The following is a 54200-nucleotide window of genomic DNA, read 5'->3' as shown; positions in this document are numbered from 1 at the left end:
ATCCCCTACAAGGTGGCGATCAACGAGGCGGTCGAGCTGGCCAAGAGCTTCGGCGGCACCGACGGCCACAAGTATGTCAACGGCGTGCTGGACCGCGCGGCCGAGGACCTGCGTCCGACCGAGGTGAAGGCCCTACGCCGCTGAACATGAAGCTGGCCCAGCGGCTCGAGCAGATCGAGCCCTTCTATGTGATGGAATGCGCCAAGGCCGCGGCGGAGATCGCGCGCAGCCCGGCCTGCGATCCGGCCCAGGGCGGCCGGCGCATGATCTACCTGAACATCGGCGAGCCGGACTTCTCCGCCCCGCCGGCGGTGCAGGCCGCGGCCCGCGCCTGCATCGAGGCCGGCCGCACCCAGTACACGCCCGCCACCGGCCTGCCGGCGCTGCGCGAGGCGATTGCCCGCTGGTACGGCGCGCATTTCGGCCTGACCGACATCGCGCCGGAGCGCATCGTCATCACCGCCGGCGCCTCGGCCGCGCTGCAGCTGGCCTGCCTGGCCCTGTTCGAGCGCGGCGACCGGGTGCTGATGCCCGATCCCTGCTATCCCTGCAACCGCCATTTCGTCGCGGCCGCGGATGCCGAGGCCGTGCTGCTGCCGGCCGGGCCGGAGCAGCGCTTCCAGCCCTCGGCCGCGCAGATCGAGGCGGCCTGGGACGCCCGGACCCGCGGCGTGCTGCTGGCCTCGCCCAGCAACCCGACCGGCACCTCGATCGAGCCGGACGAGATGCGCGCGATCGTCGAGGCCGTGCGCGCCCGCGGCGGCGTCACGATCGTCGACGAGATCTACCTGGGCCTCAGCTACGAGGAGCATTTCGGCCACAGCGCCCTGGCGCTGGGTGAGGATGTGATCTCGGTCAACAGCTTCTCCAAGTATTTCGGCATGACCGGCTGGCGCCTGGGCTGGCTGGTGCTGCCGCCGGCCCTGGTGCAGCCGATCGAAAAGCTGGCGCAGAACCTCTTCATCTGCCCCTCCAGCGTGGCCCAGCATGCGGCGCTGGCCTGCTTCGCGCCGGAGCAGCTGGCCGAGTACGAGCGCCGCCGCGCCGAGTTCCGCGCGCGGCGCGACTTCATCGTGCCGGCGCTGCAGCAGCTGGGCTTCACCGTGCCGGTCGTGCCGGACGGCGCCTTCTATGTCTGGTTCGATGTCTCAGCCTTCTCGGACAGCAGCTGGGACTTCTGCTTCGAGATGATGGCCAAGGCCCATATCGCCCTGACCCCGGGCAAGGATTTCGGCAAGCTGGGCAGCGAGCGCTGGGTGCGCCTGTCCTTCGCCAGCAGCCTGGAAGACCTGCAGGAAGCGATGGCCCGGCTGGGCCAGGCCCTGCATACGACAAGAGCATGATTGATTTCGAGCATGGCCTGCGGGTCTATTGGGAAGACACCGATGCCGGCGGCGTCGTCTTCTATGCCAACTACCTGAAGTTCTTCGAGCGCGCCCGAACCGAGTGGCTGCGCGCCCTGGGCTTCGAGCAGGAGCGCCTGCGCGTCGAGGGCGGTGCGATGTTCATCGTCGGCGGCACCACGGTGCGCTACCTGAGCCCGGCCCGGCTTGACGATTTTTTACAGGTCTCGGTGCGCCTGACCGAGCGCGGCCGTGTCAGCATGACGCTGTTCCAGCAGGCGCGCCGCGCGAGCGACGGCGCGCTGCTGGCCGAGGGCGAGATCCGCATCGGCTGCGTCGACAGCCGCACCTTCAAACCCACCCGCATTCCCGTTTCGATCCTGCAGGCGCTGGACGCCGCCGCTTCCACCCTGCCCGCCCCCATCCCAGAATGAATCAAGACCTTTCCATCGTCAGCCTGATCATGCACGCCAGCCTGGCCGTGCAACTGGTGATCGCCGGCCTGCTCGCCATGTCGCTGGCCAGCTGGAGCGTGATCTTCGGCAAGTTCTTCGCACTCTCCAAGGTCAAGGCCAGCAACGAGTCCTTCGAGTCGGAGTTCTGGTCCGGCAAGAACCTCAACGAGCTCTACAACAGCGTCAACGGCAAGCAGGGCGGCGCCCCGCTGGAGCGCATCTTCGCGGCCGGCATGCGCGAGTTCCTGAAGCTGCGCGAGCGCCGCGTCACCGAGGCCAGCGCGCTGCTGGACGGCGCCCGCCGCGCGATGCGCGCCAGCTTCCAGCGCGAGCTGGACGCGATGGAGTCGCACCTCTCCTTCCTGGCCTCGGTCGGCTCGGTCTCGCCCTATGTGGGCCTGTTCGGCACCATCTGGGGCATCATGCACGCCTTCGTCGGCCTGTCGAACCTGCAGCAGGTGACCCTGGCCACCGTGGCTCCCGGCATCGCCGAGGCCCTGGTCGCCACCGCGATCGGCCTGTTCGCCGCGATCCCCGCGGTGCTGGCCTACAACCGCTTCGCCCGCCAGATCGACCGCAGCGCGATCACGATGGAGACCTTCATCGAGGAGTTCTCCAACATCCTGCAGCGCAATGCCGGTACACCCTCCGGCGCGCATCACGGGGCCGACTGACATGCCGGCGATGAGCTCCCGCAGCGGCAGCCGCCGCCGCACGATCAACGAGATCAATATGGTGCCCTTCATCGACGTGATGCTGGTGCTCCTGATCATCTTCATGGTCAGCGCGCCGCTGATCACGACCGGCCTGGTGGACCTGCCCAGCGTGGGCAAGAGCCGCCAGCAGCCCGACCAGGTGATCCATGTGATCGTCGGCAGCGACGAGAAGCTGAAGCTGAAGATCGACAAGGGCGAGCCCGAGGGCATCCAGCTCAACCGCCTGGCCGACCGCGTCAAGCAGGCGCAGTCGGGCAAGGAGAACTCGCCGGTCGTGATCTCCGCCGACAAGGCGGTCAAGTACGAGGCCGTGGTCAAGGTGATGGACATCCTGCAGAGCGCCGGCATCCAGAAGGTCGGACTGGCCGTCAAGAGCGGCGCCAGCAGCGGCAACTGAGGCGCCCGAGTCGATGAGCAGTACTGCTAGCGCCCTCGCCCTGCACCGCGACCCGCTGCGCCCGCCGCCGGCGCCGGGTCTGGGCCGCGGCATCCTGCTGGCCCTGGTCGCCCATGGCCTGCTGGTCCTGGGCCTGACCGCCGGCCTGAACTGGCGCAGCCAGACCGAGCCGGCCTTCGAGGCCGAGCTCTGGGCCGCCGTGCCGGTGGCCGCCGCGCCGCGCGAGGAAACCCCGCCGGAGCCCGAACCCGAGCCGGTCAAGCCGCAGCCGACGCCCGAGCCGCCGCGCCCCGATCCGCGCGTGCTGCAGGAGCAGCGCGACGCCGAGATCGCCGCCGAGCGCGAGAAGAAGAAAAAGAAGATCGAGGACGAAAAGAAAAAGCGCGAGGAGGAAGAGGCCGAGCGCAAGAAGCGTGAGCAGCTGGAACTCAAGGACAAGAAGGCCCGCGAGGAGCAGAAGGCGCGCGAGGACAAGCTCAAGGAAGACAAGGCCAAGCAGGAGAAGAGCAAGCAGGACGCCAAGAAGGCCGAGGCCGCGCTGGAGAAGCAGCGCCAGGAGAACCTGCGCCGCATCCAGGGCATGGCCGGCGCCACCGGCGCACCCAATGCCACGGGCACCGCGCTGCAGAGCGCCGGGCCCTCATCCAGCTACGCCGGCCGCATCAAGGCGCGCATCCGCCCGAACATCATCTACAGCGACTCCGGCATGGGCAACCCGGTCGCCGAGGCCGAGGTGCGCGCCGCACCGGACGGCACCATCCTGAGCAGCCGCCTGGTCAAGACCAGCGGCGACCCGGAATGGGACAAGGCCGTGCTGCGCGCGATCGAGAAGACCGAGGTGCTGCCGCGCGATGTCGACGGCCGGGTGCCCTCGCACCTGATCATCAAGTTCCAGCCGCGCGAGTGAGCGTCAGCGCTGGCGCCCCAGCCAGGCGTCCAGCGACCAGCGCCCCGCGCCGCACAGCAGCACCGCCAGCAGCAGCGCGCCCCAGAGCTGGTGGCCCAGCAGCGCGGCCGGCGCGATCTCGGCCAGGCTCAGCACCGCGACCAGGTTCAGCACCGACAGGCCGGCGGCCGCGAAGCGCCCGCCCAGGCCCAGCAGCAGCAGCGCCGGCAGCAGCAGCTCGCCGCCGGTGCCCAGCCAGGCCGCCAGCTGCGGCGACAGCAGCGGCACGCGGTACTCGTCCTCGAACAACGCCAGGGTCGTGCCCCAGTCGCGCAGCTTGGTCAGGCCCGAGAGGAAGAACACCTGGGCCACATAGAGCCGCGCACCCAGCAGCGCCAGCGAGCGCAGCTGCTCGGTCAGCGCGGCCAGCGCCGGCGCCATGCGCTGCGGGCGCTCCAGCCCGGGGTCGGTGCAGGCGCGCAGCAGCTCGCCGATCGGATGGGTGAGGTTCATCGCGGGTCCTCCGGGTCTTCGTCGATGCCCAGCAGCCAGCCCTCGCGCAGCGCGGCCTGCAGCCAGGCGGAGAAATCGAAATCGGGATGTGCGGCCAAGCTAGCCTCCAGCGCCGGCCCGAGGCGGGCGCCGGCCAGCAGCTGGGCAGAGAAGCCGGCCGTGCCGGCATCGACCGCGCAACTCTCGCCGAGCCAGCCGCGCCGCCAGACCAGGATCCCGTCCTCGCTCAGCAGCTGCAGGCCCGGCGCCAGCCGCGGTCGCAGCCGCTGCGGCGGGTGGCTCGCCAGCAGCGCCAGCGAGGCCGGGTCCGGCTCGATATCGGCCGCACGCTCGGCTTGGTGCAGGGCCCATTCCAGCCGCGCCAGCGCCGGCGGCTCGACCTCCATCTGCGTCTGCGCGGCCAGGAAGCCGGGCAAGTCCTGACCCCAGTCGCCCAGATCCCCGCCGCGCGGCGGATGGCGACGCCAGAAAGCCCAGGCCATCGCGGCGAACTGCGCCTCGCCCAACAGGGCCTGCAGGCGCGGGAACACCGCCGCCAGCGCACGCTCGGCCAGCCCCTGCGCATTGCGCCGGTAGGCCAGCAGGCCGGCCTCGGCACCGCCCGACAGGCCAAGCGCGCCCATCGGCGGCTGCCCCAGGTCCAGCGCCGCCAGCAAGGCTCGCTGGCGCCTGGCTTCGATCTCGTAGCCGCTCATCATGTTTCCAATTCCGGTGTCAGCGCGGCGATGACCACGGCATCCGCCCGCGCCGCCTCGTCCAGCAGCACCGGCAGCGGCGGGATGTCGGTATCCCATTCGACCAGGGCCGGCACCGGCCCCAGCCGGCGCAGGGCATGGGCGTAGACGGCCCAGGTCGTTGCGTCGACCCGGCTGCCATGGTCGTCGATCACCGGGCCCGAGGGCAGGCGCGCATGGCCGGCCAGATGGATCTCGCCGACGCTGCCGGGCCGGAGCAGGTCGATCCAGGCGCAGGCGGCGCGCTCGGCGCCGGCTGCATCGGCGCCGCGGTTCAGGGCGTTGACGACCAGGTTGTTGACGTCCAGCAGCAGGCCGCAGCCACTGGTCGCCGTCAGCGCGTTGAAGAACTCCGGCTCGGCCAGATGGTCGTCGTCCCAGGCCAGGTAGGCGCTGAGGTTCTCGACCAGCAGCGGCCGGCGCAGCCGCTCCTGCACCCGCTGCACATTGGCCACCAGGATGGCCAGGCTCGCGTCGGTGAAGGCGATCGGCAGCAGATCGTTGCCATGCCGGCCCGGCAGGCGGGCGAAGCTGGCATGGTCGGACACGCGCACCGGCTCGATGCGCTCGACCAGCCGCGCCAGGCTCGCCAGATGCGCCTCGTCCAGCCCGCAGGCCGAGCCCAGCGACAGGCCCACGCCATGCAGGCTGATCTCGTAATGGGCGCGCGCGCCGGCCAGCACCTGCGGCGCGGCGCCGCCCGCGGCAAAGAAATTCTCCGAATGCACCTGCAGGAAGCCGAGCGGCGGCCGCTCGTCCATCAGCACCTGGTAATGCGGCTGGCGCCAGCCGATGCCGGTCGGCGCCCGCAGGGCATCGCGCTTCATCGGCCGCTCACTTCTTGGCCAGCTTGGCCTTGGCCTCGTCGGCCGTCAGGCCCTTCATGTCCTTGCAGCCGCCCTTGGCCACGTACTTCCATTCCTCGGGCGCCATGTCGGTCTTGGCCTGGCCGGCGCAGGAATGGGTGCCGGAGAGGTTGGCGCAGTCGTTCTGGCCGGCCTTGGCGATGCCATAGCATTTTTCCTTCGCGCCCTTGTCCTGCGCCGCGGCCGGCGTGGCCAGGCCCAGGCTCAGTGCGGCGGCCAGCGCGGACGAGAGGATCTGCGCGGTGCTCAGGCTGGGGTTGCTCTTCTTCATCGGATGCTCCTTGTGGGGTTGAGAGAAAGGCCGGCGCATGATGCGCTGGACCCCCTTGTGTCGCAAGCGCAGCCAAAATCCTTACACTGCCCCGACCCCAACCCCGTCTTCGACGCCCGAATGACCGAGTTCGCCACCGCGCTGGAGACCCTGCGCCCGCAGCTGCTGAAGTACGCCCGCGCCCAGCTGCGCAACCCGGCCTGGGCCGAGGATGCGGTGTCCGAGACCCTGCTGGCGGCGCTGGAGAAGCCGCAGGCCTTCGCCGGCCAGTCGCAGCTGAAGACCTGGCTGGTCGGCATCCTCAAGCACAAGCTGATCGACCAGATCCGCCGCCATGGTCGCGAGCTGAGCGCGACGCCGGAGGACGGCATCGACCTCGACGAGGAGCTGTTTCGCCCCGACGGCCATTGGCGCCAGATGCCCGAGGACTGGGGCGACCCGGAGGCCGCGCTGCGCCAGCTGGAATTCATCCAGGTGCTGGAGGCCTGCGTCGAGCATCTGCCCGGCCAGCAGGGCCGCCTGTTCATGATGCGCGAATGGCTGGAGCTGGAGACCGAGGAGATCTGTAAGGTCCTGGCGATCAGCCCGACCAATCTCTGGGTCATGCTGCATCGCGCCCGGCTGCGCCTGCGCGAATGCCTGCAGCTGAACTGGTTTGCCAGCCCGCCCCAGACCGCCACCTGATGAACCTCGCCACGATCCATGCTGCTGCGCCGAACCTGCCGTGAAGTGACCGCCCTCGCGCTGCGCGCCGAGGACCAGGCCCTGCCCTGGCGGGAGCGCCTGGCGATGCGCCTGCACCTGATGGTCTGCAAGGCCTGCCCGCGCTTCGCCGCCCAGTTGGCCCTGATGCGCCGCGCCAGCGCGCGCTGGCGGCGCTACAGCGAGAGCGAATAGCCTACGAAATTGCCCCGCCCGGCTCGCGCAGGTCCTGCTCGGTGCGCAAGGCCAGCTCCAGCGCCAGCCGGGTACCGTCGATCAGGGTCGCCAGCGGCAGGCTGGGCTGGCCGGGATGGCGCGCCGCCTGCTCGGGCAGGTAGGGGATGTGCATGAAGCCGCTCCGCACGCCGCTGCCGGCCAGCGCATGCTGCAGGCCGTAGAAGACATGGTTGCAGACGAAGGTGCCGGCGCTCTGCGAGACCGAGGCCGGGTAGCCGGCGGCGCGCAGCCCGGCCACCATCGCCTTGATCGGCAGGGTCGTGAAATAGGCGGCCGGCCCGCCGACCAGCACCGGCGCATCGACCGGCTGCGCGCCGGCGTTGTCGGCGATGCGCGCATCGTCCACATTGATCGCGACCCGCTCGATCGACAGGTCGCAGCGCCCGCCGGCCTGGCCCAGGGCCAGCACCAGCCGCGGGCGGGTCTCGGCGATCGCGGCGGCCAGCGTGTCGAGCGCAGCGCCGAACACGCAGGGCAGCCGGCGCGCGACGATGCGCGCACCGTCCAGCGCCTCGCCGTCCAGCGCCCGGGCGATCTCCCAGGCCGGGTTGACCGGCTCGCCGCCAAAGGGCTCGAAACCGGTCAGGAGGATCTTCGGGTCATTGCTCATCTTGTGGTCCACGCGCGGCGCTGGCTGCTCCCGCCGGCGATGCTAACTCGGGGTCAACACCGATCGGCAAGCGCGGGGGCTGGCTCCATGCTTGCGGCACCCCCGACAACTCCGGAGCCCGCGCATGAGTCCCAGCCGTCGCCTCTGCCTGCTGACCGCCACCGCCCTGGCCGCCCTCCCGGCCGCGGCCCAGACCAAATGGGACCTGCCCTCGGCCTACCCGGCCAGCAACTTCCACACCGAGAACCTGCAGCAGTTCGCCAGCGAGGTCGACAAGGCCAGCGGCGGCAAGCTCAAGATCACCGTGCATGCCAATGCCTCGCTGTTCAAGGCCCAGGAGATCAAGCGCGCGGTGCAGGGCGGCCAGGCACAGCTGGGCGAGATCCTGCTGGTCAACTTCGAGAACGAGAACCCGCTGTTCGGCGCCGACGGCATCCCGCTCTTGGCCACCGGCTACCCGCAGGCGCGCAAGCTGGCCGAGGCGCAGAAGCCCTTCCTGAACAAGCTGCTGGCGGCGCAGGGCATGCAGCTGCTCTACACGGTGGCCTGGCCGCCGCAGGGCATCTTCGTCAAGAAGGAGATCGGCTCGGTGGCCGACATGCGCGGCATCAAGTGGCGCGCCTACAGCCCGGCCACCGCCAAGATCGCCGAGCTGATCGGCGCCCAGCCGGTGACGATCCAGGCCGCCGAGCTGAGCCAGGCCCTGGCCACCGGCGTGGTCGAGTCCTATATGTCCTCCGGCGCCACCGGCTACGACAGCAAGACCTACGAGAGCATCAAGTACTTCTACGACACCCAGGCCTGGCTGCCCAAGAACGCGCTGATCGTCAACAAGCGCGCCTTCGACGCGCTGGACAAGCCCACCCAGGAGGCGCTGCTGAAGGCCGCGGCCGAGGCCGAGGCGCGCGGCTGGAAGCTCAGCCAGGAGAAGAACGACTGGTACAAGAAGGCGCTGGCCGAGCGCGGCATGAAGATCCTGCCGCCCTCGGCCAAGCTGAGCGAGGACCTGCGCCAGGTCGGCGGCATCATGCAGGCCGACTGGGAGAAGAAGGCCGGCAGCGAGGGTCAGGCCTTGCTCGCCGCCTTCCGCCGCCCCTGAGGCGCCGCGGACAGAAGGACGAGGCGTGCCCGCGCGGGCCACGCTTCGTGACTTATTTGCCACGGGCCACGAGGCCCGTGGCGAACAGTCCCGACCCTGTTGACTTGATCCGGGGATCGAGCGGCCCACAATGGCGCTAAGCTCGGCGGTTGGCAACCGCAATGACTGCTGAACCGGAGACTTTGATGCACGACCCGTCCGCGCCCCTGCATTGGCCGCACGCCAAGGCCCAGGACGCCGGTACGCCGGAGAGCGAGCCGCATTTCCAATGGCCGACCCCGCCCTACGCGGCCTATCCCCAGCCGCAGGACCAGACCGGACCGGAGCCCTGCGAGATCCTCGGCCTGAACAGCAGCCGCACCACCGGCCATGTGATCCTGATGGTGCCCAGCGAACGCCTGGCCCAGGTCACCGTTCCGCCGGCACGCAATGCAATGCCGTTGAAGTTCAACCAGTTCCGCGCGCTGAAGCTGCTGCGCCCGGTCGCCGCGGCGCCGCGCGAATCGGTCGCGAGCGACGACGTGCTGTCGCTGGACCAGCGCCCGCGCAACGAGTTCCGCCTCAGCTACCACGGCGGCGGCGAGCTCAAGGGCATCACGATCGGCCATTACCAGGACGACAACGGCCTCTACCTGTTCCCACCGGTCTCGGACAGCGACGACTCGGTGCTGCGCGTGTTCGTGCCGCGCGAGGTGCTGGCCGGCTTCGAGCTGGGCGAGCGCATCGGCGAGCTGCTGCTGCGCGAGCAGGCGGTGACGCCGGAGCAGATCGAGGACGCGGCGCGCGAGCAGCTGGAGCTGCGCAGCCGCCGCGTCGGCGACATCCTGGTCGCCAAGCAGGTGCTCACGACCGAGCAGCTGCTGCATGCGATCGAGCAGCAGGCCAAGATGCCGATGGTGCGCATCGGCGAGGCGCTGCTGGCGCTGGAGCTGATCACCCAGCAGCAGCTCGACGAAGCCCTGGCGCAGCAGCGCGAGGACCGCTCGGTGCCGCTGGGCCAGTTGCTGGTGCGCCGCGGCGTGATCACGCGCCAGCAGCTGCAGTCGGCGCTGGCGCGCAAGATGGGCTATCCACTGGTCGACGTCGAGAGCTTCCCGGTCGAGCCCGACGCGGTGCGCAAGCTGCCGCATGCGGTGGCCAAGCGCCTGGAGGTGCTGCCCCTGGTGCTGCGCGACGGCAAGCTAATCGTCGCGATGGAGGACCCGACGCGACGCGACGCGATCGACGAGGTCGAGTTCATCTCCCAGCTCAAGGTCGTGCCGACCCTGACCAAGGTCGGCACCCTGCATTTCGCCCTGCCCCATGTCTACGAGCGCTTCGGCAGCGATGCCGTCTCCTCGCCGAGCGAGCTGCGCATCCCCTCGCTGACCCTGGATTTCCAGCTCGACAACGCCGACAAGCTGATCGAGAGCCTGGAGCGCGACAGCCAGGAAAAGGCGATCCGCGAGGACGACACGCCGATCGAGCAGTCGGACAACTCGCTGGTACGCCTGATCAACACGATGATCATCGAAGCCCATGGCCAGGGCGTGTCCGACATCCATATCGAGACCCACCCGGGGCGCGAGAAGGTCAAGATCCGCTTCCGCAAGGACGGCCATCTGCAGCCCTATCTGGAGCTGCCCTACACCTATCGCAACGCGATGATCGCGCGCATCAAGATCATGTGCGACCTGGACATCTCGGAGCGCCGCAAGCCGCAGGACGGCAAGATCAATTTCTCGCGCTTCTCCAGCCAGCACCGGCTGGAGCTGCGCGTCGCCACCATCCCGACCAACAACGGCCTGGAAGACGTGGTGATGCGCCTGCTGTCCTCGGCCAAGCCGATCTCGATCGACAAGCTGGGCCTGTCCGCCGCCAACCTGACGCAGCTGAAGGCCGCGATCACCCGCCCCTACGGCATGGTGCTGTGCGTCGGCCCCACCGGCTCCGGCAAGACCACCACCCTGCATTCGGCACTGGGCCATATCAACACCGCGGACCGCAAGATCTGGACCGCGGAGGACCCGATCGAAATCACCCAGGTCGGCCTGCGCCAGGTCCAGGTCAATCCGAAGATCGACTGGACCTTCGCCAAGGCGCTGCGCGCCTTCCTGCGCGCCGACCCGGATGTGATCATGGTCGGCGAGATCCGCGACGAGGAGACCGCGCAGATCGCGATCGAGGCCTCGCTGACCGGCCACCTGGTGCTCTCGACCCTGCACACCAACAGCGCGCCCGAGACCGTCACCCGGCTGCTGGACATGGGCATGGACCCGTTCAACTTCGCCGACTCGCTGCTGGCCGTGCTGGCCCAGCGCCTGGTCAAGCGCCTGTGCCCCAGCTGCCGCAAGAGCGAGCCGCTGCCGGATGCCGAGCTGCAGGAGCTGCTGGACGACCATCTGCACGCCTTCCCGGCCGACCAGCGCCCCGCGCGCGAGGCCCTGCAGGCCGAATGGCAGGCCGGTTATGGCGAGAACGGCCGCCTGGTGCGCTACCGCGCCGCCGGCTGTGCGCAATGCGACCAAACCGGCTTCAAGGGCCGGGCCGGCCTGCATGAGCTGCTGGTCGTGTCCAAGACCGTGCGCCGCCTGATCCAGACCGGGGCGCGCGCCGAGGAGCTGCAGCATTGCGCGATGGCCGAGGGCATGCGCACCCTGCGCCAGGACGGCATCATCAAGGTGCTGGCCGGCGTCACCACCCTGGCCGAGGTGCGGGCCACCAGCAACACCTGACCCCGCGGCGCGCTCATAGGGGCTAGCGGCTCCCCAATTGCCCGCTTGTCGGGCCCGGCTCGCTGGTCCATATTCGGGCCACCAGAGCCGAGCCCGGAGCCCGCCGTGGTCCAACCCTCCAGCGCCCTTCCCGCCCCGATCGCCGGTGCCACCGGCCATGCGCAGCAGATCGCCGCCTCGCACGAGCGCTGCCGCGCCTTCGGCCTGGCCAGCGAGGGCCGGCCGGACCTGCACCGCCTGGCGCCGTCCGCGCTGGCCGAGCTGCAGCAGCGCAATGCGCGCCTGTATGCCCAGGCCCTGCCGGTGATGGAGATGCTCTACGAGCAGCTGATGCATGCGCAGAGCATGGTGCTGCTGACCGATGCCAGCGGCTGCATCCTGCATGCCCTGGGCGACCCGGGCTTCCTGCAGCGCGCCGACCAGGTCGCGCTGTCGCCCGGCGCGCTCTGGGCCGAGGCCGACAAGGGCAGCAACGCGGTCGGCACCACGCTGATGACCGAGGCGCCGACCCTGGTCCATGGCCAGGAGCATTACCTGCGCGGCCTGCAGTTCCTGACCTGCTCGGCCGCGCCGATCTTCGACCACAAGGGCGCGCTGCTGGGCGTGCTCGACGTCTCCGGCGAGCGCCGCTCCTACCACCCGCATACCCTGGCGCTGGCCGGCATGTCGGCACGCCTGATCGAGGCGCAATGGTTCGCCGACCGCTTCCGCCACAGCAGCCGCCTGCATTTCCATCCCAGCGCCGCCGCGCTGGGCACCCTGCACGAGGGCCTGCTGGCGCTGGACGAGGACGGCCGCGTGCTGGGCGCGAACCGCCGCGCGCTGGAGCTGCTGGGCCTGGCGCCGATGGCGCTGCGCCGCGAGAGCCTGACCGGCCTGTTCGGTCAGGGCCTGGGCGAGCTGGCCCTGGTCCAGCGCCACCGGGGCGAGCTGCGCCTGGCCTGGGCACGGGACGGCGCGCCGCTGTGCGCCAAGCTGAGCCTGGCCCAGGCCGATCTGGGCCTGCAGCGCCAGCAGGCGCGCGAGGCCTGGGCGGCCGAGCCCGAGCTGCCCGAAACGCCCCCGCCGCCCGGCCGCGTCAGCCTGCGCCAGACCGAGCGCCAGGCGATCGCCAGCGCGGTGCAGGCCGCCGCCGGCAATCTGTCGGAGGCGGCGCGCCAGCTGGGCATCGGCCGCAGCACCCTGTACCGCAAGCTCAAGACTTATCATCCGGCGCCATGAGCGCCCCGATCACCCCTACCCCCACCATCACCCCGGTCCCCCGCCTGAGCAGCCTCTCACATGGCGGCGGCTGCGGCTGCAAGATCGCGCCGGGCCTGCTGTCCGAGATCCTAAAGAACAGCGGCGCCGGCGGCCTGCTGCCGCCCGAGCTGCTGGTCGGCATCGAGACCGCCGACGATGCCGCGGTCTACAAGCTGAACGATCAGCAGGCCCTGGTCGCGACGACCGATTTCTTCATGCCCATCGTCGATGACCCCTTCGACTTCGGCCGCATCGCCGCGACCAATGCGATCAGCGATGTCTACGCGATGGGCGGCCGGCCGATCTTCGCGCTGGCCCTGGTCGGCATGCCGATCCATGTGCTGCCGCCCGAGACCATCGGCCGCATCCTGGCCGGCGGCCAGGCGGTCTGCGCGGCCGCGGGCATCCCGATCGCCGGCGGCCACACGATCGACTCGGTCGAGCCGATCTACGGCCTGGTCGTGCTGGGCCTGGTGCATCCGGACCAGATCAAGCGCAATGCCGATGCGCGCGCCGGCGACCGCCTGGTGCTGGGCAAGCCGCTGGGCGTGGGCGTGCTGTCGGCTGCGCTGAAGAAGGAACAACTCGGCGCCGAGGGCTATGCGCAGATGATCGCCAGCACCACCCGGCTCAACACGCCGGGGCCGGCGCTGGCCGAGCTGGCCGGCGTGCATGCGCTGACCGATGTCACCGGTTTCGGCCTGGCCGGCCATGGCCTGGAGCTGGCGCGCGGCGCCGGCCTGCCGGTGCGCATCGACTGGGCGTCCGTGCCCCTGCTGGCCGGCGTGCGCGAGCTGGCGGCGCAGGGCTTTGTCACCGGCGCCTCGGGCCGAAACTGGGCCTCCTATGGCGAGCAGATCGCACTGCCGGAGGGCTTCGCGCCCGAGGACCGCGCGCTGCTGAGCGACCCGCAGACCAGCGGCGGCCTGCTGGTGTCCTGCGCGCCGGAGGCGGTCGATGCGGTGCTGGCCCTGTTCCACCGCGAGGGCTTCGAGGCCGCGGCCGAGATCGGCGAGGTGCTGCCGGCCTCGGCCGGCGGCGCGCGGCTACAGATCATTACCTGATCGCAAACCCGCGACGCGATGCCGGACTCTGCGCCGGCGCCATACTGTTCAGGTCTTTCTTGTCGGACGGTTTTTCCAGGGAGATACCCCATGACGAACGGACGCAGCAGCAGGTCGCAGGACTTCCCTCCCGGGCTCCAGGGCGGGCTCGAACATGATGCCGAGGACCACCGGATCGGCGAGACCGGCCAGACCGGCCCGGAAGCGCCGGGCGATGTGAACCGCAGCCATCCCGAATGGGGCGGCGGCGAGGCCACACCGCCGCCGAGCGAGACCGACCGCGGCAAGGCCGGCCAGCGCTAGTCAGCCGCCAGTCAAGCGCCGAGGGCCTGCCGGGCCAGTGCGGCCACCGCGAGCTCGCCCTCGGCCTCGTCGCGCTCCTCATCCTCCAGGAACCAGGCGGCCGACAGGCAGGCATGGGCGCAGGTCCATTGCAGCAGGCGCGCCGGTTCCAGCCCGGCGGCCTGCGCGATCACGGCGCTCTGACGCTGGAAGCGCGCCGGATCGCTGCTGGTCGGCAGCTCCGGGTTGCACAGCAGGTTGGCGAAATCGTAGCTCCGCTCGCCGATCACCCGCTTCGGGTCGATCGCCAGCCAGCCGCGCCCGGGGCCGAAGTCCAGCACATTGTCGTGATGCAGGTCGCCATGCAGCAGCACCGGCTCGCCCTGCGGTTCGGCCAGCAGGCGCTGCACCAGGGCCCAGCCCTCGGCCAGCAGGCCGCCCTCGCGGGCCGCGGCCGGCGCCAGCGAGGCGCGGAACCAGTCGCCCAGGTCCAACATGCCCGCCGGCCGCGGCGCCGCGCGCGGCGCATGCAGCCGCGCCGCGACCGCGCAGGCGATGCGGCTGGCCTCGTCGTCGCGGCCGTCCAGCGCCAGCGGGCGCAGGGTCGCGCCGCTCAGCGCCCGCTCCATCAGCACCACGCCCGGCTCATGGGCCAGCACGCGCGCCGCGCCCTCGCCGCCCCACCAGCTCATCACCAGGCCGCCGTAGCGCTCCTCCTCGTTGTCGGCCAGCTTCAGCATCCCGGCTTCGCCCTCGGCGGTGCGCACCGGCAGCAGATGGCTGGCCGGGGTGACGAGCACTGTGCCGTCGGGCTGGAGGTTCCAGCGCCGCAGATAGGGCTCGAACAAGGTCATGCTCATGCAACGGGTTGCAGCAGTTGCAGGATGCGCGCCGCCATGCGTTCGGCCGCGCCGCGGTGCTGGGCCGCGAAGGCGGTCGCCGCCTGCGCCATCGCGCCGCGCTCGGCACCGGCCTCGCCGAGCAGCGCGCGTGCCGCCGCCAGCGCGGCCGGCAGGTCGGCCACGCGCCGCGCCGCGCCGGCCGCCAGCGCCAGCTCGGCCGCCTCGGCGAAGTTGAAGGTATGCGGCCCCAGCAGCAGCGGGCAGCCGCAGGCCGCGGATTCGATCAGGTTCTGCCCGCCCAGCGGCGCGAAGCTGCCGCCCAAGAGGGCCAGGTCCGCCAGGCCGTAGTAGAGCGGCATCTCGCGCAGGCTGTCGCCCAGCCAGACCTCGGCCAGCAGGGCCGCGTCGGGTGGTTTGTCCGCAGCGGCCCAGGCACTGCGCCGCGCCAGGGTCAGGCCTTGCCCCGCGACCAGGGCCGCGACCTCGTCGAAGCGCTGCGGATGGCGCGGCACGATCAGCAGCAGCGGCCGCGCGGCCGGCGGCAGCTCGCGGTATTCGGCCTTGAAGGCCTGCAGCAGCAGCGCCTCCTCGCCCTCGCGCGTCACCGCGCCCAGCAGCACCGGCCGGCCAAGCCGCGCGCGCCAGGCCCGGCCGCGCGCCAGCAGGGCCGCGTCGGGCCGCAGGTCGTATTTCAGGTTGCCGGCCACCTCGGCGCGGGCCACGCCGGCCTCGCGCAGGCGCCGCGCATCGTCCTCGGTCTGGGCCAGGGCCAGGCTCAGGGCCTCGGCCGCCGGCCGCATCAGCGCGGCCAGGCGCCGGCCCTGGCGCAGGCTCTTCTCCGACAGCCGCGCGTTCGCCAGCACCAGGGGCAGGTCTTGCTTGCGGGCCGCGTGCTGCAGCGCCGGCCAGATCTCGGTTTCCATCAGTACGCCGGCGGCGGGCCGCCAATGGCGCAGGAAGCGCCGCACCGCGCCGGGCGTGTCATAGGGCAGCCAGGCCTGGACATCGCTGGCCTGCAGCAGGGCCTGGCCGGCCTCGCGGCCGGTGGCCGTGCCATGGGTCAGCAGTAGTTTCAGGCCCGGCCGCTGCGTGCGCAGCGCCGCGATCAGCGGCGCCGCGGCGCGCGTCTCGCCCAGCGACACCGCATGCAGCCAGAGCCGGCCCGGCTCCGCAGCAGGCCCGCGGTACAGGCCCAGCCGCTCGCCCCAATGGGCCCGGTACAGCGGCTCGGCCGCGCCGCGCCGCCACAGCTTCAGCAGGTACAGCGGCGTGGCCAGACGCAGCAGCGCCGCGTACAGCCAGCGGGCCAGGGTTTGCTTCAATGTGCAGAAGCGGCGAAGGTGGCGTCGGGCTTGACGCGCTTGAGCTGCGCCAGCACATCGTGCTGGATGCGCTCCAGCGCGGCCTGGGTCTGGCCCTCGAAGCGCAGCACCAGCACCGGCGTGGTGTTGGAGGGGCGCACCAGGCCGAAGCCGTCCGCGTACTCGACGCGCAGGCCGTCGATCGTGACGATCTCGGCGGCGCCCGGGAACTCGGCCACCTCCTTGAGCTTCCTCACCACCTCATGGTGCTCGCCCTCGGCGCAGGGCACGTTGATCTCGGGCGTGTTGAAGCTGGTCGGCAGGGCCTGCAGCACGGCGCTGGGATCGGCCGCGCGCGACAGGATCTCCAGCAGGCGAGCCGCGGTGTACATCGCGTCGTCGAAGCCGTACCAGCGCTCGGCGAAGAAGATATGGCCCGACAGCTCGCCGGCCAGCGGCGCGCCGGTCTCCTTCAGCTTGGCCTTGGCCAACGAATGGCCGGTCATCCACATCAGCGGCTTGCCGCCATGCTCGCGGATCCAGGGCGCCAGGCGCTGCGTGCACTTGACGTCGAAGATGATCTCGGCGCCGGGCTGGCGCGACAGGATGTCGGCCGCGAACAGCATGATCTGGCGGTCCGGCATGATCATCTCGCCGTCCTTGGTGACAACGCCCAGGCGGTCGCCGTCGCCGTCGAAGGCCAGGCCCAGGTCGGCCTCGGTCGCATGCACGATGCGCTTCAGGTCTTCCAGGTTCTCGGGGCGCGAGGGATCCGGATGGTGGTTCGGGAAGTCGCCGTCGACCTTGGAGTAGATGTCGATCACCTCGCAGCCCAGCGCGCGCAGGATGGCCGGCGAGGAGGCGCCGGGGATGCCGTTGCCGGAGTCGACGACGATCTTCAGCGGGCGCGCCAGCTTGCAGTCCTTGACGATGCGCTGGGTGTACTCGGCGACGATGTCCATCGATCCGACACGGCCCTGGCCGGTCGCATAGTCCTCGGCCTCGATGCGGCGGCGCAGGCCCTGGATCTGCTCGCCGTAGACGGCGGCGCCCTTGAGCACCATCTTGAAGCCGTTGTAGTCCTTGGGATTGTGGCTGCCGGTCACCTGGATGCCGGAGTTGCAGCCATGCTTGCCGCGCGTCGCGGCCACGTAGTACAGCATCGGGGTCGTCACCGCGCCGATGTCCACCACGTCCAGGCCCGTCGACTGGATGCCGCGCACCAGGGCCGCCACCAGGCCGGGGCCCGACAGACGCCCGTCGCGGCCCACCGCCACGGCCTTCTCGCCGGCCAGCTTGGCCTCTGTGCCGAAGGCGCGGCCGAGATGCTCGGCCAAGATCTCGTCCAGGGTCTGGCCGACGACGCCGCGGATGTCATAGGCCTTGAAGATGGAGGCGTGAACTTGCATGGATTCCCTTTTGCTGCGATTTGAGTAATGCGTGAATCAATCAAACGAATTTCGGGCGGATTGTAGGCATCGCCGATGACGCCCCTGCCGCCCGGCGCGCGGGTTCGCCATTCGTCGGCCCGGTTGGCGATGCGTCGCAGGCCGGCGGCGGCAGAATCGGCGCCTCGCTTAGGCTTGACCCCGATGAACGCACATGATTCCCTGCGCCTGGCCTGGCAACGTTACTGGAAGCTGCATAGGCGCCGCCCCGAGCCCGCCTGGGCCCGGCTGCTGATCACCGCCGGCCTGGGGCTCATGATCCCGAGCTTCTTCCTGTTGCTCGCCCATCTGTTCGGCAACCGGCAGATCAACGGCGCCAGCGTGCTGGCCAGCCTGGGAGCCGGCCTCTTCATCGCCGGCTTCATCCATGCCGGCTATCGCCTGTGCGAGCTGCTGCTGCCCGAGCGCGGCCTGCGGCGCCTGAACGGTGGCGGCTGGCTTGCAAACTGTTTCTTCATCGCGATGCCCATCGTCGGCGTGACGGGCGGCACCTGGACCTACTGGGGACTGCTGGCCTGGATCACCCGGTGGCAGATCCACATGCCCTTCGACAACAGCCGCGCCGCCAGCCAGTTCCTGTTCATCCTGGTCTGCTGCACCGCGCTCGGCAGCTATATGAGCTGGCAGGCCGAGCGCCGCCAGCGCCTGCAGCTGCAGGCCACCGAGGCGCGACTCCTGCACCTGCAGGCCCAGATCGAGCCGCATTTCCTCTTCAACAGCCTGGCCGCGGTGCAGAGCCTGATCGACGTCGCGCCGGAGCGGGCCAAGCTGATGCTGGAGCGATTCACCGACCATCTGCGCCTGAGCCTGGACAGCCTGCGCAACGAGTTCAGCAGCCTAGAGCAGGAGCTGGCGCTGGCCGAGAGCTATCTGGCCCTGATGGGCCTGCGCATGGGCGAGGCGCGGCTGCGCTACCGGATCGAGGTACCGGCCGCGCTACGCGCGCTGAGCATGCCGCCGCTCTTGCTGCAGCCCCTGGTCGAGAACGCGATCACCCATGGCCTGGAAGCCAAGCCCGAGGGCGGCCTGGTGCGCATCGAGGCCCGGTTGGAGCAGGACCAATTGCTGCTGATCGTCGAGGACGATGGCCTGGGCAGCGCCGCCGCCGGCCCGCGCCGGCGTGCCCGGCCCGGCCAGGGCCTGGCCCTGAAGAACATCCGCGAACGCCTGGAGGCCCGCTACGGCGACCAGGCCCATCTGACCCTGCACCCCGGCCCGGCCGGCTGCGTCGCCGAACTGCATCTGCCCGCCCACGAGACCCCATGACCCGAGCCCTGATCGCCGACGACGAATTCCATCTGGCCGAGTACCTGGCCCGCCAGCTGCAGCCCCTGTGGCCCGGGCTGGAGATCGTGCACCTGGCCCGCAACGGCCTGGAGGCCGCCGAGCGCATCGCCGCGCTGGAGCCGGAGCTGGCCTTCCTGGACATCCAGATGCCCGGCCTGAGCGGGCTGGAGGTGGCCGAGGGCATCGAGGGCGCGACCCGCGTCGTGTTCGTCACCGCCTATGACGAGTACGCGCTGCAGGCCTTCGAGCAGGCCGCGCTGGACTATCTGCTCAAGCCGCTGAAGACCGAGCGCCTGGCCCGCACCGTGCAGCGCCTGCAGCAGGCCCTGGCCGCGCCGCCGGCCGAGCCCGACGCCCTGCTGGCCGAGGCCCTGCGCCGCCTGGCCCCGCCGGTGCCTGCAGCGCCGCGCCTGCGCTGGTTGCGCGCCAGCCAGGGCGAGCTGACGCACCAGCTGGAGGTCGACGAGGTGCGCTTCTTCCATGCCGACGACAAGTACACCGTCGTGCAGACCGCCACGGCCGAATACCTGATCCGAACCTCGATCGCCGAGCTGCTGCCCCAGCTCGACCCGCAGCAGTTCTGCCAGATCCACCGCGCGACCCTGGTCAATATGGCCCATCTGGCCGGCACCCGGCGCGACGCCGCGAGCCGCCTGTTCGTGCGCTTCAAGGGTCTGGCGCGCGAGCTGCCGGTCAGTCGCGCCTATGTCCATCTCTTCAAGTCGATGTGAGCCGCCGATGAATGCCTCCGCCCTGCTCAACAGCCCCGCCTTCGCCTGGTCCGCCCTGCTGGTGGCCGGCCTGCTGGAGGTCGTCTGGTCGGTCGCGATGAAGGCCTCGAAGGGCTTCACCGTCTGGCCGGCCACGACCCTGTGCCTGGCCGCCGCCTGGGCCAGCTTCGCGCTGCTGGGCCTGGCGATGCGCCAGCTGCCGCTGGGCACCGCCTACGCCGTCTGGACCGGCATCGGCGCCATCGGTGCGGCCCTGCTGGGCATGCTCTGGTTCAAGGAACCCACAACCGCCGCCCGGCTCGCCTGCATCGGCCTGATCCTCGCCGGCATCGTCGGCCTGAAATTGCTGGGAGACCGTCCCTAGGCGCCCCTAGGAGTAGGTCCGAAAACGGCGAGTCACGGCCCGCGCGCTGCCTATCATGGCGGCATGGACCAGCCACTGCAGCCCTCGCCGCTCGACCCCGCCGCCTGCTACCCGGCCCTGACCGCCCGCGACAGCCGCTTCGACGGCCATTGGTTCGTCGGCGTCACCTCGACCGGCGTCTACTGCCGGCCGATCTGCCGGGTCCGCACGCCCAAGGCCGAGAACTGCCGCTTCTACCCGACCGCCGCCCAGGCCGAGGCCGCGCGCTTCAGGCCCTGCCTGAAATGCCGGCCCGAGCTGGCGCCGGCGCCCGGCCGCGCGGTCTGGAGCGTGATGGACGCCTCGCGCACCCTGGCCCGCGAGGCCGCCGCCTGGCTCGACGCCTGCGAGGACGAGCAGGCCTCGATCGAGGACCTGGCCGCCCATCTGGGCATCACGAGCCGGCACCTGCGCCGCATCTTCGCGGCCGAGCATGGGGTGACGCCGCTGCAATACCTGCAGACACGCCGCCTGCTGCTGGCCAAGCAGCTGCTGACCGACACGGCCCTGCCGGTCACCGCCGTCGCCCATGCGGCCGGCTTCGCCAGCCTGCGGCGCTTCAACGCCGCCTTCCTGGAGCATTACCGGCTGCAGCCCAGCGCCCTGCGCCGCGAGGGTCCGGCGGGCGCGGCGGGTGCGGGCGAGGCCGGCGCCCTGCTGCGCCTGGGCTACAGGCCACCCTATGCGATCGACGCGCTGCTCGAATTTCTGGCGGCGCGCGCGGTCGACGGCGTCGAGCGGGTCGATCCGGCGCGCGGCAGCCTGACCCGCACGCTGCGCCTGCTGCACCGCGGCCAGAGCCATGAGGGCTGGCTGAGCCTGGCTTTCGATGCGGCGCGCCACCAGGCCCTGATCACCCTGTCGCCGGGCCTGTGGCCGGCGGTCGGCGGCCTGCTGCCGCTCTTGCGCCGCTGGCTGGACCTGGACGCCGATCCGGCGCCGATCGACGCCGCCCTGGGCCCGCTGGCCGAACACGAGCCGGGCCTGCGCCTGCCGGGCTGCCTGGACCGCTATGAGCTGGCGGTACGCGCGGTGCTGGGCCAGCAGGTCACGGTGGCGGCCGCGCGCACCCTGGCCGGGCGCCTGGTCGAGCGCTTCGGCCAGCCGCTGGCCGGGGCGCCGGAGGGCGCGGCGCGGCTGTTCCCGACACCCGCGCAGCTGGCCGCCGTGCCGGTCGAGGCGATCGCCGAGCTGGGCATCATCCGGCGCCGCGCCGAGACCCTGATCGCGCTGGGCCAGGCCTGGCCGCGCCTGGCCTTCGCCCGCATGAGCGGCACGCCCGAGGCCGCCGAGGCCGAGCTGCGCGAGATCCCCGGCATCGGCCCCTGGACCGCGCATTACATGCTGATGCGCGGCTGGAGCTGGCCCGACATCTTCCCCAGCGGCGACATCGTGCTGCGCCGCGCGCTGAGCCCGGACCCGCAGCAGCCGCTGTCGGCGCGCGCGATCGACGCCGCCGCCGCGGCCGCCTACCAGCCCTATCGCAGCTATGCGGTGCTGCGTCTGTGGCGCAACGCCGCGCAGAAACCAGCCGCCACCACGCCATGAAGCAGGCCCACCATATTGCTCAGACCCGGCTGGCCACGCCGCTGGGCCCGCTGACCGCCGCGCGCAGCGCCAGGGGCCTGTCGGGCCTGTGGTTCGATGCGCAGCGCCACCATCCCGGGCCGCTGGCGGCCCCGCGGCGCGACGATGATCCGCTGTTCGCGCAAACGGCCACCGTGCTGGCCGCCTATTTCGAGGGCCGGGGCTTGCCGCAAGACCCGACCCTGCTGCCCTTCGATCCGGCCGGCACGCCCTTCCAGCGCGAGGTCTGGAATCTGCTGCTGCGCATCCCCGACGGCGCCAGCCTCAGCTACGGCGAGATGGCGCAGCGCCTGGGCCGGCCGCTGGCGGTGCGCGCGGTCGGCGCGGCGGTCGGGCGCAATCCGGTCTCGATCCTGATACCCTGCCACCGCGCGCTGGGCGCCCGCGGCGAGCTGACCGGCTATGCCGGCGGCCTGGAGCGCAAGACGGCGCTGCTGCGCCTGGAGGGCGTGAGTTTTCGCGCCGATCCCCGACAACAAGAACTCCTCCTACCTCACCTCGCATGAAACCCTTCGACCTTGCCGAGCTGGTGCTGCTGGCCGCCATCTGGGGCGCCTCCTTCCTGTTCATGCGCCTGGGCGCGCATGAGTTCGGCCCGGTCGCGATGGCGGCGCTGCGGGTGGGCATCGCCAGCCTGGTGCTGTTGCCGCTGCTGGCCGCGCGCCAGGGCCTGGCCGAGCTGCGCAGCGCCTGGAAGCCGCTCGTGATGGTGGGTCTGTTGAACAGCGCCCTGCCCTTCGCGCTGTTCAGCTATGCGGCGCTGTCGATCACGGCGGGCCTGTCCAGCATCCTGAACGCGACGACGCCGCTGTGGGGCGCGATCGTCGCCTGGGTCTGGCTGTCGCAGCGCCTGAATGCGCCCCGCATCGCCGGCCTGGTGCTGGGCTTCGCCGGCGTGCTCTTCCTGGCCTGGGACAAGGCCTCGTTCAAGCCCGGCGGCAGCGGCTGGGCCATCCTGGCCTGTCTGGGCGCGGCCCTGTGCTATGGCATCGCGGCCAGCTACACCAAGCGCTTCCTGTCCCATGTCGCGCCGCTGGCGGTCGCCACCGGCAGCCAGGTCACCGCGGCGCTGATGCTGGCGCTGCCGGCCTTCCTGTGGTGGCCCGCCCAGATGCCCAGCGCGCGCGCCTGGATCGGCGTGGTGCTGCTGGCGGTGCTGTGCTCGGCCCTGGCCTACATCCTGTTCTTCCGCCTGATGAGCCGCATCGGCCCCAGCAACACCATCTCGGTGACCTTCCTGATCCCGGTGTTCGCGGTGCTGTGGGGCTGGCTGTTCCTGGCCGAGAGCTTCACGCCGGCGATGGCGCTGGGCTGCGCCGTCGTGCTGCTGGGCACGGCGCTGGCGGTCGGGCTGCTGCCGCGACCAAAGAAGGCCTGAGCCCGGCCCCCCCCCGCGCTCAGAAGTTGTGCCGCATGCCGACGGAGAGCCCGTCGGTGCGCGCCGCGGCCGGGTCGCGGTTCAGCGCGATGAGATTGACCGGGTCGAGCCGGTAACCCTCGCCGAAGCGGTTGCTGAACAGCATCGCGTTCAGCGAGCTGCGCTTGGAGAGGAAATACTCGCCGCCCAGCACCAACGTGTTCTTCTCGCCGTCGCGGCCGGCCACACCGGTCAGCGATTCGCCGCGGTCATGGTAGTAGCCCGCCCGCAGCAGCAGCGGCGCACTGGCCTGCCAGGCCGCGCCCAGGGACAGCATGCGGTTCTCCTGGGTGCGCCGGCCCGCGGCCGGCATGTCCACCTCCGAGCGCAGGTAGTTCAGATACAGGCGCACCGGACCGACCGGCAGATTGCCGCCCAGCCCCCACATGCGCTGCATCGGCACCCGGCCCGCGGGCTTCAAGCTCGTCGGCGCATGCAGATTCATCAGATAGGCGCCGACGGTGTAGGCCGGCGTCGTGCGGACGATGTCGAAGGCATGGCTGCGGCCGGCGGCCTCGTTCAGACCGACGCTGGCGGCGCCACTCCAGCCGTCCGGGCCGTTCAGGCGCAGCTTCAGGCTGTCATCCACCCGGGTGTCATGGCCGGGCACGAAGCGGTTCACGCCGAACAGGCCCACCGGCGTGATGTGAACGCTGGAACCGCCGGCATTGAATACGTCGAGCGAGATGATCACGCGATCGGATGAGACATGGAACTGGCGCCCCAGGGTCAGCACCGCACGGTCGCGCCAGGCCAGGCCCACCGTGCTCTGGCGGGACCAGAAACTGGTGGCACCGCCCGGCCGGGCCTGACCGGCGCCGCCGCTGTCCAGCTTGACGTCGGTCTCGAGCCGCACCAGCGCCGCCAGCCCGCCTCCCAGGTCCTCGCGGCCGCGCAGGCCGATCCAGGAAGCATGCATCGGGCTGTTGCCCAGCTCCCAGCCGCTGGCGTCACCGCCGGCCTGGTGGTTGCGATAGGTCAGGGCCAGGTTCAACTGGCCATAGACCTGCAGCTCACTGCTGCTTCTTTCCTTGCTGGCCGAGGCCGCACCGCCGACCAGCAGGCCGCAGGCGGCCAAGGCGGCGGCCGCGGTCGCCCGCCGCATCTTCTTTTCCCTCTTCAACACCATCATCCCCAACCAGTTGTCGTTGTTGTTCTTCTTCTTTGCTGCCCCTGCGCCCCATGGCGAGGGCGTGATTGTCTACGCTTTGTTGCAGCCCAGTGTTCCGGAGATGGGCGCAGAGCGCCGCACGGCCCCGCCCGGGCGCGGGCTTCCCCTCGCCGGGTATCATCCGCCCCCTGCAAGGTTGCCGCGCCCTCCCGGGTTTGCGGCACCGATCCAGCCGCCGCGGCCTACCTGCCGGACCTGCGGCGGATTGCCATCATCGGCCCCACCCGGGCCCAGGCCCTTGCGCCGCGGGCCTGATCGGCCCGGCAAGCTTCGCCTCCCGCTCCGCCCGCCGGGCCGGCCGCAGCATGCCTGCCCGCCGTGACCGTTCCGAAGAATCAAGAAGTACCCCCGATGTCCTCTCCCGCCCCGCAGACCGCCGCCGCCAGCGCCGAACCGCGCAACTCGCCCCGGCAGGTCGCCGTCGCCTCGCTGATCGGCACCGCGATCGAGTTCTACGACTACTACATCTACGCCGCCGCCGCAGTGCTGGTGTTCAACAGCCAGTTCTTCCCCAAGGGCGATCCGTCCGCCGCGACCCTGCTGTCGCTGTCGACCCTGGCCCTGGCCTTTCTGGCGCGGCCGATCGGCTCGGCCCTGTTCGGCCATTTCGGCGACAAGATCGGCCGCAAGCGCACCCTGGTCGCCTCCCTGCTGACGATGGGTGTCTCCACCGTCGCGATCGGCCTGCTGCCCAGCTATGAGCACATCGGCATCTGGGCGCCGATCCTGCTGTGCCTGTTCCGCATCGGCCAGGGCATCGGCCTGGGCGGCGAATGGGGCGGCGCGGCCCTGGTCGCGACCGAGAACGCGCCGGACGGCAAGCGCGGCTGGTACGGCAGCTTCCCGCAGCTGGGCGCGCCGATCGGCCTGTTCGCGGCCAACGGCGTGTTCTTCCTGGTCAGCTATTTCCTTGGCGCCGAGGCGCTGGTGGAATGGGCCTGGCGCATCCCCTTCCTGCTGTCGGTGGTGCTGGTCGGCGTCGGCCTGTATGTGCGCCTGACCCTGCACGAGAGCGCGGTGTTCCGCCAGGCCGAGCAGCAGGGCAAGAAGCTGCAGGCGCCGGTCGGCGCGGTGTTCAGCCGCCATGGCGGCGCGCTGCTGATGGGCACCCTGATCATGACCACCACCTATGTGCTGTTCTACCTGATGACGGCCTTCGTGCAGGTCTACTCGAAGAGCCCCATCGCGCTGTCGGCCGGCGGCCATGCGACCGGCCTGGGCATCCCTGCCAACACCTTCACCGGACTGCTGCTGATCGGCGCGATCGTGTTCGGCGTCTGCACCCTGCTGGGAGGCCTCTGGGCCGACCGCCTGGGCCGGCGCCGCTGGCTGATCGGCGTGACCGCGGCCATCCTGGCCTTCGGCCTGGCGATGCCCACCTTCCTGGGCCAGGCCGAGCCCTGGCGCCTCTTGGCCTTCATCGCCGTCGGCATGGCGCTGATGGGCGCGACCTTCGGCCCGATGGCGGCCCTGCTGCCCGAGCTGTTCCCGACCGAGGTGCGCTACTCCGGCGCCTCGCTGGCCTACAACCTGGCCTCGATCGTCGGCGCCTCGGTGCCGACCCTGGTGGCGCTGGAGCTGAACAAGGCCTACGGCCTGTCCGGCGTCGGCTACTACCTGGCGGTCAACTGCCTCCTGACCCTGGCCGCGCTCTACTGCTCGCGCGAGACGCGCGACATCGACCTGGCCCGGGTGCACGGCTGAGCGCCCTGCTTCAGTTGCTCAGCAGGATGCTCACGATCAGACCGGTGGCAATGGCGACCAGCACATAGTCGCCGCCGTTCTGCACCCAGTGATAGCCCCGGGGCGGTGCATACAGGTGATGGCCGCGCCAGTCCTCTACCACGTAGTGCCGGCCCCGGTACTCCTGCGGCAGGCGATCGCCGCGGCGCCAGCTGCGTCCATAGCCGTTCGTGCCCTGCGCGGCGCTGTGGTAATGGTCGTTGCGGAACTGCTCGTAGCGCGGCTGGCGATCCCGGCGGTCGTTCGCACGCCGCTCGTCCTGCCGGTCGCGGTCGCGCTGCGCATGGCGGTCGCTGCCGCGTTCGGAGCGCTGTTCGGCGCCGCGCGCCGACGGTCCGCCCTGGGCTTGGGCCATCGAGCCCAGGCATAGCGAGAACGCCATCAAGGTCATGCGGAAGAGAGAGAGGGACTTCATGTTCGACTCCGGCTGCCAGGGCGGGACTGCCCGGGCCTTACCTTAGGGCGCGGGCAAGGCCGGCATCTGTGCAGCAGCGCACCCTGGGCGGCCGCGCATGCAATGTGCTCCGCCGGACAGACCGCCTGCGCGCCATGCCTCACTCTGCGCCTGCAGCCAAACAGGCTGCGTCCCAGATCGAGAACCGTATGAACCACATCAACAAAACCCTGCTTGGCCTGCTGCTGCCCCTGGGCCTGGCACTGGGCCTGAGCGCCTGCGCCGGCATGTCGCGCCAGGATCGCAACACCGCGGCCGGGGCCGGCATCGGCGCCATCGGCGGCGCGGTGCTGACCGGTGGCAGCACCGTCGGCACGGTCGGCGGGGCCGTGGTCGGGGGCGTGATCGGCCACGAGGTCGGCAAGAACCGTCGTGATCGCAGGAACAGCCCGCAAGACGAGCCCGATCATGTGCCAACCTATTGAACGCCCTTGCGTCCGTCCCCATGGGGCCCGAAGGTCCCGCATGCGGCCGCACCTCGGCCTGGTGCTGGGCGGCCTGATCGCGCTGCTCGCGGGGGGCCATGCCGGAGCCGCACCGCTGGACGCGCAGCAGCGGTATCGCCAGGAGCGTGCCGCCTGCCTGGACGGCAGCTCGCCGCAGGCACGCGAGCCCTGCCTGCGCGAGGCCATCGCCGCGCTGGCCGAGGCGCGCCGGGGTCGGCTGGACGGCGGCGAAGCCCCCGCCACGCTGGCGGCCAATGCACTCAAGCGTTGCGCCGTCGTGCCGGCCGACGATCGCGACGCCTGCGAACGGCTGGCGCGTGGCGAGGGCCAGGTGAGCGGCTCGGTGGGCCAGGGTGGCTTGCTCAAGCAGATCGTCACGCGCTCCATTGCCGAGACGCCGACAACGACACCCGCACGCACGCCCTGAAGGGTCAGTCCAAACCGGTACCCGAACGGTTTGGCCGATCCGCGCAGGAACAAGGTAAGCCCGTGTTTCCGAGCAGCGGCTGCCGTCGCGGCTTGAGCGAACATAGGCGCCCCATCAAAGCCCTCGCCCCAAATCCTTGGACCCGATCCTCGCCCAGCTCTCCAGCACCCTGCCCGCCGCCCGTTCGCTCGAACAGCTGACCCGTCCACTGCTGGAGATGCTGCGGGTCGCCACCGGCCTGGAGTCGACCTACCTGACCGAGATCGACCTGGCGGCCGATCGCCAGCAGGTCCGCTATGCCCGCAACGCCGGCGCGATGACGATCCCCGAGGGCCTCAGCGTGCCCTGGGGCGACACCCTGTGCAAGCGCGCGCTGGACGAGGGCCGCATGGCGACCAGCGATGTGGTCGATTGCTGGGGCGATTCCGAGGCGGCGCGCGCCCTGGGCATCCAGACCTATGTCAGCGCGCCGGTGCGCGGCGGCGAGGGCCAGTTGCTCGGCACGCTCTGCGCCGCCAGCGCCGACCGGCGCCAGATCGGCGACGAGGCCGCGGCCATGCTGCAGCTGTTCTCCGGCCTGGTGGCCGGCTTCATCGAGCGCGAGCGCCTGGTCGAGCATCTGCAGGCCGCCAATGCGCGCCTGCTGTCCTATGCGATGCGCGACACGCTGACCGGCCTGCCGAACCGGCGTGCGCTCTACGACGAACTGCAGCGCCTGCTCGCCCAGGCCCAGCGCGACGGCCGCAGCGTGCTGGTCGGCATGGTCGACCTGGACGGCTTCAAGGCCATCAACGACCGCCATGGCCACCAGAGCGGCGACCTGTTCCTGCAGCAGGCCGGCCAGCGCCTGACGGCCTCGCTGCGCGCCGGCGACATGCTGGGCCGGCTGGGCGGCGACGAATTCCTGCTGGTCGGCCCCGGCCCGGCGCTGCCCACCGACAACGGCGGCGGTCCGGTGGTCGAGGCCGGCGAGGCGCCGCAGGCCGCGCTGACCCTGCAGCAGCGCTGCACCGAGGCCACCCTGGGCCGCTACCGCCTGGACACGGCGGAGCTGGACTATGCCGGCGCCAGCGTCGGCGTGCTGGCGCTGGACCCGGCGGGCCTGACGGTGGAGGACGCGGTGCGCCTGGCCGACGCCTGCATGTACCGCGTCAAGCACCAGCGCCGGCAGCGGGCCTCGGCCGCGCCAGCCTGAGGGTCAGGTCTCGCCGGCCTCGCCCGGCTGTTGCAGCAAGGCCTGCAGCCCGGCCTCGTCCAGCACGGTCACGCCCAGCTCGCGCGCCTTCTCGAGCTTGGAGCCGGCCTCTTCGCCGGCGATCACGTAGTGCGTCTTCTTCGAGACCGAACCGCTGACCTTGCCGCCGGAGGCCTCGATCAACTCCTTGGCCGCGTCGCGCGACAGGGTCGGCAGGGTGCCGGTCAGCACCAGGGTCTTGCCCAGTAGCGGCCGCGGTCCCTGCTCGCCCAGCGCGCCCTCGCCCTCGGGCCAATGCACGCCGGCGGCGCGCAGTTGCTCGACCACCTCGCGGTTGTGCGGCTGGTCGAAGAAGGTGCGGATGCTCTGCGCGACGATCGGGCCGACGTCGCGCACCTCCAGCAGTTCCTCCAGCCGGGCGTCCATCAGCCGGTCCATCGCGCCGAAATGCCGCGCCAGGTCCTTGGCCGTGGTCTCGCCGACCTGACGGATACCCAGGGCGAACAGGAAGCGCGGCAGGGTCGTGGTCTTGCTCTTCTCCAGCGCATCGACGATGTTCTGTGCGCTCTTCTCGGCCATGCGTTCCAGCGCGGCCAGCTTGGCCACGCCCAGCTTGTACAGGCCCGGCAGGCTCTGCACGATCAGGCCGTCGACCAGCTGGTCGACCAGCTTGTCGCCCAGGCCCTCGATGTCCATCGCGCGCCGGCCGGCGAAATGCAGAAAGGCCTGCTTGCGCTGCGCCGGGCAGGAGATGCCGCCGCTGCAGCGGTGGTCGATGCCGCCCTGCTCGCGCCGCACCGCGCTGCCGCAGATCGGGCAGCTCTTGGGCATGCGGAAGTTCGGCACATAGGCCGGGCGCAGCGCCTCGACCTTGCCGACGATCTCCGGGATCACGTCGCCGGCGCGGCGCACGATCACCTGGTCGCCGATGCGCACGCCCTTGCGGCGCAGCTCGAACAGGTTGTGCAGGGTCGCGTTGCTGACCGTCGTGCCGCCGACGAAGACCGGCTCCAGCTTGGCCACCGGCGTCAGCTTGCCGGTGCGACCGACCTGGATCTCGATGCCGTTCAGCCGCGTCACCTGCTCCTGCGCCGGGTACTTGTGTGCGACGGCCCAGCGCGGCTCGCGGGTCACGAAACCGAGCTGCTGCTGCAGCGCGCGGCTGTTGACCTTGTAGACGATGCCGTCGATGTCGAAGGGCAGCTGGTCGCGCTTCTCGCCCATCGCTTGGTGGAAGGCCACCAGGCCCGCCGCGCCCTGCACCACCGCGCGGTCGGCGCAGACCGGCAGGTTAAAGCCCTGCAGCGCGTCCAGCATGCCGCTGTGCGTGGCCGGCACCTCCCAGCCCGCCACCTCGCCCAGGCCATAGGCGAAGAAGCTCAGCGGCCGCTGGCGCACCAGGGCCGGATCCAGCTGGCGCACCGCGCCGGCCGCGGTATTGCGCGGGTTGACGAAGGTCTTCTCGTTGGCGGCGCGCTGGCGCTCGTTGAGCGCCTCGAAATCGTCGCGCCGCATATAGACCTCGCCGCGCACCTCGATCACCGCCGCGGCCTGCGCCACCTCGCCGTGCAGGCGCAGGGGGATCTGCTTGATGGTCTTGATGTTCTGCGTGACATCCTCGCCGGTCTCGCCGTTGCCGCGGGTCGCCGCCTGCACCAGTTGGCCATGCACATAGCGCAGGTTGATCGCCAGCCCGTCGAACTTCAGCTCGGCCGCGTACTCGACGGGCGGCGCATCCTCGGCCAGGCCCAGTTCGCGGCGCACCCGGGCGTCGAAGTTCTGCGCCCCGCTGGCCTCGGTATCGGTCTCGGTGCGGATCGACAGCATCGCCACCGCATGGGTCACCGGCGTGAAGCCGTCCAGCACCTGGCCGATCACGCGCTGGGTCGGCGAATCCGGTGTCCGCAGCTGCGGATGCGCTGCCTCGATCGCCTGCAGTTCCTGGAACAGCTTGTCGTACTCGGCGTCCGGCAGGCTCGGCTGGTCCAGCACGTAGTAGAGATGGGCGTGGTGGTTCAGCAGCTCGCGCAGCTGCGCGGCGCGCAGCGCGGGATCGTCGTTCATCGTCGTCATGGGGCGGAATTGTGGCTCAGCTAGAGGCAGGTAGCGCCCGATCCTGGCAGCAGCGGCCGTTCGCCCGCCTCCCCCGCCGTTCGTGCGCCTAGCACAGCCATCGAACGCTTGCCGGCCCCGGTCTTTGGCCCCTGCCGGGAAAATGCGCGCGATGTACTCACAATCCTCACGTTTCATAAAAATAGCCCTGGTGCTAGGCCTGCTGTCGGCGATCGGCCCGTTCGCGATCGACATGTACCTGCCGGCCCTGCCGGCGATCGGCCAGAGCCTGGGCGCCGACATGGCCCAGGTGCAGATGAGCCTGACCGCCTTCTTCATCTCGATCGGCGCCGGCCAGTTGCTGTACGGTCCGGTGGCCGACATGGTCGGGCGCAAGAAGCCGCTGTATTTCGGCCTGGCCCTGTTCCTCGCCGCCAGCATCGGCTGCGCGCTGGCCACCGATGTGCAGACCCTGATCGTGCTGCGCTTCCTGCAGGGCCTGGGCGCGGCCGCCGGCATGGCGATCCCGCGCGCGGTGGTGCGCGACCTGCACACCGGCACCGACGCGGCACGGCTGATGTCGCTCTTGATGCTGGTGTTCAGCGTCTCGCCGATCCTGGCACCGCTGGTGGGCAGCGCGGTGATCGCGCTGACCGGCTGGCGTGGCGTGTTCTGGGGCGTGTCGCTGGCCGCGGTGGCCGGCCTGGCGATGACCGCCCTGTTCCTGAAGGAGACCCGCCCGCCCGAGGAGCGTCTGGGCAGCAGCCTGGGCAGCGCGCTGGCCGGCTACTGGCTGCTGCTGCGCGACCGCCATTTCATGGGCCTGGTGCTGATCGGCAGCTTCTCGCTGGGCGGCTTCTTCGTCTACCTGGCGAACTCGCCCTTCGTGCTGATCGACCATTACGGCCTGACGCCGACCCAGTACAGCCTGGCCTTTGCGCTGAACGCGATCTCCTTCATCGGCGCCTCGCAGTTCGTCGGCAGCCTGGGCGAGCGCTTCGGCCTGAGCCAGCTGGTGCGGGTCGCCATCGTCGGCGCCTCGCTGACGATGCTGGCCATGCTCGGCTACTACCTGCTGGGCGGCGAACGCCTGGCGGTGCTGATCGCGCTCTACCTGGTGGCCAGCGCCTTCATGGGCCTGGTGATCCCGACCAGCTCGGTGCTGGCGCTGGAAGCCCATGGCGCGATCGCCGGCACCGCCTCGGCCCTCCTGGGCACGACGCAGATGCTGCTGGGCGCGGTGATGATGGGCCTGGCCGGCCTGTTCAGCGACGGCCGCCCGCTGCCGATGGTGGTCGGCATGACCCTCGGCCCCCTGGTCGCGCTGGTACTGACCGCCGGCACCCTGGGCCTGCGCCGGCCGGCGCAGCAGGCCTGCCCGGTGACTTGATTGCCCGTGGACCTACGCGACCGGTTGCGCACTGACACTGCGACGACCGGGCGTTGCGCAGACCCGGCCCCGCCAGCCGCAGGGCTCCGATGCGGGGGTCTTGCCGGCCTCACGGCCGGCAAGACTGCCCTGCGGTGCTCGCGCCGCGGGGCGGGCGCTTAACTCCCTACGCTCGCCTGCGGCTCGCTGCGGTCGAACAGTCGCGCCCAGTCAGTCCTTGAAGCGCGCTGACGCGCGCGCCCCGCGCCGCTGCGCTCCTCGGCCCCGCATAGTCGCCCGGCAACTGGCAGGGCCGGGTCTGCAGGCACAGCTGCGGTCTGCGAAGAAGTCTTGACGAGGGGGCACGGCGCATGCGGCGTTGCGGGCTGGTGGCCGCGGCAGCCCGTTGGCGGCGCCGAGCAGCGCAGCGGCCCGGGGTTGCCCATCGCCTCCAGGGCGATGGGTCGAGCGCCGTTGTCCGAGGTCCGAGCACAAGCGGCCGCCATCGGCGGACGCTGGCCCGCAGGGGTGCGAGGCCGAGTTCGGCGCGAGCCCCGGGACGCGAGCAGCGCAGGGAACTTGGCCCGTCAGGGCCAAGCGCCGCCTCAGGGGTGACGGGGCCGCCGGCCCGCAACGCTCAGCGAGTGCTGCGCAGATCGGTTTGCGCCAGGTCAGGCCGAAACTTCGACGGAGGCCACCCGGGTGATCATCACCTGGTCCACCCGGTGGCTGTCCACGTCCATCACCTCGAAGCGCCAGCCCTCCCAGACCACATGGTCGGTGCGCCGCGGAATGCGGCGCAGCATCACCATAAGGAAGCCGGCCAGGGTGTCGTACTGGCCGGCAAGGGGCCAGGCCTCCAGCTCCAGCGCGCGCTGCACATCGGGAATCGGCGTGACGCCGTCGGCCAGGTAACTGCCGTCCTCGCGGCGCACGATCTGTTCCTCGTCGTGGCTGGCCACCAGCGAGCCCATCACGGTGCTCATCACGTCGTTCAAGGTGATCACGCCAACCACCAGGCTGTACTCGTTGACGATCACCGCGAAGTCTTCCAGCTTCTCGCGGAACTGCAGCAGCACCTCGGCCAGGGTCAGCCGGTCCGGCACGATCAGCACCTTCTTGACCAGGTCGACGCAGGTGCGCAGATTGATGGTCTCGTCGCGCAGCACGCGCTGGAACAGGTCGGTCGCGTCGACATAGCCGACCACCTGGTCGATCTCGCCGTCGCAGACCAGGTAGGTGGAATGGGGCGACTCGGCGATGCGGTTGCGGATCAGTGCATCGTCATCGTCCAGCCCCAGGAAGACCACGCGCTCGCGCGTGGTCATCGCGCTCTCGACGCGGCGCGTTTCCAGCTCGAACACGTTCTCGATCACCTGCTGCTCGGCATCGGCCACCACGCCGGCCAGGTTGCCGGCCTCGGCCATCGCCAGGATGTCGTGGTGGGTGATGGTGTTGTCGCGCGTGACCGGCCGGCCCAGCAGGCGCAGGATCGCGTCGGTGATCGCGCTGAAGGCCCAGGCCAGCGGCTTGAACAGAGTCACCAGGGTCGACATCGGCCCGACCAGCGCCAGCGCGATGCGCTCCGGCTCGCTCATCGACCAGCTCTTGGGCACCAGATCAGCCAGCACGACGAACAGCGCGGTGATGCTGACGAAGGACAGCGCGAAGGCCAGCGGCTGCGCCCGCTCGGCCGGCAGCAGAAAGGCCAGGGCCTCGGCGAAGTAAGGCGTGAACGCCCCCTCGCCGACGATACCGGCGAGGATCGCGACCGTGTTGACGCCGATCTGCACCACGGTGAAGTAGTAGCCCGGCTGTTCCTGCACCTTCAACACCCGCCGCGCCCTGGGATCGCCCTCGTCCGCCAGTTGCTGCAGCTTCAGGCGTCGCGAGGCCGCCAGCGACATTTCGGCCATCGAGAAGAAGGCGCTGGCGGCAATCAGGAGGGCAATCAACAGCAGACTGGAAGTCAAGGGCAGACGGTGCGAGTGGCGGACGTTCCAGTGTAGCCGCCACCCGCCGCGCAGGGCTCAGTCCGGCAGCCCCGCCACGAATTCCCGCAGCGCCGCGCCAATCTCGTGCGGCGCGTCCTCCTGCAGGTAATGCACGCCGGCCACCTCGACCTCGCGCTGGTTCGGCCAGCCGCGGCAGAAGTCCAGCGCGCGCCCGGTCAGCAGCGCGCCCGGCCGGGCCGAGATCAACAGCTTGGGCAGCGGGCTCGCGGCCAGCCAGGCGCCATAGGCCTCGACCTCGGCCGCCACGTCCGCCGGCGTGCCCTCGATCGGCAGCTCGCGCGCCAGCGCCAGGATGACGCGGCGGCTGGCCCGCTCGGCGAAAGGCCGGCGGTAAGCCGCCATCTCGGCCTCGGCCAGCGGCCGCAGCACGCTCTTGGGCAGCACGGTCTCGACGAAGAAGTTGTCGTCCAGGATCATCGCCTCGCCGCGTTCGGAGCGCAGCGCGCGAAAGATCTGATCACGCCCGTTCGGGAAGTCCGCCCAGCGCCGCGGCTGCACCAGCGCCTCCATATAGGCGATCGCCCTCACCCGCTCGGGATGGCGGCGCGCCCAGGCGAAACCCAGGGCCGAACCCCAGTCGTGCAGCACCAGGGTCAGGTCTTGTTGCAGGTCCAGGCGCTCGAACCAGGCGTCCAGATAGCGCAGCTGGTCGGCGAAGCCGCAGCCCGCCTCGGCCGGCAGCGGCGAGGCGCCGAAGCCCGGCAGGTCCGGCGCCAGGCAGCGCCCCAGGCCCTGCAGATGGGGAATGATGTTGCGCCACAGATAGGACGAGGTCGGGTTGCCATGCAGGAACACGATCGGCCGGCCTTCGCCGATGTCGACATAGGACTGCGGCCGGCCCTCGATCTCGACCTGGCGGCGCGGCAGCGCATCGAGCGCGGAGATGGGTGGGGTGCTTGCTTGCATCGGAGAACTCCGTGGGCAGGTGGTAAGAGGCAGGCCTCACGATAGGATCGCCGCCGGACCCGCTGTAGGTCCACTTTTCCCGTATTTGATGGAACCGCTTCTGCCGATCACGATCGAGCTGCCGCCGCCGGGCTCGCGCCGGCGCGGCCAGGCGCTGCACCAGCAGCTGCGCACCGCCATCCTGGACGGCCGGCTGGCGCCCGGCCTGGCCCTGCCGGGTACGCGCGCGCTGGCGCTGGCCTGCGGGGTGTCGCGCAACGGCGCGGTGGCGGCCTACGAGCGCCTGCTGGCCGAGGGCCTGGCGACGGCCCGCTCGGGCGGCGCCACCCAGGTGGCCGAGGGCGTGCGCCCGCTCGCGGCGGCGCCACCCAGGTGGCCGAGGGCGTGCGCCCGCTCGCGGCGGCGCCGCCCACCGCCCGCGCCGGCCGCATAGCCGCACCCCAAGCACCGCCGCTGGCGCCGGCCTGGCGCGAGCCGCCGCCGGTGATCCGGCTGCGCCCGGGCGGCGACTTCCGCCACGACCTGCTGCCCGGGCTGCCGGCGCTGAGCGGCTTCCCCTTCGAAGTCTGGCGCCGGCTCGCGGCCAAGGCCTTGCGGCAGCTGGCGCGCGGACCGGCCTTCTATGCCGAGCCGGAGGGGCGGCCGGCGCTGCGCGCGGCGATCGCCGGCCATGTGTCCTTTGTGCGCGGGATCGCCTGCCGGGCCGAGGATGTGCTGGTGACCGCCGGCGCGCAGCAGGCCTTCGACCTGCTGGCGCGGGTGCTGGTGGAGCCGGGCCGCAGCGTCGTCGCGGTGGAGGAGCCCGGCTACCCACCGCTGCGACGCGCACTGGCCGCGGCCGGTGCCGTCTTGGCGCCGGTGCCGGTGGACGCGCAGGGCCTGATCGTCGAGCAGTTGCCGCCGGCGGCGCGCCTGGTCTGCGTCAGCCCCTCGCACCAGTTCCCGATGGGCCGCCGCTGTCGCTGCCGCGCCGCCTGGCCCTGCTGGAGTTCGCGCGGCGCCACAACGCGGTGATCCTGGAGGACGGCTACGACAGCGAGTTCAGCCGCGCCGCGCGCCCGCTGCCGGCGCTGCAGACCCTGGACCGCGAGCGGCAGCGGGTGCTCTATGTCGGCACCTTTTCGAAGAGCCTCTACCCGGGCCTGCGCCTGGGCTTCCTGGTCGCGCCGCCCTGGATCCGCCCGGCGCTGAACGCCGCGCGCCAACTGGCCGACTGGCATGGCGAGCCGGCGCAGCAGGACACCCTGACCGCCTTCATCGCCGAGGGCCATCTGGCGCGCCATGTGAAGCGCATGCGCGGCCTCTATGCCGAGCGGCACCGCGCGCTGGTGGCGGCGCTGGCGCAGCACCTGGGCCCGCACAGCGCGGTGATCCCCGGCGAGGGCGGCCTGCACACCACCGCGCTGCTGCGAAGCCGCCGGCCGTTGCCGGCGCTGGTCGCCGCCGCGGCCGAGGACGGGCTGCGCATCGAGACCATCGCCCGCTTCGCCGCCGCGCCGCGCGAGGCGCCGCAGGGCCTGGTGTTCGGCCTGGGCGGCGTCGCGGCCGAGCAGATGGATGCCGCGATCGCGCTGCTGGCGCGCCATCTCGGCTGAGGAGCTGCAGCCCGCAAGCGGCGCGCACGGCGCGGGCCGCCTGTGTTATGTTGGCGACCGGTCCATGCGGACCGGCCTCTCGGAGGGAATCGGCATGAAGCTGCTGTCGAATCTGCGCGTGGGCTCGCGGCTGGGCCTGGGTTTCGGGCTCCTGCTGCTGCTGATGCTGGCGATGGGCCTGTTCGCGTCGAACCGCGTCGAGCGGGTCCAGGCCAATGTGGTCGACCTGGCCACCAACTGGCTGCCCAGCACCCAGCAGCTGGCCGGCCTCAACGAGGCGCTGAACCAGATGCGGCGCGCCGAGCTGCAGATGCTCTTGGGCGGCGGCGAGAAGGCACTACAAGAAGAAAGTGCCCGCCTGGCCACCCAATGGGAGCAGGTGCCCAAGCTGCTAAAGGCCTATGAGCAGAGCCTCAGCGGCGCCGAGGAGCGCCAGCGCTTCGACGAATTCCGCGCCACCATCGAGGCCTACCGCGCCGCGCAGCCGCGCCTGGTGTCCCTGCTGCGCGAGGGCAAGCAGGAGGAGGCGCTGGCCTGGCTGCGCGGCGATTCGCGCCGCGCCTTCCGCGCCACCACCGATGCGATCGCCAAGCTGACCACCTTGAACGACAGCGGCGCCGCCCAGGCACACCAGGACGCACAGACCAGCTATGGCGCGGTGCAATGGGGCATCTGGCTGATGGTGGCGGTGGCGCTGAGCCTGGGCGCCGGGGTCGGCTGGCTGCTGACCCGCTCGCTGACCCGGCCGCTGCACTATGCCTCGCAGAGCGCCGACCGCATCGCTGGCGGCGACCTGAGCCTGGAGCTGCGCGCCGACAGCGCCGACGAGCTGGGCGACCTGCTGCGCGCGCTCGCCCGCATGCAGGAGGCGCTGAACCAGTCGGTCGGCACGGTGCGGCGCAGCGCCGACAGCATCGCGCTGGCCAGCCAGGAGGTCTCCAGCGGCAGCCTGGATCTCTCGTCCCGCACCGAACAGGCCGCCTCCAGCCTGGAAGAAACATCGGCGGCGATGCAGCAGGTGACCGACACCGCGCGCCAGAGCGCCGAGTCCGCGCGGCAGGCCAGCGCGCTGGCGGTCGAGGCCTCGCGCGTGGCCGGGGCCGGCGGGGCGGTGGTGGCGCGGGTGGTCGACACGATGGACGGCATCCAGGCCGCCTCGCGCAAGATCGCCGACATCATCGGCGTGATCGACGGCATCGCCTTCCAGACCAATATCCTGGCGCTCAATGCCGCCGTCGAGGCGGCGCGCGCCGGCGAGCAGGGCCGCGGCTTCGCGGTGGTGGCCGGCGAGGTGCGCACGCTGGCCCAGCGCAGCGCCCAAGCCGCGCGCGAGATCAAGGCGCTGATCGCCGGTTCGGTGGATCAGGTGGAGGCCGGCTCGCGCCTGGTCGCCGATGCCGGCGGCACGATGGGCGAGGTGGTGGCCGCGGTGCGGAAGGTCAGCGACATCATCGGCGAGATCGCCGGCGCGGTGCACAACCAGACCCAGAGCCTGTCGGAGGTCAATGCCGCGATCGGCCAGCTCGATGGCATGACGCAGCAGAACGCCGCGCTGGTCGAGGAATCGGCCGCCGCCTCCGAATCGCTGCGCGAGCAGGCGGCGCGGCTGGCCGAGGTGGTGGCGCGCTTCCGCCTGGCTAGCTGATCAACTGAAGAGACGACGGGCGGCCAGGGAGCCGGCGGCCAGGTCGCGCGCGGCCAGGGCCTTGTAGAGCTCGGCCAGGCCCTCGCTGATCGCGGCGAAGGAATGCAGATTCAGCTGATGGCCGCGGTCGTCGCAGAGGTCGGCCTCGATGTCGCGCGACAGCGCGCGCGCCGATTCCTGCCAGGCCGCGAAGGGCTCGGCGGACTCGGCCGTCTGCGGCACGTCGAGCGCCAAGGTCAGCTCGTGCAGCGAGGAGGCCTGCGGATCCTCGGCCAGCGCGGCCTGGGATTCGAAGCTGAGCGACAGCACCGGCGGCAGGCCTTCCTCGGCCGCCGGCAGCACCAGGCGGCCCGGCACCGCGCCCGGCACGAAGCCATGGCGCAGCGCGATCTGCTGCACATAGCCCAGGGTCCAGGCGGCGCCGCGGCTCTTCAGCTGGATCGCCAGCTGCGCGTCATGCTCGCCGGCGAACTGGTCCAGCTCGCGGGCGCGCGCCACCACGTCCAGCATGTCGGGGAACTGCACGAAGCCGCCGATGCCGTCGACAAAGCCCTGCAGCTTCTGCACGAACTCGCTGTACTCGATCTCGTTGAGCGCGCCGCTGCGATTGGCCATCTGCAGGCCGGCCTGGAACTCACCGTAGCGCTGGCCCGGCGCCGGCAGCTCCCAGTCGCCGCTGAGGCTGTTCAGACCTTCGATATGGAAGGGCTTGGTGCCGGCGCGGCGGCTGCCAGGCAGGTGCGACAGCGCCATCTCGCCGCTGATCGGCGCTTCCAGGCTGATCGTCGCGATCGCGTCGATCAGCGCATCGATGCGGGCCGAGGCCTTGCGCGGCGGCTGGCGCACGATGGCCGGTACCGTCTCGGCCAGCGCCAGCGGCGAGATCGCGGCCTCGGCCGCGGGCTCGAAGGGCTCGGCCACCGCGGCCTGGGCCTCGCCCAGATTGGGCTCCTTGCGCTCGGCGCTACCGCCAGGCTGCAGCGAGGGCTCGACCGGCGGGCTGGCGCGGCGCGGGCCGGCCTTGCGGGCGGCCCAGGCGCCATGGGCGACGACGCCGGCCAGCACCAGGCCGCCGAGGATGGCGAGCAGTTCCGTGAGCGACATCAGGCAGCCTCCGCCATGCTCAGAGCGGACTCCATGTCCACGGCCACGATGCGCGAGACCCCTTGTTCCTGCATCGTCACGCCGATCAGTTGTTTTGCCATTTCCATTGCGATCTTGTTGTGCGAGATGAACAGGAACTGGGTGCCCTTGCTGCTCATCTCCGAAACCAGTTTGGCGTAGCGCTCGGTGTTGGCGTCGTCCAGCGGCGCGTCCACCTCGTCCAGGAGACAGAAGGGCGCGGGATTCAGCATGAAGATCGCAAACACCAGCGCGATCGCCGTCAGCGCCTTCTCACCGCCCGAGAGCAGGTGGATGGTGCTGTTCTTCTTGCCCGGCGGCTGGGCCATCACCTGCACGCCAGCGTCCAGGATCTCCTCGCCGACCATGGTCAGCTTGGCCTGCCCGCCGCCGAAAAGCTGCGGGAACATGCGGCCGAAATGCTCGTTGACCTGGTTGAAGGTATTGGCCAGCAGGTCGCGCGTCTCCAGGTCGATCTTGTGGATCGCGTCCTCGAGGGTCTTCATCGCGGCGCTCAGGTCGGCGTTCTGCGAATCCAGGAAGGTCTTGCGCTCGCGCGCCGCCGTCAGCTCGTCCAGCGCCGCCAGATTCACCGCCCCCAGGGCCGCGATCTCGCGGTTGATGCGGTCGATCTCGCCCTGCAGGCCGTAGAGCTTGACCGCGCCCTCTTCCACCGACTTGGCCAAGGCTTCGAGATCGACATTGGCCGCAACCAGCTGCTCCATGAACTGCGCGCCGCCCAGCTGTGCGGCCTGTTCCTCCAGCTGCAGCTTGGTGATGCGCTCGCGCAAGGGGTCCAGGCTGCGCTCGAATTCCAGGCGCTGCTCCTCGGCCTTGCGCAGGCGCAGGCTGAGATCGTCATAGCCGCTGCGCACCGCGGCCAGTTCCTTTTCGCGCTCGACCTTCACGGCCAGCGCCTCCTGCAGCCCGGCCTGGGCCGCGGCGTCGTTGAGCGTGTCCAGCTCGCGCTGCAGGCCCTCGGCCGAGGCCTCGTTGGTCTTGACCTGGGCCTGGGCGGTTTCGATAGCCCGCTGCAGCTCGCCGCGGCGCGAGGCGAGGGACCGGGCGCTGAAGGTCGCCTCCTGGGCGCGGCGCTCCAGCGCGCGCAGCTGCTCGCGCGCCTCGCCGAGCTTGCGCTCGGCCTGGATCACGCCCTCCTCCAGTTCGGCATGGCGCTCCTGCGTGGTCGCCAGCTGCAGGTCCAGCTCCTCGAAGCGGGCCTCGCCGGTGACGCGGCGCTCCTGCAGCTCCTCCATCTGGCCATCGATCTCGGCCAGCTCTTCCTCCAGCTGACTGCGGCGGTTGCTGGCGGCCTCGGCCTGCTGGGAGAGACGCAGCAGCTCGACATGCAGCTGGTGGGCGCGGGTCTGGGTCTCGCTGGCCTCGCGGCGCAGGCCGACCAGGCGCTGAGAGGCCTCGCTGAAGGCGGCCTCGGTGCGCACCAGTTGGCTCTTGGCCTCCTCGGCGATCAGGGTCTGGGCGCGGCTTTCCAGCTGCAGCTGCTCGATCTCCTGGGCGCGGGCCAGCATGCCGGCCTGCTCGGAATCGGGCGCATAGAAGCTGACCGCGAACTGGCTGACCGCATGGCCCTCGGCGGTCATGATGATCTCGCCATGGGTCAGCTTGTCTCGGCCGGCCAGGGCCTCGTCCATCGAGGCCGCGGTGTAGACGCCCTCCAGCCAGTCGTTCAGCAAGGCCTTCAGCCCGGCATCATCCAGGCGCAGCAGCTCGGTCAGCTTGGGCAGGGTCTCATGCGTGTTGGCGATCGCGGCGGCCGGCGGCGAGTAGAAGGCCAGGCGGGCCGGCGGCGCATCGGCCGCGAAGGCGCGCACCGTCTCCAGGCGGCCGACCTGCAGCGCGCCCATGCGCTCGCGCAGCGCGGCCTCCAGCGCGTTCTCCCAGCCCTGCTTGATGTGCAGCCGGGTCCACAGGCCCTGCAGGCCGTCCAGCCCATGCTTGGCCAGCCAGGGCTTGAGCTTGCCCTCGGTCTGCACCTTCTCCTGCAGGGCGCGCAGCGCCTCCAGGCGCGCGACCAGCTCGGACTGGCGCGCCAGCTGGGCGTTGGCGTCCTGCTGCACCGCGCGGCGCTGTTCCTCCAGCTGCGGCAGCTGGTCCTGCAGCTCGTGCAGGCGGGCATCGGCCAGGTCGCGCGCCTCGTCGGCGCTCTCGCTCTGCTGCTTCAGCTCGGCCAGCTTGTCATGATCGGGCGCGGCCAGGCCCTGGCGCTCGGTGGCCAGGCGCTCGCGGCGGGTGCGCAGCGCGCGGTTCTGCTCCTCGATATTGCGGCTCTCTGCCGCCAGCACCTGGATCTGCTGCTGCACCTGCACCACCGAGCCGCGCTGCTCGTTGGCACGCCCTTGAGCGGCGCGCACCGCGTCCTCGGCATTGGGCAGGTTCATCGCCTGTTCCTCGGCCTGGGCGGCGAGGATCTCGCTCTGCTCCTCGGCCGTGGCGATCTGCTCGGCGATGGTCTCCAGCTCTCCTTGAGCCTGCTCGCTGCGCTCCTGCCATTGCTGGTTCTGCGCCTGCAGCTCGATCAGCCGCGCCTCGACCCGCTGGCGGCCCTCGACCACATAGCGGATGCGCTCCTCGAGCCGGCTCACCTCCAGCTGGGCCTCGGCGAAGCGGCCCTGCGAGGCATGCAGCTCGTCGCCGGCCGCGTAGTGGGCCTGGCGGATGGTCTCCAGCTCGGCCTCGACATGGCGCAGCTCGGCCATGCGCGACTCCAGCGCGGTCAGGGCCTCGGCATGCTCGCCCTTGACCCGGCTCTGCTCGCTGCTGGCATCGCGGTGCTTGAGGAACCAGAGCTGGTGCAGCTTCAGGGTGCCGGCGTCCTGCAGGCCGCGATAGCTGGCCGCGACCTCGGCCTGCTTCTCGAGCTTCTCCAGGTTGTTGTTCAGCTCACGCAGGATGTCCTCGACGCGGGTCAGGTTCTCGCGCGTGTCCTTGAGCCGGTTCTCGGTTTCTCGACGGCGTTCCTTGTACTTGGAGACCCCGGCGGCCTCCTCCAGGAACATACGCATCTCCTCCGGCTTGGATTCGATGATGCGGCTGATCGTGCCCTGGCCGATGATGGCGTAGGCGCGCGGCCCCAGGCCGGTGCCGAGGAACACGTCCTGCACGTCGCGGCGGCGCACCGGCTGGTTGTTGATGAAGTAGCTGCTGGTGCCGTCGCGGGTCAGCACGCGCTTGACCGCGATCTCGGTGAACTGGTTCCATTGCCCGCCGGCGCGGGCGTCCTCGTTGCTGAACACCAGCTCGACGCTGGCGCGGCTCGCGGGCTTGCGGTTGCCCGAGCCGTTGAAGATCACGTCCTGCATCGACTCGCCGCGCAGCTCTGAAGCCTTGCTCTCGCCCAGCACCCAGCGCACGGCGTCCATGATGTTGGACTTGCCGCAGCCGTTGGGGCCGACCACGCCGACCAGCTGCCCGGGCAGCTGGAAATTGGTGGGATCGGCAAAGGACTTGAAGCCCGAGAGCTTGATCGAGTTCAGACGCATGCGGTGGTACGCGGGGTGCGCGGATTCAGAACGCTAACTAAGCTGTTGATTTATTTACGGAAAAGCCCCTGCAACGGGGGCTTCTTCGGGGTCGGATGATACCATCGCCCCCTCTCCTGAAATCCGGCCCGCCCGGGCGTCGTCGCCCGGCCTGGCCCCGCATCGAAAAACATGGCCAAGACCCCCCCCGCCGCCAAGCCGGCACGCAAGACCGCCGCCCCCAAGAAGACCCTGGCCGCCGCGCCCAAGATGCGTGAGATGCCCCCGAACCCGCCCTCGGCGCCCTCGAAGGAACTGCATGTGTTCCCGAACCCGGCCCCGCAGCGCGACTACGTGATCCAGTTCCAGGTGCCCGAGTTCACCTGCCACTGCCCGCTGACCGGCCAGCCCGACTTCGCGCATTTCACGATCGACATGATCGCGGACAAGCATTGCGTCGAGCTGAAGAGCCTGAAGATGTACTTCTGGAGCTACCGCCACGAGGGTGCCTTCCATGAGAAGGTGACCAACACCATCCTGGAAGACATCGTCAAGGTCACCAATCCGCGTTTCCTGCGCATCACCGCCAAGTGGTATGTGCGCGGCGGCATCTACACCAATGTCGTGGTCGAGCACCGCAAGAAGGGCTGGAAGCCCGAGCCGAAGATCGACCTGCCGGCGCACGGCTTCGAATCCGGTCTGCTGCGCTAATTGGGCATTCCCACCAGCTCGGCCAATCTGTCCGTCGCCGTCGCGGTGCGGCGCAGCCGCATCGATGGCTATGGCGTGTTCGCGGCCGAGCCGCTGGCTGCGGGGGCGCGCATCGGCGCGCTGACCGGCGAGGCGATCACGGTCGCCGAGGGCCGGCGCCGCGCCAGCGGGCGCCAGCGCATCATGCTGGTGGAGCTGAGCGAGAGCCGCGCGATCGACGCCACCCGCAGCGAGGACGCGCTGCGCTTCACCAACCACAGCTGTCGGCCCAACGCCCTGATCCGCGTCGAGCAGGGCGCGATCGAGATCTTCGCCGCCCGCGCGATCGCGCCGGACGAGGAGATCACGGTCGGCTATGGCGCAACCCACCATGAGGGCCGGCTGGCCTGCCGCTGCGGCCAGCCGGACTGCGCCGGCTGGCTATGATGGCGATCCGCCTCCCGCCCCTCCTCTCTTGCCCGTGATCTGCTCGCGATGAATCCCCTGCTGGACAAGCTCCATCCCTATCCCTTCGAGCGCCTGCGCGCGCTGACCAAGGACATCACGCCGAACCCGGCCTACCGTCCGATCAGCCTGGGGATCGGCGAGCCCAAGCATCCGGCGCCGCGGCTGGTCGAGGACGCGCTGGTGGGCAGCCTGAAGAGCCTGGCGGCCTATCCCGCCACCGCCGGCGAGCCCAGGCTGCGCGAGGCGATCAGCGGCTGGCTGGCGCGCCGCTACGGCCTGCAGCTCGATGCGGCCAGCCAGGTGCTGCCGGTCAACGGCTCGCGCGAGGCGCTGTTCGCGCTGGCGCAGACCGTGATCGATCCGAGCCGGCCCGGCGCCACCGTGGTCTGCCCGAATCCCTTCTATCAGATCTACGAGGGCGCAGCCCTGCTGGCCGGCGCGCGGACCGCCTTTGCCAACAGCGACCCGGCCCGCAACTTCGCGGCCAACTGGGCCGAGATCGACGAAGCCACCTGGGCCCGCACCCAGCTGCTCTACACCTGCTCGCCCGGCAACCCGACCGGCGCGGTGATGCCGCTGGCCGAGTGGGAGGCGCTGTTCGCGCTGAGCGACCAGCATGGCTTCGTGATCGCCTCGGACGAGTGCTACTCCGAGATCTACTTCCGCGACGAGCCGCCGCTCTCCGGCCTGGAGGCCGCGGTCAAGCTGGGCCGCAGCGACTTCCGCAATCTGATCGCCTTCACCAGCCTCTCCAAGCGCAGCAATGTGCCGGGCATGCGCTCGGGCTTCGTCGCCGGCGACGCCGCCATCATCAAGAAGTTCCTGCTCTACCGCACCTACCATGGCAGCGCGATGAACCCGATGGTGCAGGCCGCCAGCATCGCCGCCTGGAACGACGAGGCCCATGTGGTCGCCAACCGCGAGCAGTACCGCGCCAAGTTCGCCCAGGTCACGCCGCTGCTGGCCGCCGAGCTGGACGTGGCGCTGCCGGACGCGAGCTTCTACCTCTGGGCGGCCGTGCCCGGTGGCGACGACATCGCCTTCGCCCAGCAGCTGCTGGCTCAATACAATGTCGCGGTGCTGCCGGGCAGCCTGCTGGCCCGCGAGGCCCATGGCATCAACCCGGGTGCCGGCCGCATCCGCCTGGCCCTGGTGGCCGAGACGGCCGAATGCCTCGAGGCGGCCCAGCGCATCGCCGAATTCACCCGTTCCTTCAAATCGCTCCTGTGAGCTCCATCGTCATGACGCAACTGCAGACCACCATCGAACAGGCCTGGGAAGACCGTGCCTCCCTGAACACCAGCAGCACCGGTGCGGTGCGCGAGGCCGTCGACCATGTGATCGGCGAGCTGGACGCCGGCCGTCTGCGCGTGGCCGAGCGCCAGGGCGTGGGCCAGTGGACCGTGCACCAATGGGTCAAGAAGGCGGTGCTGCTGTCCTTCCGCCTGAACGACAACCAGCTGATGGGCGACGGCGCGCTGACCTTCTTTGACAAGGTGCCCAGCAAGTACGGCCAGCTGAGCGAGGATGCGATCCGCGCCAGCGGCGTGCGCGTGGTGCCGCCGGCCGTCGCGCGTCGCGGCAGCTTCCAGGCCAAGAACGTGATCCTGATGCCCAGCTACGTCAACATCGGCGCCTATGTCGACGAGGGCACGATGGTCGACACCTGGGCCACCGTCGGTTCCTGCGCGCAGATCGGCAAAAACGTGCATCTCTCCGGCGGCGTCGGCATCGGCGGCGTGCTGGAGCCGCTGCAGGCCAACCCGACCATCATCGAGGACAACTGCTTCATCGGCGCCCGCTCCGAGGTGGTCGAGGGCGTGATCGTCGAGGAGAACTCGGTGATCTCGATGGGCGTCTACATCGGCCAGAGCACCCCGATCTACGACCGCGAGACCGATACCGTCTCCTACGGCCGCGTGCCGGCCGGCTCGGTCGTGATCAGCGGCTCGCTGCCGAAGAACGACGGCAAGTACAGCCTCTACGCCGCGATCATCGTCAAGAAGGTTGACGCCGGCACCCGCGCCAAGACCAGCATCAACGACCTGCTGCGCGCCTGATCATCGGCCGGGCCCCGCGGCCCGGCCCATGACCGCTCCCCTCGCGCCACCGACCGGAAGGCAAGCCAAGCATGAGTAGCAGCAGCAACAACGGAAACATGGAGCGCATCCTGCGCCTGATGGCCGACAAGGGTGCCTCGGACTGTTACCTGTCGGCCAATATGCCGGTGCTGATCCGCATCAACGGGCAGATGCTGCAGCTCTCCGACCAGCTGCTGTCGCCGAGCCAGCCGCGCCAGCTGATCGCCGAGGTGATCGACCCCGGCCAACTGGCCGAGGTCGACGCCACCGGCGAGCTGAACATGGCGGTGGCGATCCCCAAGGTCGGCAGCTTCCGGCTGTCGGCCTTCCGCCAGCGCGGCTCGATCGCGGCGGTGTTCCGCCACATCCCGCACAACATCCCGACGCTGGAGAGCCTGAATCTGCCGCCGATCCTCGGCAAGCTGATCCAGGAGAAGCGCGGTCTGATCCTGATGGTGGGCGCCACCGGCACCGGCAAGAGCACCACGCTCGCCGCGATGCTGGAGCAGCGCAACCAGACCATGGCCGGCCATATCCTGACGATCGAGGATCCGCTGGAGTACCTGTTCACCAACAAGCGCTCGGTGGTGAACCAGCGCGAGGTCGGGCGCGACACCGCCTCCCTGCAGATCGCGCTGAAGAACGCGCTGCGCCAGTCGCCGGACTGCATCCTGATCGGCGAGATCCGCGACCGCGAGACCATGACCGCGGCGATCTCCTATGCGCTGTCCGGCCATCTGGTCGTCGCGACCCTGCATGGCAACAACAGCTACCACGCGCTGAACCGCATCCTGTCCTTCTACACGCCCGAGTCGCGCCCCGCGTTGCTCAACGACCTGGGCGCGGGCCTGAAGGCGGTGGTCTCGCAGCGTCTGGTGCGCGCGAGCGCCGGCGGCCGCGTGCCGGTCACCGAGATCCTGCTGAACACCAAGCTGGTGTCCGAGCTGATCGAGCAGGGCGACTTCGGTGGCGTCAAGGAGGCGATGGAGAAATCGATCGCCGAGGGCTCGCAGAGCTTCGAGGAGCATTTCGCCCGCCTGATCAAGGACGGCGTGATCACTCGCGAGGAAGGCCTGCTGTTCGCCGACTCGCCGACCAATCTGCTGTGGCGCCTGCAGAACGACAGCGACCCGCAGGCCGCCAAGGCCAATGGCAAGGCCGAAGAGCCGGCCAGCGACCAGGCCAGCTTCACCGAGATCACGCTCGACGTGCGCCCGGAATAACGACGACAAGAACCGACAGACGACGACCTCACGATGAGCCAGACCCTTGCCCTGCTCGAAGCCCTGATCGCCCGCCCCTCGGTGACGCCGGACGATGCCGGCTGCCAGGACCTGATCGCCGAGCGCCTGGGCCGCTGCGGCTTCGAGATCGAGCGCATGGACAGCGGCCCGGCCGACTTCCGCGTCGCCAACCTCTGGGCCATCAGGCGCGGCAGCGCCGGCGATGCGGCGCCGGTGCTGCTGTTCGCCGGGCACACCGACGTGGTGCCGCCGGGCAAGCTCGACAGCTGGGCCAGCGATCCCTTCGTGCCCAGCTACCGCAATGGCCGCCTCTATGGCCGCGGCGCGGCGGACATGAAGAGCTCGGTGGCCGCGATGGTGGTCGCGGCCGAGGAATTCGTCGCCGCCCATCCGGCCCACGCGGGCAGCGTCGCCTTCCTGCTGACCAGCGACGAGGAAGGTCCGGCCGTCGACGGCACGGTGGTCTGCTGCGAGCGGCTGAAGGCGCGGCAACAGCGCCTGGACTACTGCATCGTCGGCGAGCCCACCTCGGTGGAAAAGCTCGGCGACATGGTCAAGAACGGCCGTCGCGGCACCCTGTCCGGCAAGCTGAAGGTGCGCGGCATCCAGGGCCATGTGGCCTACCCGCATCTGGCGCGCAACCCGGTGCACCAGGCCGCGCCCGCGCTGGCCGAGCTGGCCGCGACCGAATGGGATCGCGGCAACGACTATTTCCCGGCCACCACCTTCCAGATCTCCAACATCCACGCCGGCACCGGCGCGACCAATGTGATCCCGGGCGAGGTCGTGATCGACTTCAACTTCCGCTTCTCGACCGAATCGACCCCGGAGGGCCTGAAGCATCGCGTCGCCACCCTGCTGGAGCGCCATGGCCTGGAGTACGAGCTGGCCTGGACCCTGGGCGGTGAGCCCTTCCTGACCCCGATCGGCACCCTGAGCGATGCGGTGCGCGGCGCCATCCTGGCCGAGACCGGCCTGACGCCCGAGCTGTCCACCACCGGCGGCACCTCGGACGGCCGCTTCCTGGCCAAGATCTGCCAAGAGGTGCTGGAGTTCGGCCCGATCAACGCGACGATCCACAAGATCGACGAGAACGTGCCGGCCGACTGCATCGAGCCGCTGAAGAACATCTACCGACGCACGCTGGAGAACCTGCTGCTGTGAACCTGATCTCCTGCATCGAGATGCAAGCCGCCCGCCTGACCGAGGCGGGCGTTTCGTTTGGGCATGGCACGGCCAATGCCTTCGACGAGGCCGCCTGGCTGGCGCTGTGGCGCCTCGCCCTGCCGCTGGATGCGCTCGACGAGCATGCCGAGCAAGACCTGACCCCGGAGCAGTTGGCGCAGATCGCCGCGCTGGTGGACGAGCGCATCGCGACGCGCAAGCCCGCCGCCTACCTGACCCGCGAGGCCTGGCTGCAGGGCGTGCCCTTCTATATCGACGAGCGCGCGATCGTGCCGCGCTCCTTCATCGCCGAGCTGATCGCCGATGCCAGCATCGACGCCTGGCTGTCGGAACAGACCACCCAGGTGCTGGACCTGTGCACCGGCAACGGCAGCCTGGCCGTGCTGGCCGCGCTGGCCTGGCCCGAGGTCAGCGTGGACGGGATCGATCTGAGCGCGGAGGCGCTGGCCGTGGCCCGCATCAATGTCGACAGGCATGGGCTGCAGGATCGCATCCGGCTGCTGCAGGGCGATGGCCTGGCACCCGCCGCGGGCAAGGTCTACGACCTGATCCTGTGCAACCCGCCCTATGTCAACAGCGGCTCGATGGCCGCCCTGCCGGCCGAGTACCGCGCCGAGCCCGAGCTGGCCCTGGCCGGCGGCACCGACGGCATGGACTTCGTGCGCGGCCTGCTGGCCGCCGCGCCCGCACACCTCAGCGAGGACGGCGTACTGGTGCTGGAGATCGGCAACGAGCGCCCCTTCTTCGAAGCGGCCTTCCCCGGCCTGGCGGTGGCCTGGATGGAGACCTCGTCCGGTGCCGATCAGGTCTGCCTGATCACGCGCGAGGCGCTGACCCTGGCCGCCTGAGTACAAGAACAGAAGAAGCAGTTTTCCCCATGATCCAACTGAAGAACATCACGCTGCGCCGCGGCACCAAGATCGTCCTGGACGATGCCAGCGTCACCCTGCAGCCCGGCGAGAAGATCGGCCTGGTGGGCCGCAACGGCGCCGGCAAGTCCAGCCTGTTCGCACTGCTGACCGACCGCCTGCAATCGGACAAGGGCGAGGTCGAGATCCCGCGCCAATGGGCCGTCGGCGAGGTCGCGCAGAACATGCCCGAGACCGACATGCCGGCCACCGACTTCGTGCTGGAGGGCGACACGCGCCTGATGGCCGCGCGCCAGGCCCTGGCCGACGCGGAAGCGGCCGAGGATGGCCATGCGATGGCCGATGCCCATGGCCTGCTGATGGACGCCGGCGCCTTCGACGCCAAGCCGCGCGCGCAGGCCCTGCTGATGGGCCTGGGCTTCAAGGGCGATCAGGTCGATGCGCCGGTGAACAGCTTCTCCGGCGGCTGGCGTATGCGCCTGCAACTGGCGCGCGCGCTGATGTGCCCGGCCGACCTGATGCTGCTGGACGAGCCGACCAACCATTTGGACCTGGACGCCCTGGTCTGGCTGGAAGCCTGGCTGCAGCGCTACGACGGCACCCTGATCATCATCAGCCATGACCGCGAATTCCTCGATGCGATCACCAAGGTGACCCTGCATCTGGACGAGGCCAAGCTGATGCGCTACGGCGGCAACTACACCGCGTTCGAGGCGATGCGCGCCGAGCGCATGGTGCTGCAGCAGGCCGCGTTCGAGAAACAGCAGGACCGCATGGCGCACCTGCAGAAGTTCATCGACCGCTTCAAGGCCAAGGCCAGCAAGGCCAAGCAGGCGCAGAGCCGCGTCAAGGCGCTGGAGCGCATGGAGAAGCTGGCGCCGGTGCTCACCGCTTCGGACTTCAGCTTCGAGTTCCGCGAACCGGTCAGCCTGCCGAACCCGATGCTGATGTTCGACGAGGTGGCCTGCGGCTACGACACCGACGAGGGCGAGAAGATCATCGTGCGCGGCATCGACCGCTCGGTGTTGGCCGGCCAGCGCATCGGCATCCTGGGCGCCAACGGCCAGGGCAAGTCGACGGTGGTGAAGACGGTGGCGCGCATGCAGCGCGCGATGGGTGGCAAGATCACCGAGGGCAAGGGCCTGTCGATCGGCTATTTCGCGCAGCAGGAGATGGATGTGCTGCGGCCCGAGGAAGGGCCGCTGTCGCACATGATCCGGCTGGCCAAGGAGGTGAGCCCGGGCGCGCGCGAGCAGGAGCTGCGCGACTTCCTGGGCCAGTTCCGCTTCGTCGGCGACATGGTGAACCAGGCGGTGGGCAGCCTCTCCGGCGGCGAGAAGGCGCGCCTGGTGCTGGCGATGCTGGTCTGGCAGCGCCCCAACCTGCTGCTGCTGGACGAGCCGACCAACCACCTGGACCTGCAGACCCGCGAGGCGCTGTCCATGGCGCTGAACGAGTTCGAGGGCACGGTGATGCTGGTCAGCCATGATCGCGCGCTCTTGCGCGAGGTGTGCGACGAGTTCTGGCTGGTCACCAAGGGCGGCGTCGGCCCCTTCGACGGCGACCTGGACGACTATCAGAAATGGCTGCTCGAGCAGTCCAAGGAGGCGGCCAAGCTGGCCAAGGAGGCCGCGAAGAAAGGGGCGGCTGCGGCACCCGCGCCCGTCGCCGCCGCCGCCGTTGCGGCGCCCGCTCCCGAGCCGGCCGCGCCGGCGGTATTCAAGCGCGAGGACCGCAAGGCCAGCGGCCAGGCCCGCCAGCGCCTGGCCGAGCAGACGAAACCACTGCGCAAGGAGATGGAGGCCATCGACGCCAAGCTGAACAAGCTGGCCGACGAGCGCCAGGCCATCGAGGCCCAGCTGGCGGCTGGCACGGCCGCGGCGGCCCAGATCGTCGAGTCCGGCAAGCGCCTGAAGGCGATCCACGACGAGCTCGAGGCCGCCGAGCTGCGCTGGCTGGAGCTCAGCGCCGAGGTCGATGCGATCCAGGCCTCGGCCTGATCACCACGCTGCCAACACGCCGGCGATCGCGATGATCGCCGGCAGCGCCTGCACATAGAGGATCTTGCGGCTGGCCGTCGCCGCGCCATAGAGCCCGGCCACCAGCACGCAACCCAGGAAGAACAGCTGCGTCGGTACATCGCCGCGCGCCAGCCCCCAGAGCAGGCCCGCGGCCAGGAAGCCGTTGTACAGGCCCTGGTTCGCCGCCAGCACCTTCGTGGCCTCGGCGAACTCCGGCGTCAGCCCGAAGGCCTTGCGGCCCTTCGGCGTGGTCCACCAGAACATCTCCAGCAGCAGGATGTAGAGATGGATCAGGGCCACCAGCCCCACCAGCAGGTTCGCGACGATCGTCATCAAGGTAGCTCCCCGTTCCTCGTTGGGCGAATAACCATTTAAGTTGTACGCAATTTAATTGCCAACTACATTAACAGCCATGGCACGCAGCAAGACCCCCGCAAGCAAACCGGCGCTCCCGGCCGACGTCGACTGGCTGCGCCTGGACCAGCAGCTGTGCTTTGCGCTGTACTCGAGTTCGCTGGCGATGACCAAGCTCTACAAGCCGATGCTGGAGCCGCTGGGCCTGACCTATCCGCAGTATCTGGTGATGCTGGTGCTTTGGGAGCAGGATGGCATCAGCGTTTCCACCCTGGGCCAACGCCTGTCGCTGGACTCCGGCACCCTGACGCCGCTGCTCAAGCGCATCGAGGCCGCCGGCCTGATCGAGCGCCGGCGCGCCGCCGAGGACGAGCGCCGGGTCGACATCCTGCTGACCGCGGCCGGCCGCGACCTGCGGCAGCAGGCGCAGGACATCCCGCCCCGGCTGGCCTGCGCGGCCGCCTGCCCGCTGGAAGAACTGAGTTCCCTGACCCGACGCCTGCATGAGCTGCGCCAGCGGCTGGCCGGCGCCGAGCCTTCATCCCCCTCACCCACCACCACCGACCGATAGAAGGAAGAAACCCATCATGGCACTCGACAAAGTCCTCTACACCGCCACCGCCACCTCCACCGGCGGCCGCCAAGGCAGCTCGTCCAGCTCGGACGGCGCGCTGAACGTTACCCTGTCCACGCCCAAGGAACTGGGCGGCCCCGGCGGCCCGGGCACCAATCCCGAGCAGCTGTTCGCGGCCGGCTATTCGGCCTGCTTTATCGGCGCGCTCAAGCATGTCGCCGGCGCCAAGAAGATCGCACTGCCGTCCGAGGTGTCCATCACCGCCGAGGTGGGCATTGGCCCGATCCCGGCCGGCTTCGGCATCCAGGCCACGCTGAACATCTCGGTGCCGGGCGTGGACCGCGCCGTCGCGCAGGAGCTGGTGAACGCCGCCCACCAGGTCTGCCCCTACTCGAACGCGACCCGCGGCAATATCGACGTGACGCTGAACCTGGTCTAAGCCAACAAGTCCAGCAGCAGCTGGACGCGGGCCTTCACCGGACTCAAGGCGCCGGCGCTCGGGAGAGCGCCGGCGCTTTCCATCACCGGTCCGGCATCGCAGCGGGTGCTGCGCAGCACCTTCACGCCGGCCGAGCGCGCTTCGCGCAGCGCCGCCTCCAGCGCGTGGCTCAGGGTGCCGTTGCCGGTGCCGGCCACCACCAGCCCGTCCACGCCCTGCGCCAGCAGCGCGCGCACCAGGGCGCCATCGGCGCCCACATGGTTCAAGAGGATCTGCACCCGCGGCCATGCCGTGGCGGCGCGCGCCTCGATACGCGCCAATCCCAGTCCATCGCCCGCCGCAGGCCAGGCGCCCAGCAGGCGCAGCACGCCCTCCTCCACCAGCCCCAGCAGCGCGCCGTCGCTGGAGGCGAAGGCCTCGACCTTGTAGCTGTGCACCTTGCGCACCTGCTCTGCGCTATGGATCGCGCCAGCGAACACCGTCAGCACGCCGCGCGCGCCGGGATGCACCGCGACCGCCACCGCATCCAGCAGGTTCTGCGGTCCGTCGGTCTGCAGCGCGGTGGCCGGGCGCATCGCCGCGGTCAGCACCACCGGCTTGGCCGGCGCCAGCACCCGCTGCAGGAAGAACGCGGTCTCTTCCAGGGTGTCGGTACCGTGGGTGATCACCAGGCCCGCGACCTCCGGCCGCGCCAGATGCTCGGCCACGCGCCGCGCCAGCTTCTGCCAGGTGGCGAAATCCATGTCCTTGCTGTCGAGCTGGGCCAGCTGCTCGGCCTCCAGCGGCCGGCCGGCCAGGGCCGGGATCGCGTCGAGCAGCTGCTGCACGCCGAGTTCGGCGGCCTTGTAGCCGACATTGTCCGAGGCCTGCGCCGCCCGGCCGGCAATGGTGCCGCCGGTGCCCAGAATCACCACGAGATTGCTGTTGTTCGAGGAGCTCATTGATTCCTGGATAAATGAACAGTTACTGGATATATACTCAGACGATAAGAAAGCAAAGAACCGCCCTTACCAACACCGCCAGCGAGGTGCCTCGTGGACGATAACAGCAGCCCCAAACTCACCGCCCGACAGCAGCAGATCTTCGATCTCGTGCGCGAAGCCATCGAAACCACCGGCGCCCCGCCCACCCGGGCCGAGATCGCGGCCGAACTGGGTTTCCGCTCCGCCAACGCGGCCGAGGAACATCTGCAGGCCCTGGCCCGCAAGGGCGTGATCGAACTGGTCGGCGGCACCTCGCGCGGCATCCGGCTGAAGTCTGACACATTGCGCGCGCTGAACCAGGAACGCCAGGAGCGCCGCCTGCGCGAGGAGCAGATGCAGTTCGCCCTGCCCCTGGCCAGCCTGGCGCAGCTGACCTTGCCGCTGATCGGCCGCGTCGCCGCCGGCGCGCCGATCCTGGCGCAGGAACATATCGAGCAGAGCTACACGGTCGAGGCCGGCATGTTCGCCCGCCGGCCGGACTTCCTGCTGAAGGTCAAGGGCATGAGCATGAAGGACATCGGCATCA

General features: G+C 70.5%; 56 protein-coding genes (2 of these 56 cut by a window edge). 39 read left to right on the top strand and 17 right to left on the bottom strand.

Annotated features, from left to right (window positions below; translation table 11 throughout):
- The 6 genes in view from nusB to tolA are tightly spaced (at most 13 nt apart) and all read left to right on the top strand, a layout consistent with a single transcriptional unit that may run on beyond the window.
- Positions 1–144 carry the 3' end of a transcription antitermination factor NusB gene (gene nusB / locus G8A07_RS13545; RefSeq protein ID WP_195797479.1) on the top strand. 342 nt of this gene lie to the left of the window's left edge, so 144 of the gene's 486 nt are visible here — the last part of the coding sequence; the start codon falls outside the window, past its left edge; the stop codon is at positions 142–144.
- Between the two features lie 2 nt (positions 145–146).
- Positions 147–1343 carry a pyridoxal phosphate-dependent aminotransferase gene (locus G8A07_RS13540; RefSeq protein ID WP_195797478.1) on the top strand — a complete coding sequence of 399 codons (1197 nt, stop codon included), beginning with the start codon at positions 147–149 and terminating at the stop codon, positions 1341–1343.
- The gene (ybgC, locus tag G8A07_RS13535; RefSeq protein ID WP_195797477.1) at positions 1340–1777 is read left to right on the top strand and encodes a tol-pal system-associated acyl-CoA thioesterase; all 438 of its coding nucleotides are present in this window, start codon (positions 1340–1342) and stop codon (positions 1775–1777) included. The genes G8A07_RS13540 and ybgC overlap by 4 nt, the downstream gene beginning before the upstream one ends.
- Positions 1774–2472: a protein TolQ gene (gene tolQ / locus G8A07_RS13530; RefSeq protein WP_195797476.1), complete on the top strand. Its 699-nt coding sequence runs from the start codon at positions 1774–1776 to the stop codon at positions 2470–2472. Before ybgC ends, tolQ begins: the two co-directional genes overlap by 4 nt.
- Position 2473: 1 nt before the next feature.
- Positions 2474–2911 (top strand): protein TolR, encoded by a 438-nt coding sequence (gene tolR / locus G8A07_RS13525; protein ID WP_195797475.1) that lies wholly within the window; start codon positions 2474–2476, stop codon positions 2909–2911.
- A 13-nt stretch (positions 2912–2924) separates the two neighbouring features.
- On the top strand, positions 2925–3818 hold the full coding sequence (tolA, locus tag G8A07_RS13520) for a cell envelope integrity protein TolA (RefSeq protein WP_195797474.1): 894 nt from the start codon (positions 2925–2927) through the stop codon (positions 3816–3818).
- Positions 3819–3821: 3 nt separating this feature from the next.
- On the opposite strand, the gene G8A07_RS13515 is transcribed toward tolA, so the two are convergent.
- From G8A07_RS13515 to G8A07_RS13500, 4 genes are read right to left on the bottom strand one after another with little or no spacing between them, the layout of a single operon-like run.
- On the bottom strand, positions 3822–4310 hold the full coding sequence (locus G8A07_RS13515; RefSeq protein ID WP_371816451.1) for a DoxX family protein: 489 nt from the start codon (positions 4308–4310) through the stop codon (positions 3822–3824).
- Positions 4307–5008 carry a DNA-binding domain-containing protein gene (locus G8A07_RS13510; RefSeq protein WP_195797473.1) on the bottom strand — a complete coding sequence of 234 codons (702 nt, stop codon included), beginning with the start codon at positions 5006–5008 and terminating at the stop codon, positions 4307–4309. Before G8A07_RS13510 ends, G8A07_RS13515 begins: the two co-directional genes overlap by 4 nt.
- Positions 5005–5871, bottom strand: coding sequence for a DUF692 domain-containing protein (locus G8A07_RS13505; protein ID WP_195797472.1), 867 nt, complete (start codon positions 5869–5871; stop codon positions 5005–5007). Before G8A07_RS13505 ends, G8A07_RS13510 begins: the two co-directional genes overlap by 4 nt.
- Positions 5872–5878: 7 nt before the next feature.
- The gene (locus G8A07_RS13500; protein ID WP_371816450.1) at positions 5879–6181 is read right to left on the bottom strand and encodes a DUF2282 domain-containing protein; all 303 of its coding nucleotides are present in this window, start codon (positions 6179–6181) and stop codon (positions 5879–5881) included.
- A gap of 120 nt (positions 6182–6301) precedes the next feature.
- On the opposite strand from G8A07_RS13500, the gene G8A07_RS13495 reads away from it, so the two are divergent.
- The gene (locus G8A07_RS13495) at positions 6302–6865 is read left to right on the top strand and encodes a sigma-70 family RNA polymerase sigma factor (RefSeq protein WP_195797471.1); all 564 of its coding nucleotides are present in this window, start codon (positions 6302–6304) and stop codon (positions 6863–6865) included.
- An 18-nt stretch (positions 6866–6883) separates the two neighbouring features.
- A complete protein-coding gene (locus G8A07_RS13490; RefSeq protein ID WP_195797470.1) occupies positions 6884–7078 on the top strand; it encodes a zf-HC2 domain-containing protein in 195 nt (64 codons plus the stop codon).
- Between the two features lies 1 nt (position 7079).
- Here the strand turns inward: G8A07_RS13490 and pcp are convergent, their stop codons facing one another.
- A complete protein-coding gene (pcp, locus tag G8A07_RS13485; RefSeq protein ID WP_195797469.1) occupies positions 7080–7730 on the bottom strand; it encodes a pyroglutamyl-peptidase I in 651 nt (216 codons plus the stop codon).
- A gap of 124 nt (positions 7731–7854) precedes the next feature.
- Between pcp and G8A07_RS13480 the strand changes: the two genes are divergently transcribed.
- From G8A07_RS13480 to G8A07_RS13460, 5 genes are all read left to right on the top strand, one after another.
- Entirely contained in the window at positions 7855–8829 is a 975-nt protein-coding gene (locus G8A07_RS13480) for a TRAP transporter substrate-binding protein (RefSeq protein ID WP_195797468.1), read from the top strand.
- 185 nt (positions 8830–9014) lie between these two features.
- The gene (locus G8A07_RS13475) at positions 9015–11543 is read left to right on the top strand and encodes an ATPase, T2SS/T4P/T4SS family (RefSeq protein WP_371816449.1); all 2529 of its coding nucleotides are present in this window, start codon (positions 9015–9017) and stop codon (positions 11541–11543) included.
- Positions 11544–11648: 105 nt separating this feature from the next.
- Positions 11649–12764: a sigma-54-dependent Fis family transcriptional regulator gene (locus G8A07_RS13470; protein ID WP_195797467.1), complete on the top strand. Its 1116-nt coding sequence runs from the start codon at positions 11649–11651 to the stop codon at positions 12762–12764.
- Positions 12761–13849 carry a selenide, water dikinase SelD gene (gene selD / locus G8A07_RS13465; protein ID WP_195797466.1) on the top strand — a complete coding sequence of 363 codons (1089 nt, stop codon included), beginning with the start codon at positions 12761–12763 and terminating at the stop codon, positions 13847–13849. Before G8A07_RS13470 ends, selD begins: the two co-directional genes overlap by 4 nt.
- A 90-nt stretch (positions 13850–13939) precedes the next feature.
- Complete coding sequence (locus tag G8A07_RS13460) at positions 13940–14152, top strand: hypothetical protein (protein WP_195797465.1); 213 nt, start codon at positions 13940–13942, stop codon at positions 14150–14152.
- A gap of 11 nt (positions 14153–14163) precedes the next feature.
- On the opposite strand, the gene G8A07_RS13455 is transcribed toward G8A07_RS13460, so the two are convergent.
- The 3 genes from G8A07_RS13455 to G8A07_RS13445 are packed head-to-tail and all read right to left on the bottom strand — an operon-like array spanning position 14164 to position 17683.
- Positions 14164–14991: an aminoglycoside phosphotransferase family protein gene (locus tag G8A07_RS13455; RefSeq protein ID WP_249937329.1), complete on the bottom strand. Its 828-nt coding sequence runs from the start codon at positions 14989–14991 to the stop codon at positions 14164–14166.
- On the bottom strand, positions 14988–16295 hold the full coding sequence (locus G8A07_RS13450) for a 3-deoxy-D-manno-octulosonic acid transferase (protein ID WP_195797464.1): 1308 nt from the start codon (positions 16293–16295) through the stop codon (positions 14988–14990). Before G8A07_RS13450 ends, G8A07_RS13455 begins: the two co-directional genes overlap by 4 nt.
- Positions 16292–17683, bottom strand: a complete 1392-nt coding sequence (locus tag G8A07_RS13445) for a phosphomannomutase/phosphoglucomutase (protein ID WP_195797463.1) — start codon at positions 17681–17683, stop codon at positions 16292–16294. The genes G8A07_RS13450 and G8A07_RS13445 overlap by 4 nt, the downstream gene beginning before the upstream one ends.
- Before the next feature lie 183 nt (positions 17684–17866).
- On the opposite strand from G8A07_RS13445, the gene G8A07_RS13440 reads away from it, so the two are divergent.
- From G8A07_RS13440 to G8A07_RS13415, 6 genes are all read left to right on the top strand, one after another.
- Positions 17867–18988, top strand: coding sequence for a sensor histidine kinase (locus tag G8A07_RS13440; RefSeq protein ID WP_195797462.1), 1122 nt, complete (start codon positions 17867–17869; stop codon positions 18986–18988).
- Positions 18985–19740, top strand: coding sequence for a LytTR family DNA-binding domain-containing protein (locus G8A07_RS13435; protein ID WP_195797461.1), 756 nt, complete (start codon positions 18985–18987; stop codon positions 19738–19740). Before G8A07_RS13440 ends, G8A07_RS13435 begins: the two co-directional genes overlap by 4 nt.
- A gap of 7 nt (positions 19741–19747) precedes the next feature.
- Positions 19748–20104, top strand: coding sequence for a multidrug efflux SMR transporter (locus G8A07_RS13430; RefSeq protein WP_195797460.1), 357 nt, complete (start codon positions 19748–19750; stop codon positions 20102–20104).
- 63 nt (positions 20105–20167) lie between these two features.
- Positions 20168–21691, top strand: a complete 1524-nt coding sequence (locus tag G8A07_RS13425; RefSeq protein WP_195797459.1) for a DNA-3-methyladenine glycosylase 2 family protein — start codon at positions 20168–20170, stop codon at positions 21689–21691.
- Positions 21688–22236, top strand: a complete 549-nt coding sequence (locus tag G8A07_RS13420) for a methylated-DNA--[protein]-cysteine S-methyltransferase (RefSeq protein ID WP_195797458.1) — start codon at positions 21688–21690, stop codon at positions 22234–22236. The genes G8A07_RS13425 and G8A07_RS13420 overlap by 4 nt, the downstream gene beginning before the upstream one ends.
- Entirely contained in the window at positions 22233–23108 is an 876-nt protein-coding gene (locus tag G8A07_RS13415; protein ID WP_195797457.1) for a DMT family transporter, read from the top strand. Before G8A07_RS13420 ends, G8A07_RS13415 begins: the two co-directional genes overlap by 4 nt.
- A 19-nt stretch (positions 23109–23127) precedes the next feature.
- Here the strand turns inward: G8A07_RS13415 and G8A07_RS13410 are convergent, their stop codons facing one another.
- Complete coding sequence (locus tag G8A07_RS13410) at positions 23128–24252, bottom strand: porin (RefSeq protein WP_195797456.1); 1125 nt, start codon at positions 24250–24252, stop codon at positions 23128–23130.
- A 417-nt stretch (positions 24253–24669) separates the two neighbouring features.
- On the opposite strand from G8A07_RS13410, the gene G8A07_RS13405 reads away from it, so the two are divergent.
- Positions 24670–26022: a metabolite/H+ symporter gene (locus G8A07_RS13405; RefSeq protein ID WP_195797455.1), complete on the top strand. Its 1353-nt coding sequence runs from the start codon at positions 24670–24672 to the stop codon at positions 26020–26022.
- 10 nt (positions 26023–26032) lie between these two features.
- Here G8A07_RS13405 and G8A07_RS13400 read toward each other — a convergent pair whose 3' ends face one another.
- Positions 26033–26476, bottom strand: a complete 444-nt coding sequence (locus tag G8A07_RS13400) for an RcnB family protein (RefSeq protein WP_249937328.1) — start codon at positions 26474–26476, stop codon at positions 26033–26035.
- A 188-nt stretch (positions 26477–26664) separates the two neighbouring features.
- Between G8A07_RS13400 and G8A07_RS13395 the strand changes: the two genes are divergently transcribed.
- From G8A07_RS13395 to G8A07_RS13385, 3 genes are all read left to right on the top strand, one after another.
- Positions 26665–26940, top strand: a complete 276-nt coding sequence (locus G8A07_RS13395) for a glycine zipper 2TM domain-containing protein (protein ID WP_195797454.1) — start codon at positions 26665–26667, stop codon at positions 26938–26940.
- A gap of 40 nt (positions 26941–26980) precedes the next feature.
- Positions 26981–27388: a hypothetical protein gene (locus G8A07_RS13390; RefSeq protein ID WP_195797453.1), complete on the top strand. Its 408-nt coding sequence runs from the start codon at positions 26981–26983 to the stop codon at positions 27386–27388.
- 136 nt (positions 27389–27524) lie between these two features.
- The gene (locus G8A07_RS13385) at positions 27525–28583 is read left to right on the top strand and encodes a sensor domain-containing diguanylate cyclase (protein WP_195797452.1); all 1059 of its coding nucleotides are present in this window, start codon (positions 27525–27527) and stop codon (positions 28581–28583) included.
- A gap of 3 nt (positions 28584–28586) precedes the next feature.
- Here G8A07_RS13385 and ligA read toward each other — a convergent pair whose 3' ends face one another.
- A complete protein-coding gene (ligA, locus tag G8A07_RS13380) occupies positions 28587–30656 on the bottom strand; it encodes an NAD-dependent DNA ligase LigA (protein WP_213086278.1) in 2070 nt (689 codons plus the stop codon).
- 151 nt (positions 30657–30807) lie between these two features.
- On the opposite strand from ligA, the gene G8A07_RS13375 reads away from it, so the two are divergent.
- The gene (locus G8A07_RS13375; RefSeq protein ID WP_195797451.1) at positions 30808–32025 is read left to right on the top strand and encodes a multidrug effflux MFS transporter; all 1218 of its coding nucleotides are present in this window, start codon (positions 30808–30810) and stop codon (positions 32023–32025) included.
- 650 nt (positions 32026–32675) lie between these two features.
- On the opposite strand, the gene G8A07_RS13370 is transcribed toward G8A07_RS13375, so the two are convergent.
- Both G8A07_RS13370 and G8A07_RS13365 read right to left on the bottom strand, forming a co-directional pair.
- A complete protein-coding gene (locus tag G8A07_RS13370) occupies positions 32676–33983 on the bottom strand; it encodes a hemolysin family protein (RefSeq protein WP_195797755.1) in 1308 nt (435 codons plus the stop codon).
- Positions 33984–34034: 51 nt separating this feature from the next.
- Positions 34035–34925: a haloalkane dehalogenase gene (locus G8A07_RS13365; protein ID WP_195797450.1), complete on the bottom strand. Its 891-nt coding sequence runs from the start codon at positions 34923–34925 to the stop codon at positions 34035–34037.
- An 88-nt stretch (positions 34926–35013) separates the two neighbouring features.
- Here G8A07_RS13365 and G8A07_RS27890 point away from each other — a divergent pair, with 88 nt between their 5' ends.
- From G8A07_RS27890 to G8A07_RS13355, 4 genes are all read left to right on the top strand, one after another.
- Complete coding sequence (locus tag G8A07_RS27890; protein WP_249937327.1) at positions 35014–35358, top strand: GntR family transcriptional regulator; 345 nt, start codon at positions 35014–35016, stop codon at positions 35356–35358.
- Positions 35310–35939 (top strand): aminotransferase class I/II-fold pyridoxal phosphate-dependent enzyme, encoded by a 630-nt coding sequence (locus G8A07_RS28095; RefSeq protein WP_256441109.1) that lies wholly within the window; start codon positions 35310–35312, stop codon positions 35937–35939. Before G8A07_RS27890 ends, G8A07_RS28095 begins: the two co-directional genes overlap by 49 nt.
- Positions 35843–36520, top strand: a complete 678-nt coding sequence (locus tag G8A07_RS28090; RefSeq protein ID WP_371816459.1) for an aminotransferase class I/II-fold pyridoxal phosphate-dependent enzyme — start codon at positions 35843–35845, stop codon at positions 36518–36520. Before G8A07_RS28095 ends, G8A07_RS28090 begins: the two co-directional genes overlap by 97 nt.
- Positions 36521–36614: 94 nt before the next feature.
- Positions 36615–38165 carry a methyl-accepting chemotaxis protein gene (locus tag G8A07_RS13355; protein WP_195797449.1) on the top strand — a complete coding sequence of 517 codons (1551 nt, stop codon included), beginning with the start codon at positions 36615–36617 and terminating at the stop codon, positions 38163–38165.
- Here G8A07_RS13355 and G8A07_RS13350 read toward each other — a convergent pair whose 3' ends face one another.
- Together G8A07_RS13350 and smc are read right to left on the bottom strand one after the other, a co-directional pair.
- Positions 38166–39269 (bottom strand): cell division protein FtsZ, encoded by a 1104-nt coding sequence (locus G8A07_RS13350; RefSeq protein ID WP_195797448.1) that lies wholly within the window; start codon positions 39267–39269, stop codon positions 38166–38168.
- Entirely contained in the window at positions 39269–42787 is a 3519-nt protein-coding gene (gene smc / locus G8A07_RS13345) for a chromosome segregation protein SMC (RefSeq protein ID WP_195797447.1), read from the bottom strand. Before smc ends, G8A07_RS13350 begins: the two co-directional genes overlap by 1 nt.
- 258 nt (positions 42788–43045) lie before the next feature.
- Between smc and queF the strand changes: the two genes are divergently transcribed.
- From queF to G8A07_RS13305, 8 genes are all read left to right on the top strand, one after another.
- A complete protein-coding gene (gene queF, locus G8A07_RS13340) occupies positions 43046–43477 on the top strand; it encodes a preQ(1) synthase (RefSeq protein WP_195797754.1) in 432 nt (143 codons plus the stop codon).
- A complete protein-coding gene (locus tag G8A07_RS13335) occupies positions 43478–43903 on the top strand; it encodes an SET domain-containing protein (protein ID WP_195797446.1) in 426 nt (141 codons plus the stop codon).
- Between the two features lie 48 nt (positions 43904–43951).
- The gene (gene dapC / locus G8A07_RS13330) at positions 43952–45154 is read left to right on the top strand and encodes a succinyldiaminopimelate transaminase (protein WP_195797445.1); all 1203 of its coding nucleotides are present in this window, start codon (positions 43952–43954) and stop codon (positions 45152–45154) included.
- 11 nt (positions 45155–45165) lie between these two features.
- Positions 45166–45984, top strand: coding sequence for a 2,3,4,5-tetrahydropyridine-2,6-dicarboxylate N-succinyltransferase (dapD, locus tag G8A07_RS13325; protein WP_195797444.1), 819 nt, complete (start codon positions 45166–45168; stop codon positions 45982–45984).
- Between the two features lie 71 nt (positions 45985–46055).
- Positions 46056–47228 (top strand): PilT/PilU family type 4a pilus ATPase, encoded by a 1173-nt coding sequence (locus G8A07_RS13320; protein WP_195797443.1) that lies wholly within the window; start codon positions 46056–46058, stop codon positions 47226–47228.
- 33 nt (positions 47229–47261) lie between these two features.
- Positions 47262–48413, top strand: a complete 1152-nt coding sequence (gene dapE, locus G8A07_RS13315; protein ID WP_195797442.1) for a succinyl-diaminopimelate desuccinylase — start codon at positions 47262–47264, stop codon at positions 48411–48413.
- A gap of 20 nt (positions 48414–48433) precedes the next feature.
- Positions 48434–49282 (top strand): 50S ribosomal protein L3 N(5)-glutamine methyltransferase, encoded by an 849-nt coding sequence (gene prmB / locus G8A07_RS13310; protein ID WP_213086302.1) that lies wholly within the window; start codon positions 48434–48436, stop codon positions 49280–49282.
- A gap of 29 nt (positions 49283–49311) precedes the next feature.
- Entirely contained in the window at positions 49312–51303 is a 1992-nt protein-coding gene (locus G8A07_RS13305; protein ID WP_195797440.1) for an ABC-F family ATP-binding cassette domain-containing protein, read from the top strand.
- On the opposite strand, the gene G8A07_RS13300 is transcribed toward G8A07_RS13305, so the two are convergent.
- Positions 51304–51657, bottom strand: a complete 354-nt coding sequence (locus G8A07_RS13300) for a DUF1304 domain-containing protein (RefSeq protein WP_195797439.1) — start codon at positions 51655–51657, stop codon at positions 51304–51306. It abuts the gene before it with no gap.
- A 79-nt stretch (positions 51658–51736) separates the two neighbouring features.
- Between G8A07_RS13300 and G8A07_RS13295 the strand changes: the two genes are divergently transcribed.
- Both G8A07_RS13295 and G8A07_RS13290 read left to right on the top strand, forming a co-directional pair.
- Positions 51737–52249 carry a MarR family winged helix-turn-helix transcriptional regulator gene (locus G8A07_RS13295; RefSeq protein ID WP_195797438.1) on the top strand — a complete coding sequence of 171 codons (513 nt, stop codon included), beginning with the start codon at positions 51737–51739 and terminating at the stop codon, positions 52247–52249.
- A gap of 16 nt (positions 52250–52265) precedes the next feature.
- Complete coding sequence (locus G8A07_RS13290) at positions 52266–52691, top strand: organic hydroperoxide resistance protein (RefSeq protein ID WP_195797437.1); 426 nt, start codon at positions 52266–52268, stop codon at positions 52689–52691.
- Here G8A07_RS13290 and G8A07_RS13285 read toward each other — a convergent pair.
- Positions 52688–53632, bottom strand: coding sequence for an asparaginase (locus tag G8A07_RS13285; RefSeq protein WP_195797436.1), 945 nt, complete (start codon positions 53630–53632; stop codon positions 52688–52690). The two genes, G8A07_RS13290 and G8A07_RS13285, sit on opposite strands and share 4 nt — an antisense overlap.
- Positions 53633–53725: 93 nt before the next feature.
- Between G8A07_RS13285 and lexA the strand changes: the two genes are divergently transcribed.
- Positions 53726–54200 carry the 5' portion of a transcriptional repressor LexA gene (lexA, locus tag G8A07_RS13280; protein WP_195797435.1) on the top strand. The gene runs 230 nt beyond the window's last position, so only the first 475 of its 705 coding nucleotides appear in the window; its start codon is at positions 53726–53728; the stop codon falls past the right edge of the window.

This window comes from Roseateles sp. DAIF2, from assembly GCF_015624425.1.
In the GTDB taxonomy this organism is placed as follows: Bacteria; Pseudomonadota; Gammaproteobacteria; order Burkholderiales; family Burkholderiaceae_C; genus Kinneretia.
Note: the sequence above shows the minus strand (reverse complement) of the source record. Positions and strands in the feature narration are given on the sequence as shown.

Coding starts and splice junctions, on each gene's coding strand:
- G8A07_RS13540 (WP_195797478.1), top strand. CDS start 147: ATGAAGCTGGCCCAGCGGCTCGAGCAGATCGAGCCCTTCTATGTGATG.
- ybgC (WP_195797477.1), top strand. CDS start 1,340: ATGATTGATTTCGAGCATGGCCTGCGGGTCTATTGGGAAGACACCGAT.
- tolQ (WP_195797476.1), top strand. CDS start 1,774: ATGAATCAAGACCTTTCCATCGTCAGCCTGATCATGCACGCCAGCCTG.
- tolR (WP_195797475.1), top strand. CDS start 2,474: ATGCCGGCGATGAGCTCCCGCAGCGGCAGCCGCCGCCGCACGATCAAC.
- tolA (WP_195797474.1), top strand. CDS start 2,925: ATGAGCAGTACTGCTAGCGCCCTCGCCCTGCACCGCGACCCGCTGCGC.
- G8A07_RS13515 (WP_371816451.1), bottom strand. CDS start 4,310: ATGAACCTCACCCATCCGATCGGCGAGCTGCTGCGCGCCTGCACCGAC.
- G8A07_RS13510 (WP_195797473.1), bottom strand. CDS start 5,008: ATGATGAGCGGCTACGAGATCGAAGCCAGGCGCCAGCGAGCCTTGCTG.
- G8A07_RS13505 (WP_195797472.1), bottom strand. CDS start 5,871: ATGAAGCGCGATGCCCTGCGGGCGCCGACCGGCATCGGCTGGCGCCAG.
- G8A07_RS13500 (WP_371816450.1), bottom strand. CDS start 6,181: ATGAAGAAGAGCAACCCCAGCCTGAGCACCGCGCAGATCCTCTCGTCC.
- G8A07_RS13495 (WP_195797471.1), top strand. CDS start 6,302: ATGACCGAGTTCGCCACCGCGCTGGAGACCCTGCGCCCGCAGCTGCTG.
- G8A07_RS13490 (WP_195797470.1), top strand. CDS start 6,884: ATGCTGCTGCGCCGAACCTGCCGTGAAGTGACCGCCCTCGCGCTGCGC.
- pcp (WP_195797469.1), bottom strand. CDS start 7,730: ATGAGCAATGACCCGAAGATCCTCCTGACCGGTTTCGAGCCCTTTGGC.
- G8A07_RS13480 (WP_195797468.1), top strand. CDS start 7,855: ATGAGTCCCAGCCGTCGCCTCTGCCTGCTGACCGCCACCGCCCTGGCC.
- G8A07_RS13475 (WP_371816449.1), top strand. CDS start 9,015: ATGCACGACCCGTCCGCGCCCCTGCATTGGCCGCACGCCAAGGCCCAG.
- selD (WP_195797466.1), top strand. CDS start 12,761: ATGAGCGCCCCGATCACCCCTACCCCCACCATCACCCCGGTCCCCCGC.
- G8A07_RS13460 (WP_195797465.1), top strand. CDS start 13,940: ATGACGAACGGACGCAGCAGCAGGTCGCAGGACTTCCCTCCCGGGCTC.
- G8A07_RS13455 (WP_249937329.1), bottom strand. CDS start 14,991: ATGAGCATGACCTTGTTCGAGCCCTATCTGCGGCGCTGGAACCTCCAG.
- G8A07_RS13445 (WP_195797463.1), bottom strand. CDS start 17,683: ATGCAAGTTCACGCCTCCATCTTCAAGGCCTATGACATCCGCGGCGTC.
- G8A07_RS13440 (WP_195797462.1), top strand. CDS start 17,867: ATGAACGCACATGATTCCCTGCGCCTGGCCTGGCAACGTTACTGGAAG.
- G8A07_RS13435 (WP_195797461.1), top strand. CDS start 18,985: ATGACCCGAGCCCTGATCGCCGACGACGAATTCCATCTGGCCGAGTAC.
- G8A07_RS13430 (WP_195797460.1), top strand. CDS start 19,748: ATGAATGCCTCCGCCCTGCTCAACAGCCCCGCCTTCGCCTGGTCCGCC.
- G8A07_RS13425 (WP_195797459.1), top strand. CDS start 20,168: ATGGACCAGCCACTGCAGCCCTCGCCGCTCGACCCCGCCGCCTGCTAC.
- G8A07_RS13420 (WP_195797458.1), top strand. CDS start 21,688: ATGAAGCAGGCCCACCATATTGCTCAGACCCGGCTGGCCACGCCGCTG.
- G8A07_RS13415 (WP_195797457.1), top strand. CDS start 22,233: ATGAAACCCTTCGACCTTGCCGAGCTGGTGCTGCTGGCCGCCATCTGG.
- G8A07_RS13410 (WP_195797456.1), bottom strand. CDS start 24,252: ATGCGGCGGGCGACCGCGGCCGCCGCCTTGGCCGCCTGCGGCCTGCTG.
- G8A07_RS13405 (WP_195797455.1), top strand. CDS start 24,670: ATGTCCTCTCCCGCCCCGCAGACCGCCGCCGCCAGCGCCGAACCGCGC.
- G8A07_RS13400 (WP_249937328.1), bottom strand. CDS start 26,476: ATGAAGTCCCTCTCTCTCTTCCGCATGACCTTGATGGCGTTCTCGCTA.
- G8A07_RS13395 (WP_195797454.1), top strand. CDS start 26,665: ATGAACCACATCAACAAAACCCTGCTTGGCCTGCTGCTGCCCCTGGGC.
- G8A07_RS13390 (WP_195797453.1), top strand. CDS start 26,981: ATGCGGCCGCACCTCGGCCTGGTGCTGGGCGGCCTGATCGCGCTGCTC.
- ligA (WP_213086278.1), bottom strand. CDS start 30,656: ATGACGACGATGAACGACGATCCCGCGCTGCGCGCCGCGCAGCTGCGC.
- G8A07_RS13375 (WP_195797451.1), top strand. CDS start 30,808: ATGTACTCACAATCCTCACGTTTCATAAAAATAGCCCTGGTGCTAGGC.
- G8A07_RS13365 (WP_195797450.1), bottom strand. CDS start 34,925: ATGCAAGCAAGCACCCCACCCATCTCCGCGCTCGATGCGCTGCCGCGC.
- G8A07_RS27890 (WP_249937327.1), top strand. CDS start 35,014: ATGGAACCGCTTCTGCCGATCACGATCGAGCTGCCGCCGCCGGGCTCG.
- G8A07_RS13355 (WP_195797449.1), top strand. CDS start 36,615: ATGAAGCTGCTGTCGAATCTGCGCGTGGGCTCGCGGCTGGGCCTGGGT.
- G8A07_RS13350 (WP_195797448.1), bottom strand. CDS start 39,269: ATGTCGCTCACGGAACTGCTCGCCATCCTCGGCGGCCTGGTGCTGGCC.
- smc (WP_195797447.1), bottom strand. CDS start 42,787: ATGCGTCTGAACTCGATCAAGCTCTCGGGCTTCAAGTCCTTTGCCGAT.
- queF (WP_195797754.1), top strand. CDS start 43,046: ATGCCCCCGAACCCGCCCTCGGCGCCCTCGAAGGAACTGCATGTGTTC.
- dapC (WP_195797445.1), top strand. CDS start 43,952: ATGAATCCCCTGCTGGACAAGCTCCATCCCTATCCCTTCGAGCGCCTG.
- dapD (WP_195797444.1), top strand. CDS start 45,166: ATGACGCAACTGCAGACCACCATCGAACAGGCCTGGGAAGACCGTGCC.
- G8A07_RS13320 (WP_195797443.1), top strand. CDS start 46,056: ATGAGTAGCAGCAGCAACAACGGAAACATGGAGCGCATCCTGCGCCTG.
- dapE (WP_195797442.1), top strand. CDS start 47,262: ATGAGCCAGACCCTTGCCCTGCTCGAAGCCCTGATCGCCCGCCCCTCG.
- prmB (WP_213086302.1), top strand. CDS start 48,434: ATGCAAGCCGCCCGCCTGACCGAGGCGGGCGTTTCGTTTGGGCATGGC.
- G8A07_RS13305 (WP_195797440.1), top strand. CDS start 49,312: ATGATCCAACTGAAGAACATCACGCTGCGCCGCGGCACCAAGATCGTC.
- G8A07_RS13300 (WP_195797439.1), bottom strand. CDS start 51,657: ATGACGATCGTCGCGAACCTGCTGGTGGGGCTGGTGGCCCTGATCCAT.
- G8A07_RS13295 (WP_195797438.1), top strand. CDS start 51,737: ATGGCACGCAGCAAGACCCCCGCAAGCAAACCGGCGCTCCCGGCCGAC.
- G8A07_RS13290 (WP_195797437.1), top strand. CDS start 52,266: ATGGCACTCGACAAAGTCCTCTACACCGCCACCGCCACCTCCACCGGC.
- G8A07_RS13285 (WP_195797436.1), bottom strand. CDS start 53,632: ATGAGCTCCTCGAACAACAGCAATCTCGTGGTGATTCTGGGCACCGGC.